A 57,671-nucleotide genomic window follows, 5' to 3' on the forward strand; every position below is an offset into this window, starting at 1 on the left:
TTAGACGGTAACGTAACTACGCTGATTGCTTGTGCTGCTTTGTTCTGGTTGGGCGCTGGTTTAGTCAAAGGGTTTGCTGTAACGCTGGCCTTGGGCGTGGTAGTGAGTATGTTTACTGCTATTACTTGCAGCCGCACTCTAATGTTGGTAGTGTTGGGCTTTCCGGGATTGCGCAAACCCGAGTGGTTTTGTCCCAATTTGCAAAAAGCTGCTAATAGTTAACTGTTAACTGTTGGCAGGAAAGCAGGAAAGCAGTTGACAGGAAAGCAGGAAAGCAGTTGACAGTTGACAGTTGACTTCTTCCTTCTTCCTTCTTCCGACGGACATCGGACTTACATCCGTTACATCCGTTACATCCCGTACATTGCTCGTTGCCGAACTTCTTTCTTCCTTCCTCCTTCTTCCGACGGACATCGGACTTACATCCGTTACATCCGTTACATTGCTCGTTGCCGAACTTCCTTCTTCCCTCTTCCTTCTGACTTCAAATTATGCAATTCAGTGTTATCAAACAGCGATCGCTCTGGTGGAGTATTTCCGCCGCGATCATCCTTGCAGGTATAGTATCGATGGCGATTTCTTGGACTCGTCCCGACATCCGCGCACCCCTGCGCCCCAGTTTGGACTTTATCGGCGGCACTCGCCTGCAATTTGAACTCGACTGCACGAAACCGGAAAATTGTAAACCCATCGATCTCGCTGCTGTCCGCCAAGTCCTCGATACCCAAGGTTTAGCTGGTAGCAGCATTCAAGTTATCGGCAAAGAACAGCGCGGTTTGTCGCTGCGCACGAAAACTTTGAATGTCGAACAGCGGACTAAGTTGCAAGCAGCTTTGAGCGAGAAAATCGGCGCTTTTGCTCCTCAATCTATTCAAATTGATACGGTTGGGCCCACCCTCGGCAAACAGTTGTTTAGTTCTGGTTTGCTGGCTATATTCCTTTCCTTTGCTGGCATTACTGTTTATCTAACGTTCCGATTTCAGTTAGATTATGCCTTTTTTGCTTTCGTTGCTCTCTTTCACGACGTATTTATTACTGTCGGCATTTTCTCAATATTGGGTTTAGTTCTGGGAGTGGAAGTTGACAGTTTATTTGTGGTCGCTGTCTTGACAATTATCGGTTTTTCTGTTAACGATACAGTAGTAATTTACGATCGCGTGCGGGAAGTAATTAAGCTAAATCCCGGACTGTCGATCGATCAAATTGTCGATGATGCGGTCATGCAAACCCTGGGAAGGTCAATCAACACCACCCTGACAACCCTGCTGACATTGTTTTCAATATTTTTGTTTGGGGGCGAAACCCTCAAATACTTTGCTTTAGCTTTGATTGTCGGTTTTATTGCGGGTGCGTATTCGAGTATTTTCATTGCCAGCACGCTGCTAGCTTGGTGGCGCACTCGCACGGGCAACTCCATCCCCCTCCCCGCAGAAGGAATCAACCCATCAGAAGAAGTTTAGTTAACTGTTAACTGTTGACTGTTGACTGTTGACTGTTGACTAATAACTAATAACTAATGACTAATGAAAGCGATACAAATTTTCAAAGAGAAGTCCAAAGGCTTCACAAACTAACAGTTTACGGCCGCTGGTTAACTGTGATATTGCTATGGATTAGCGTCGGTTCTTTCAGCATTTGGAGTTTGCGTCGCGAAATCGGTTTGTGGTTAGAACACTTCACTTGGGCTGCGGTGTACTACGGTTTATACTTTCACCGCTGGCCGACTCTCGGCCTCGGTTTGTGCTTAGGAATGACTTTAGCAGTGATAACTTGGCAAACTCGCAATGCGTTGCGAGGATTGCCCCTGCAGGAAAAACAGGGTTTAGAAAAACAAGTGCGCCGCATCCGCCAACAGGGGCCGAGTCATATTTTGTGGAAGTGGGTTTGCAAAAATTCGCAGTAGGCGGCGGGCTTGATTTTTTAGTCTCAAGCAAGAGAAACGAAAGTTTGACAAGAAGCGGTTTAAACTGCCGAATCCCTAACTTTTATTGCTTCTTCCGACGGACATCGGACTGATGACGTTGGACAGAAAGCTCGGGGGAACAGCACCAATGACTAATAACTAATGACTAACAACTAACAACTAACAATTAACAACTAACAAATGAGGGCGGCCACGCACCATCCACCGCCCCTACCAACTAACAACTAACAAATAACAATTAACAATTAACAACTAAGAGGGCGGGCACCCAACTAACAACTAACAACTAACAACTAACAACTAATGACTAATGACTAATGACTAATGACTAATGACTAACAACTAATGACTAATGACTAATGACTAATGACTTATTATGTATCAAGCAAAGCGAGGCAAAATCTGTGCTGGCGAAGACTGTAGAAGCGGAATCTCGATCGCAAATTCGGTTCCTTTTCCCGGTTCCGAAACGCACTTCAATTCGCCGCCGTGTTGGTTGACAACAACTTCATAGCTAATCGATAGTCCCAAACCAGTTCCTTTACCGACCGGCTTCGTAGTAAAGAAAGGGTCAAACAACCGCTTCCGAACAGCTTCTGTCATTCCCGGGCCGTTGTCAAAAATTCTAATTATTACCTTTTTTTCCTCGGTTAATTCCGTGCATATCCGAATAGTAGGAGTTAGGTAAGTAGAGTTATTAATTGAGGATGTAGTGTTTGTTTTGTAATGACTTGGCTCGCATACTTGCGAAGAGTGATGGCTTTTTTTTTCAAAATTTTCGTGTTTGTTACACTCAACTATAGCGTAAATAGCATTAACTAAAATATTCATAAATACCTGATTTAGCTGTCCGGGATAGCACTGCACCAGCGGCAAATCGCTGTATTCTTTATGAATGGCGATCGCCTCCTGGCCCGGTTTGCCTTTAAGCTGGCTTTGCAAAAGCATAATCGTGTTGTTGATACCGTCGTGAATGTTGACCAGCTTCATTTCGGCCTCGTCTAACCGGCAAAAATTCCGCAGCGACAAAACGATATCGCGCACTCTTTCTGCACCTTGCTGCATGGAATTTAATACTTTCGGCAAATCTTCCAGCAAATAATCGAGTTCGATTTTTGCTGATTCCGCTTCAATGGCTGGGATGGATTCGGAACTGTGCTGCTGGTAGAGATAAAGCATCCGTATTAAACATTCAGTATACTCTTTCGCGTGGTGTACATTGCTGTATATAAAGCCGATCGGATTGTTGATTTCGTGAGCTACTCCTGCTACCAACTGCCCCAAAGAAGACATTTTTTCTGTTTGAATTAGTTGAGTTTGAGTGCGCTGAAGTTCCAGCAGAGCAAGTTCGAGCTGTTGGGCTTGATGCCTTAATTGTGCTTGGGATTCGCGCATCGCTACGGTTGCTAACTCGTGAATTTGCAACTGAGAAAGCAGCAATTCGTGCACGTCTAAAAGTTTGTAATTTTCCGGCTCTACCTGCACTACAATGGGTTCGTGGATTAGTTGTGGCGATCGCTCCAAAGACTGCCGGACTGCCGTCATAATTGAGGTTTCGCGATCGAGAACCAACATATCAGTTTTAGTAAAGCGGTAGAGTATCAACAAAGGCTGTTGAGAAAATAACTCCAAACTGTAGGGGCGGCTCATATGTTCAAAAAAACGCCGGCGCGAAATCATCCCTATAAACTTTCCTTGCTGAGTGATGATAATGCCGGGAAGTAAAGGGTTTGCTTGAAAAATTTGAGAAACTTCGTCACCCACACAGTCAGACTCTAGAAGAAAATCGTACAGAGTTAATTCTTGTAGAGTCGATCGCAAACCAAGCGGCGATTTAAGGGGACTCAACCCGTCAGTTTCATACACTGCTCCCTCCTTTGGTAATTGGCAGTTGTGGTTGGCTGCTGGAGTATTGCGTACTATTTGCACTGCATTTTATACTCTTTTTATAGTTGGGCAATCAACTCTACTCGGCTCGATCGCATATAGTTAATTCAGCAAGATTTTTTTTTTGCTTAAATCGCCCTAATTTCACCCGAAACGATATTGCAGGTTAGATTAATTTAACAGCAGACACCCCTTTGAAACCTGACTGTAGCAATTCTAAATCAATTTAAATAAGTGTTTCCCAGGAAGAGCCAGAGAACTGATGTCACTCGCTGCATTGCCTCGGGACGCAATTGGGTAGGCTTTTCCTCGCTCCAGAAGCGTTACTTTCGCTCGAACTGGTAACGAGTAGTCCTACAAATCCTGCAAGGATTACTATATTTAGTAAATTTCATCTATCCAAGATTCGACTAACCAGAATATAGCAGTTATAACTACCTTTAATTTTTCATATAGTTAAAGGTAGTTCAGATTGATAGACATCCGCGACCCGATCCCGAAAATTGCCTATTACCCCTTACTGAAAATTATATGACAATCAGACAAGAGTAGCGACAAATCGAGAGCCGATCGCCCGCCGTGACAATTCAAGTAAAACCCGTTGCGGAGAATTGCCAAGAAATATCAACAGTCATTTGGTTTCGCACAAATGCCGATCGCTCTCAACACCGGGATTGTATCGCAGGTAGTCTTCCAGCCAGCCACAGCCGACTGCGACCAATTTGTCAAGTTCCACAGATTCTACTTTAGCAGGCTCAAGAGTCCAAAGCTTCACCGACGCACCTTTGCCGGCAGATGCTAAAGTTGTGCGATCGCCACGAAAACTCACACTCCATACATCCGCTCGATTTCCCTGAAAAATCTGCAGCAAAGTACCATCTCGCCGCCAAACTCTCACATTACCGTCCGTGCTGCCCCCTGCGATCGACTTGCTGTCGGCGCTCCAAGCAACAGATCCCAAACCTGCGGTAGAATCGGCTATAGTTTGGAGCAACTTGCCATCGGTGTTCCAGAGTTTCACAGTCCAATCGTGACTCGCCGAAGCAATCATCTCGCCGTCGGGAGAAAAATTGCAGCCCCAAACTTCAACTCCAGGTCCCAAAAGAGTTTTCTTAACTCGAAACTCTGTTTTCCCGCTGCGTTTCCAAAGTTTCACAGTTCGATCCTGACTGGTGGAAACCAAAAGATTGCCGTCGGGACTGAACCTGACTGATGTTACCGGTCTAGTATGTCCTGTTAAAGTCTGCAGCAAAACGCCGCCTGCACTCCAAATCTTAACAGTGCGATCGGAACTTGCACTAGCAATTAGCTGAGAATCAGGACTAAAACTCGCACTCCAAACTAAATCTTCACGTCCTTTCAAAATTTGCTGCAAAGTTCCGTATCTGCGCCAAATTCTGACAGTTTTATCAAAACTTGTAGAAGCAATTAACTGACTGTCTGGACTGAAAACCACCTCAGTAATTGACTTGCTGTGTCCCGGCAAACTCAAAATTAACTTACCGTTCGGCTGAAAAACTTTCACCATAAAATTGTCACTCGCACTCGCAATCAACTTGCCATCCTGGCTGAAATCAACCCTGTGTCCGTTAAAAAAATGATTGCGTTCTCGGACTGCAGTGAACGTTGGGTGCAGTATATTAACCGTATCTGTTTTTAGCGCTGGAGAAACTTCTATTTACGGCAATTTTTTGGCGCTGCTGACGGCTGCGATTAAAGCTCCTAGCTGGAGAAGTTGAGGGAGAAGTTGAGGGAGAGAATGCTGTCAATTTCGTCGATAAAAATGACGCTCGGACGATCGCTCGCAGGAAGCAATACTTGTTCGATAAATTCATTTAATCGGAGGACTGGCGGCAAATGTTCTCGCTCGCGCCACCAATTCCTGACATTCATTTTTATTTTTAAGCTGTGGGCGAGAGTAGCTGTAAAGCCCGCATACCACTGGAGGGGAGTTATTTAGGCGGTGCCAATTCCCGTGATGTCAACAAGTGAGCAGGCGGTATTTTCGGCTTGCAAGCGGCGTGCTGTTTGCACCCGCAAACTCGATTTTCCCATTTGCCGCCCGGTGAGCGCGTAGCAAAATTCGCCTGCTTTTAATGCGTCGTAAAGTTCGCGATCTGCCGCTCTGGTGACGTAGGTAGGAGCATTCGCCGGCCAACTTCCGCCAACTTGATATTCAAATTCTGTAGCTGTCAAATCGGACAAGGCCAATAAAGGGGAAGCAGAAGCAATTAATTGTATTTTACCTAACTTTTCCTCAAGTTCAACTTCTCTTTGAGGAATTTGATTTTGTTGGGATAATCGGGCGGTGATAATTACTTCTTTTTTCCCTTGATTTTAGGCAATTCTCATGAGAAACTCTAAGATATTCATGGGATGAATGTCTGGGGGCTGGGTTTTGTTTGGTATCGCCCGCTTGTTAGAGAGAAAGGACATTTGAGGAAAGTAAGCGAGGGTTTCCATGTGCGGTTTGCCAAACGAGATGTGTTAAGTATATAAACGGTGGGGCGATCGCACTTTCAGTACAATGTCACTATTTCAACCTGTACATCCGCTGACTCTCTAATTCTGAGTGGGTGAATATCTCTACAATCCTTTGGCTGTCTGGGTTAGAAGTGTTTTAATGTAGGGGCGCGCCGGCCGGCAATCTGCAGACAGTTAGCGTATTGGCACAAGCCAAGGGGAACGGAGGAGAGTTTGTTGCTTGTTGCTTTTTCCTCTCGGCAGAATCGAGCCACCGGAAGACGGATTTTGGGCGATCGCCCTCAAAGATGAAGAGAAAAAATAGAGCCAGCCGCAGCAATATCAACCAAAAGAATGATTCACAGACAAAAAGTTGCGTGTTATCTTTACTAGATACTTCATATACAAAAATAATTTTACCTAAAAGGAGAGCAAAAAATGGAAACACCTACAGATCGCATACAAGAACCGGTGGGGACAAGAGAACTCGAATCAACACCTGTCTCTAAAACAGTTTCGGCGCAAAAAGTGGCTGAGGTTAACTTTGAAACGACTCCTTTAGAAACACCTGCTTATGCTCAGCAGAAAGTTACCGTCGAAGAGTTGAAGATTAACGGCAACGATTTGGTTGCTAAGGTTAAAGAACTGATTCACGAAGGCAATATCCGCCGCATCATTATCAAAAATGAAGAAGGACGGATTTTGGTAGAAGTCCCTCTGACGGTGGGAGTAGTCGGCGGAGTTATCGGTGCGGCTTTGTTTCCTGTGATTGCAGCAGTAGGTGCGATCGGTGCATTAGTCGCTCACTTGACTATCATCATTGAAAGAACGGATTAAAAAAAATCAGCGGTGAGAAGACCGGGCGGTTTCAACCGCCGTCTTCCTTTGATAAAATTTGGTTGAGGCCGCCGTCTGATCTATACCCTAAGAAACAGCTTGGTGAGCTAGCTTAACTTTCCCTAAAGCCATCTTCCTGCTGTCAAAGAGTTTCATAACTCCCGAAGAAATGGTGTCGATGACATCAGGAGCGCAGTAAGACAGAAACTCTTCCGACGTAATACGCTCTGCAAAAAAATCTTGAGCTTTCTTCAGGAAGTTTTCAGTTTCAGCAAAGCCGATAGATTTGATAATAAAGGTAGCTACGGGGGAGTTTTTAATATCATAGGGAGATTCTTGATTGCGTCCTATTGCTAACAAATCTAAAACCTCTTTTTCTAACTGACTTTCTAAGGGGTAGGCGATTTGTCGGCTGGGCAAATAATCCTCTAGAACCGATGTTTTAAATCCGGGTGCGCGAAGTTCTCCCATCATGGTTGAAAGGGGAATGTCGCGGCCCAAACGGTAGGAAAGAGCTTCTAAGATGGCGATGGTAATTAGTTTGATTCCGAGATAAAGTTTGGCAGCGGCGATATTTTTTCGTGTTTGGGCGATCGTGTAAGCGTAGGTTTCATCGTCCGGTTCTTGCATAAACTGCTGGAAAACGAGTTCGGGTTTGAGGAAGTTTAAAAATCCTTCCATTTTTTGCAGAGACCTGCGATATCCGGCAACAGTATAGGAATTGACATTGCTCAATTCGTGGTTGGTTTCCGGCATTAAGTTCCAGGTATTGTCTAAGAAGTTAGAGGAATTTGGAGAGGCAAAATTCTCTACATCCCGATTTGCTAACCTCACAGAACGCTTGACAATTTCGACAGTTTCGGCATCAGTCCATCCGAAATCAAAATCGCGATTTACAATTACCAACCGCTGGTGCAAAAGTTCGATCGCGCTGAAACCCAAGGGCGAAACCGGACGAAAAGGAATAGTAGCTTCGATGCAGGCGGAGATTTCGGCGATCGTACTAGCTGGCAAAAAAGGCTCTAAAGATTTGGCAGCAATCACGGCGCTCAAAAATTCGTTTTGGCCGCCAAAGGGCGAGAGAGCCTTACCGGGAAGGAACCCAAAGACACTGGCCACAAGCTGATACATGGTATCGTCGGGCAGTTCGGTTTCATCTTTAATAATTAACTGCGATCGCACTTCTTTGACAAAAGGACAAAGGGCGCTGCTAATATTGAAACTTACGCCCTGATCGACTTGCACGTACACGAGGTCGTGAAATAGCGCAGCCAGCACCTCTACCGGATCGACTGACCCCCCGACCTCAAAAATATGTTCCGACGTGTGAAAGTAGCGCCAAGGCCCTCTCATGGTTTGAATGATTAACTCAGCTATCTGTTCGAGCTTCGGAATGTCTGCTCGACCTCCCAATTGCTCGATCGACGTGACTAAGCAATCCAAACACCGTTTTTGTTCTCCCAAAAGCTCCATTTACGCACCTCCAGTGCATTCCCTGATTGTCTTGGACGCTTATTGCATGGTATCAAAACACGCTGCGATCGTGCCATTGCTTTTGGCTCAAAAATTTCAGCTCGCGGGAGAGAGTCCGAGTCCGAGAGAGTCCGAGGGGGAGAGTCCGAGAGTGCCAGGGGGATAGTCACAGAGGACAGGGGAAAGGGGGAAACAGGCGAATTAAAAAATTAAAGTTTGGCGGCGAATGACCAAGTATGGCGATCGGTATCATGAGTAACAGGAGATTCGATCGGTGAGTTAATAACCGCCAATTGGCGAAATCTCAAAAAAAATCAAATTTCTAATAGCAATTATCAAAACTCGTGCAACAGTATTGGTAGAGTTGGTCGTACAAAGACAGCTTTGCACCTCAGATTATTTCTATTCAATATTGCTACACAACAATTGTCGGATTTGTTTTCACCAGCCCGGAGAGCGCTGGTGCGACTCTGTGAGATTGTCGATGGTGAGGGGAGGGATTGATAGCAAGGGACGCGCCCTGCAGGCTCAAAAAAATCGACTTTCCCTCCAAAAACTCCCCGATCGAGCGGCCGAGCAAAAACCAAGTTTTTAGCTTCCGGGCCCAGCGATCGATTTTCACCTTTTAGAGAGATGCAAAAAGTCGCCCGATCGCTACACTATTAACTAGGAACTCAGCAATTTGGGAGACTAGGCGGCGTGAAATTCGTGTCCGACCCGCGAATAACAGTCAAAATCAGCAAAATGAACGAGCGGGTGCGGTGGCAAGAACAGGCGATAGTCGATCGGGCGATCGACCAAACTCGGATTGTTTTAGAAACTCAAACCAGCGACTCTCCAGAATTTTCATTTTTAGTCGCAGGGGACAGCGGCACGAGCAACCACCGCGGCCACAACCCGCAGCGGCAGATTGCCCAGCAAATGCTCTCGCAGCGGGAAACTTGCCGTTTCCTCCTCCACACGGGGGATGTAGTTTATCTCGTCGGTTCCAGCGAATATTACTTGCAAAACTTTATTCGCCCCTACCGAGAATTTATCGTCGGCGGCGAGCATCCCTCTCGGATTGCTTACGATCGCATGGTGTTTAACTTTCCGTTTTTGCCAGTACCGGGAAACCACGACTATTACGACTTGCCCGTAGTCTACGGCCTGCTGTCGGCAACAGCTTTGCCCCTGCGGAAGCTGTTGGGTAGCAAGTTGGATCTCGATGTCGGCTGGCACGGTTCCGATCGCGGAAATGCCTACGCCAAAGCATTTCTCGACTACCTGAGGGCTCACAAATTGCCGGGAGAACTCGATCGCCACCTAGACACCCACTACACCGCCAGCACCAGCACAGGCCGCTGCATCCGCTACCAACCCGGAGGCTTTACCCGCTTACCCAACCGCTATTACACCTTCCGCAGCGGCGGCATCGACTTCTTCGCCCTCGACTCCAATACATTCAACGAACCCTTGCCGCTGCCGAAAACCAAACAAGGCGACATTCGCCGCCGGAATTTGGAAATCGAGCGCCAGCAGTTGGAACAAGAAAAATTAGCAATGCTGGAAATGTGCGATCGGCTAAACCCCCAAATTCCAGAAGAAGCCGAACAGCTAGACGACTTGAGCGCCAAATTAGCGCAAGTTGACGAAATGCTGATGGATATTGACAAACAACTGTCGCCCGACAAAACAGCCACCGATGTCGAACAGCTCGAATGGCTCGAAAGGCGACTGATTGACTCTTGGCGCGATTCAGACGTGCGGGGGCGGGTAATTTACCTGCACCATCCCCCCTACGTAACCGAGGCGACAAAGTGGAATCAAGCTCAAACTTTGGCCGTGCGGTTGCGGTTGCGCGAGGTACTCGACGGGGTGCGCGATGCAGTTGGAGAAGTGGCGCGGGGTCGTCCGCTAGTAGATTTGGTGCTGACCGGCCACGCCCACTGTCTGGAACACCTGAAGACTGGGGATACCGGACACGGCGACTCTGGGATTAATTGGATTGTTTGCGGGGGAAGCGGTCACAGCCTGCGCCGCCAGCGCCCGGAAGGCCCGGTGTTGGAGGAACCATCGAGTCCTGAAGCTTATCGATTGGGGCGCGAACCGGGTGTCAAAACCGCCGGCCGGCGGGTAGCGGAATCTTTGCTATTTGTCGGCCGCAGCGGTCAAGGTTCCCACAAACGCCGTCCTTATTCGTGTTTGCGGATTGATGTTCTTGACGGGACTCCCCCCAAGTTCCGAGTCACACCTTTGGTTGTGGAACGATTTGAGGGCAAATGGCAGGATATCGCGATCGAACCTTTTGTGATTTAACTTCGTTTCTACGTTTGATCGTTCCGACTTGGGTGCTCAGACTTTTATGAAAAACTGAGTCCGAACGATCGAACTAATTGCATTGTTGGCGATCGGGATCGAGTTTTGCCGAAGCAAAAAACTTAATTCCTAAGTTGGAAACTCGCAAAATTCTGTCTCGCACGGGAAAATTTTTAATCTTTTCACTCAACTTAATTCAGGAGAAAAATTCAATGATTGCCAACTTAACCGCCACCGGTTGGGAAATTATTTATCACCGCGCCCACGCTTTGCTCGCCGCCCAAATTGGCGGACAGTGGAAGCGCTCGAAATCTCCGATTCGCCTCTACGAAACCATAGCCGCGATTTCCCACCACGACGATTTAGAAAAAGAGTGGGAAGAACATATTTTGACTCAAGCCGGCGCGCCCTTTGATTTTACCTTGGACACAGAAACTTCAGTGCCTAAAATGAAAGGATTGACTGAGACTTCTATATATCGGGGGCGGTGGGTAGCAATGTTGACTTCCATGCACATGAGCTATCTGAATGAAGGAAAGCGGGGAGAGTCGAAGGAACTAAACGATTTTTTGGACGAACAACTCGCCAACCAAAAAAAATGGCGCGAGGAGTTGAAGATTTCTAAAGAAGAGGCAGAATCAGCCTATGCTTTTTTCCAGTGGTGCGATCGGCTATCATTAATTCTGTGCAGCCGCGAGTTACCCGCCGGAGAACGAGCTTTAGAAATTAGTGTCGGCCCCGACGGAAAACGCTACGATATTCTACAGCACAGCAACGAACTCGTAACTGTAACTCCTTGGCCTTTTGAAGACGATAAGTTTACGGTAAACGTCGAAGCGTGCCGCTTAGATAAAGTCAAGTTTGACAGCAATGAGGAAATTAAAGAAGCGCTGGCAAAAGCTCCGCGCGAAGTGTTAGAATGGACTTTTGTCAAGTCTTAATCAAACCTTTGAAAAATAGGTGAGGTTTGTTTTCGGAGTTGCTCGTTACCAGGAAGAGCCTGGTAATGCAGATGCTTTGGCTCTGCCTCCTTCGATATGGCAACTTACAGGAGAGAAGACTGTAGAAGTTGTTTGAGTTATTAATTTTTCGATCCTAAGAGCGATTTAGGGGGTCGAAACTTCGATACAAACGGAAAAACGATGATTTCAGTTCAGCCATTACCTATTACCAATTACTGATTATCAACTATGAAACGTTCAGCCTGCCTAATCTTTAATCCCGTCGCCGGCAACAGAGACCCAGACCAAGATTTAGCGATAATTCAGGATATTTTAGAGCCGTTTATTGACTTAGATATTGTGCTGACAACGCCAGAAATAGACGCAGATCGACTCGCCCGCGAAGCAGTTGCTAGGGGAGTTGACGAAATTATTGCTTGCGGGGGCGACGGCACACTATCAGCAGTTGCTGGGGCGATTGTCGGCACAAATATTCCTTTAGGAATTATTTCGCGGGGAACTGCAAATGCTTTTGCTAATGCTTTAGAGCTTCCGAATACAATTGAAGCAGCCTGCGAAACTATTTTGGGTGGGTTGAGGCGGGTGGTGGATGCGGCGACTTGCAACGGTGAAATGCCGATGGTTTTGTTAGCTGGCGTGGGTTTTGAGGCGGAAACTGTGGAATTAGCCGATCGCGATATGAAGAATCGCTGGGGAATGCTGGCTTACATTCTGTCGGGAATTAGACAGTTAAACAATCTAGAAAGATTTGAAGCCCAAATCGAGACAGAAGATAAAATCGTCAGCGTTACTGCTGTAGCCGTCACGGTGGCGAATGCAGCGCCGCCTACTTCGATTTTAGCTCAAGGCCCGGCGGGGATTATTTTTGATGACGGCTTGCTGGATGTGACGCTGGTTGCGCCTGAAAATAAAGCTGGGGCGATCGCAGCTTCTTATCACCTATTGCAAACAGCTTTGACCGGCAATCCGAGCGATCGGGACGACATCGGTTATTTGCGCGCCAAAAAGGTAAAAATTACTACCGATCCGCCTCAGAAAGTAGTTGTAGACGGTGAGATTTTCGGCATGACTCCGATTACTATTGAGTGCGTTCCCGGAGGTTTAACTATTTTTGTACCGCGAGTTGAAGAACAGCAAGCAGTGGAAAAACTCACCGGTTTAGCAGATATCGAAGTTACATTGAAGTAGCTTTTCGACAAATCAATTCCGGCGGTTATAAACCAGGTTTGCATAAATCAATTCCGGCGGTTATAAACCGCGTCTACACAAACAAAGTCCGCCTGCGCGGACTGGGAGCAAGATCGCATGGGCGGTCTTTTGTTTTTAGGCTTCTAAAATTTGGCGAATCCGGCGCTCTAAACGTTCGAGGTCGAGTCCGCCTTCATCGCGGCTGATGCGGCGCACAGTGACGTTAACGTTGCTCAAATCTGCGAGCAAATCTTGCAGGATTTCTTGTTGCTGGCGAGCTTGAGTTATTTCGCGCGGTTCTTGCACCAAATCGCGGACGATCGTATCTTCCGCGCGCGAAGCAACGATCGGGTCAGCTTCGCCGTCTACGTGCACGAAAGTCCGCCGTCCCGGCCCCCGTTCTTCTTCGATTGGTATTACTGCTGTTACGCGATCGGAGCGTACATATTTACCAAATCCCAGGTGGACTAGCACTGATGATTGTATTTTCATAGATAGCAAAATTTATTTGCAAGTTATCTATATTTTAGCTTTTACATTCAGGATATAACAACTAATATGACCGTTAATTTTACCACAAAATATGTCGGCTTTTCCTCTGTTTTATTATTGTCATTTTTAGTAAAATCTGCTAAGCTAATTAACTGAATAGAACCTAGGCACGGGCAGTCACAAACCGGGGTTTTTCCAAAAATATTTCGTTCCAGCCAGCAGAATCTGTAAAAATCCGGTTTCTTTTGCCGGAGTGCGTAACTCCTGTTAACATATAATTACAGCAGTTTGCTGCCGCAACACATTTCAGGGACACAGCCTACCGATTCTAGATTTGAGCATTACTTCCACGGAAAAACAGGAAAGCCTAAATCATGCTAATTAGTCTCGACTTAGTTATCAGCCTCCTGACGGCAATTCCCTTCGGCACCGTCAAAGACAAGCTTCAACGGAACGAAGCTGTCATCAAATTATTAAAAAGATTCAACCTCGATCCCGATGCGCCGCCAGCAGATTTTAGCGGAGTTTATGTTTATACTTTAGTAGAATACGGCGCAGGCAAACCCAAACAAATTTTAGAACTGTTTCGCCAAAAAGAAATTGAATCAGCATTTCGCAAAGCCTTCGAGTCCGATAGCCCAGCCATTTTAATTAAAGCTGGTGAAGATTATCTCAACGAGTCTGCTTTGGGCAAAGAACTTCGAGATTTAGGGATTGACCCCAGACGGGAATTCATGGCTTTTGCGGCCGTGTTTATGGAAGTCGCAAAGCGGACGCGGACGCTGGGTGATGTGATGGTGGGAAATGCGATCGCCTCTTTGCAAAAACGCCTATGTATGGTAATGGATCGCATCGAACGCCTTCCCACGCTGGAAGGAATTCGCACCGAATTTGCGCGACTGGAATCTGAAGATTATCCCGCACTTCCCGCAGCATCAACGAATATTCAAAAGTCTCAAGCTTTTATTTTATCACAACAAGTTCGCGGGTGGTTTGAAACATTAAGTTATAAGTTTGAAACCTATCAAATCTCGGAGGATAACTATTTTGAATGGATTATCAATGTTCCTGTCAGACGCAATCGGTACGATCGCATTTTAGTGCGCGGAATTGCCGGAGAAGCGGGACTCAAGGACATTTCGGCCTTGCGCGAGTCGGTGGAAAAACAGCGCACCGATGAAGGCTGGTTAGTTACCGCCCGCCGCATCAGTCGCGCCGCGCGGGATGAAGTAGAGAAACCAGAAAATCATAATTTAGCTTGCTATACCTTCGATGAATTACTCGACCAAGATGCCGATTTTACCGCTTATCTCGATTGGCTAGAAACAGAAATTACTAGCCGAGAAATTAATACTAAATACGTGCCGCTAGCTTGTACGAAAGAAGAAATTGACCCCGATACTCACCGCAAGATAGGCGTGAGTCATTATGACGGGCGAGATGGCTGGATCGAAGGTTATATTGATTTGTGGTTGAATGACCCAGTAAAAGAACATATTTCAGTTTTAGGAGAATTTGGAACGGGGAAAACTTGGTTTGCGATGCACTATGCTTGGATGGCACTGCAACGCTACCGATATGCTCAAAAGCGCGGCTTGGAACGCCCGCGTTTGCCGTTAGTAATTCCGCTGCGAGATTACGCGAAAGCCGTTAGTGTGGAGTCGCTATTTTCTGAGTTTTTCTTTCGGAAACACGAGATACCTTTGGCGGGTTATTCTGCCTTTGAACAACTGAATCGCATGGGTAAGTTTCTGTTGATTTTCGATGGTTTTGATGAAATGGCCGCTAAGTGCGATCGGCAAGAAACCATCAACAACTTCTGGGAACTAGCAAAAACCGTCGTTCCCGGCGCAAAAGTCATCCTCACTTGCCGTACCGAACACTTTCCTGAAGGCAAGGAAGGACGGGCATTGTTCAATGCAGAACTGCAAGCATCAACAACCATTTTAACAGGCGAAACTCCCCAATTTGAAGTCTTAGAATTAGAGAAATTTAACGACGAACAAATTGGGCAAGCGCTGTCATTTCAAACAGAAGCGGCGACAGTAGAAAAAGTGATGGGAAACCCGCAGTTATTGGATTTAGCGCGTCGCCCGGTGATGACCGAGTTAATTTTGGAAGCATTGCCCGATATTGAAGCTGGAAAACCAGTCGATATGTCGCGGATCTATCTGTATGCGGTGCGGCGGAAGATAGAGAGAGATATCACAGCCGAACGCACTTTTACTTCCCTAGCAGATAAGCTTTACTTTTTGTGCGAACTGTCTTGGGAAATGCTGTCTACCGACCAAATGAGTATCAATTATCGCGGTTTTCCCGATCGCATTCGCAGCCTGTTTGGTTCCGTCGTGCAAGAGGAAAAAGACTTAGACCACTGGCACTACGACATGATGGGTCAAACGATGCTAATCCGCAATGCAGATGGGGATTATACTCCGGCGCACCGTTCGTTATTAGAGTTTTTTGTCGCTTATAAATTTGCGGCGGAATTGGGAGTTTTGGCGGCAGATTTTACCGAATTAGTTGCGCCGGAACAGTCTTGTTTAGATGCTAATGCAGCGCCTCAAAAATATGCTTGGTCTAATTATTGTCGATTGCAATCCCAGAAGAGAAATAAGGGTGAACTTATCGCAGCTTTGCAGGGATTTGTTGCTGAAGATTTAGGGCAACTCCGTCAGAGTTTCGGACACGGGCCGCTGACAAAAGCAGTGATGGATTTGTTGTTACCAATGGTAGGGGCGGTGTCCTCGTGCCGGCCCTGCCTCGATGTAGGGGCAGCTACGGAGAAATTATTGGAAATTGTGGAAGCAACGCGGGGGAAAACTGAAAGTGAGGTAGGTTATGTAGGAGGGAATGCGGCGACGCTGTTGGTGAAAATCGATCGCACTGCGTTAGAAACAAAAGACCTTTCTCATGCCGTTATTTTAGGTGCTGATTTTACAAACGCTAGCTTGCGTAGTGTCAATTTTGGTGAAGCGAATTTGGCTAGTTCTGCTTTTACTAAAATCTTCAGCAGTGTTCGGTCAGTAATATTTAGCCCTGATGGCAAACTGTTAGCTACAGGTGATACTGATGGCATAGTTCGCTTGTGGGAAGCTAGCAGTTGCAGAGAAATATTGACCTGTAAAGGACATACCAACGTGGTGGAGTCAGTCGCCTTCAGTCCTGACGGTAAGATACTTGCTAGCGGGAGTTATGAAAATATAATCAAGTTATGGGATGTCAAGACTGGTGAATGTTTAAAAGTTTTGCAGGGACATACCGGATCGGTAATGTCAGTCACCTTCAATCCTGATGGAAATATACTCGCTAGCGGGAGTTTTGATGGCGCGATCAGGTTATGGGATATTCACACGGGTGAATGCTGTAAAATTTTGCAAGACCATACTAAAGTTGTATTTTCAGTGGCTTTCCATCCTGCTGGTGAGATGTTAGCCAGTGGAAGCGGCGACACAACAGTAAGGCTGTGGAATGTCAGTACTGGTGAATGCCTCAAAATTTTGTACGGTCATACTAAAAACGTGTTTTCAGTAGCTTTCCATCCTGCGGGTGAAATACTTGCTAGTGGCAGCAGCGAAAAAACAGTGAAACTGTGGGATATCAGTAGCGGTGAATGTCTCAAAACTTTGGAGGGACATGGCGATCGAGTACGGTCAATAGCCTTCAGTCCTTCGGGCGAAATACTCGCAAGTGGAAGTCACGATCGAACTGCAAAGCTGTGGGATATCCGCACTGGAAAATGCTTGAATACTTTGCAAGGACATAGCAATCAAGTAGGGTCAGTCGCCTTCAGTCCAAACGGTGAAATACTTGTTAGCGGTAGTTACGATAAAACGCTGAGGCTGTGGGATATCGACAGCGGTGAATGCTTGAATACACTGCAAGGGCATCGCAATCAAGTAATATCGATCGCCTTCAGTCCAAACGGTAAAATACTTGCTAGCGGCGATGACGAACAAACTGTCAAGCTGTGGGATGTCAGCAGTGGTAAGTGCCTCCAAATTTTGCACGGACACCTCGATCGGGTAAACTTAGTTGCCTTCAATCCTTCGGGTCAAATACTTGCCAGCGCTAGTTATGACCAAACACTGAAACTGTGGGATATTCGCAGTGGTGAATGCCTTCATACTTTGCCAGAATTTGGCAATGAAACACGATCGATCGCCTTCAGTCCAAATGGTGAAATACTTGCGAGTGCAGGTTATGACCAAACGGTGAGGCTGTGGGATATCGGTACTGGCGAATGCCTTAAAACGTTGCACGGACATAACAATTATGTATACTCGGCTGCTTTCAGTCCTTTGGGCGAGATATTTGCCAGTGAAGGTTTTGACGGAACGGTGAGGATGTGGGATATCCATACTGGTGAATGCCTCCAAATATTGCAGGGGCATACGGATTGGGTACGCGCGATCGCCTTTAGCCAGAACGGTGAAATACTTGCCACTGGAAGTATCGATCGAACAATTAGACTATGGGATGTTCGCAGTGGTGAATGCCTCCAAATCTTACAGGGGCATACTGATTGGATACGTTCAGTTGCCTTTAGTTCTTCTAGTGAAATAGTTGTTAGTGGAAGTGTCGATGGAACGGTAAGACTATGGGATATCAGTACAGGTGAATGTCTCAAAATTTTGCAAGATCATACCAGTAGAATTAACTCTGTTGCCTTCAGTTCAAATGGAAAAATTATTGCTGCTTGCAGTCGGGATGGCACAATTAGACTTTGGGATATTGAGACTGGTGAGTGCCTCAAAATACTCAAAAGTGACAGACCTTATGAAAACATGAATATCACGGGTGTTACGGGTTTAACGGAAGTTGAAAAAGCCACGCTCAAAGCTTTAGGGGCTGTTGAAAATTAATCATCGCCAAGGAGGAAGTATGCAGTCAGCAATACGGATTACAACATTGATATTACCCATATTTAGGACACGGCAGTGCCGTGTCCCTACAATTAACCGGGCGATGGTTACATCCTAGATAGCGATGGCGGGCGAGCCTTCGCCCGTGCTACGATTATTTTGGGGTAGGGAAACGGCACTGCCGTGTCCTCCGTTACTAAAATATAAATTGAACCACCCGGAGGAAAAACTATGAATACTGCGAGATTATCGATCGCGGATGACTACCAAACAGTCATATTACCCAAAGAATTTCATTTGGCAGGAAATGAAGTGTATGTCAAAAAAATAGGAGATGTTCTTGTCCTAATCTCCAAAGAAAATCCTTGGAAAACTTTTTTTGATAGTTTAAGTATGTTTTCTGACGACTTTATGCTAGTCAGGGATCAGCTTCCTTTGGAGACGAGAGAGGCTTTTGAATGAGATTTTTACTAGATACTAATATCTGCATCTACATCATCAAGCGCAAACCACAAAAAGTATTCGATAAATTCCAAACACTTGAAATTTTTGATATTGGCATTTCATCTGTTACTATTGCCGAACTTGAGTATGGAGTTTACAAAAGTCAGCGTCAAGAACAAAATCGGGCTGCACTCACTCAGTTTTTAATAACTTTACCAATAGTTCCTTTTGATGAAAGAAGCACCCAAACTTATGGACAAATTAGAGCAGGATTAGAACGTCAAGGTATTGTCCTAGGCCCAATGGATTTGCTAATCGCATCCCAAGCAATCAGTTTGGGGCTGACACTCGTGACGAATAATGTTAGAGAATTGTCGCGTATCCCAGGATTAACCTTAGAAAATTGGGTTGATTAGCGATTCTATTTTGCCTTGTGCTGTAAACCATCGTAGGGGTGAAGCATTCGGGCGAAAATCTCATACAAAAAGCCGAGTTCAAATATCGGAATGCTTCGCCCAAAGTCCACAAACAAACCCCATGAAATGTAGCCTACTGACTAAACTGTTGAGCGTAGTAGCCAGCATATCGAGATCCCTTTTCCAGCAATTCCTCGTGGGTGCCCGATTCCACAATTCTGCCTTTTTCTAGAACTAAAATGCGATCGGCTCTGCGGACAGTAGCCAAGCGGTGCGCGATAATAAACACAGTGCGATCGCGCATCAATCTTTCCAGGGCTTCCTGCACTAAACCTTCAGATTCCGAATCCAGCGCCGATGTAGCTTCATCGAGAATCAAAATTCTGGGAGCGAGCAGAACCGCACGGGCGATCGCAATTCTTTGTTTTTGTCCGCCAGACAAATTTACACCCCTTTCTCCAACCCAAGTTTGATAACCGTCGGGAAACTCAGTAATGAATTGATGGGCGTTAGCAATTTGTGCCGCTTTTTCCACATCTTTTAGTTCATAATAAGATTGACCAAAAGCAATATTTTGAGCAATCGTACCCGAAAAAAGAATTGTTTCCTGCGGTACAATTCCGATTTGCCGGCGCAGAGTATTTAAGGTGACATCTTGAATATCAATACCGTCAATTAAAATCTGTCCCGCTTGCGGATCGTAAAATCTCGGTAACAAATTTACTAAGGTAGTTTTCCCGGAACCGGATGCGCCCACAAGGGCGATCATTTCTCCCGGAAGCACCAGCAAACTCATATTTTGCAAAATCGGTGTTTCCGAATTATAGGCAAAATTAATGTTGCGATATTCGACTTTACCTGTAACGCGGGGAAGTTCGATCGCCCCTGGCTTTTCGACGACTGCGGGTTGAATGGCTAAAAGTTCAAAAATGCGATCGCTAGAAGCTTCTCCCTGCTTAAAATCGCCGTAATTTGCAGTTGTAATGGCGATCGGGTCAATTAACAGTGCCACCCCTGCGATATAACTGATAAATTGAGTACCTGTGAGGTTTCCTTGAGCTATTTGCCAACCTCCTAGGAAAAACAGCAAAATCACGCTCATCGCTTCCAGAAAGCCAACTACAACGAACTGAAGCGCTTTTACTCTTTCCGACAAATACTTAGCGCGGCGGTTTTGTTCTGCTTCTTCCCCAAAGCGAGCAATTTCGTAATCTTCAGCCACAAATGCTTTAATTAAACGAATGCCGCTGAATACTTCTGTCAGCAAAGCGGATAAATCAGAAATGCGATTTTGACTTTGCCGCGAGTAACTCAGCAATCTTTCGCCAAACCAGCCAATTAAGATAGCCATCAGCGGTGCGATAATTAATGCTCCTAAAGTTAATTGCCAGTTGAGATAAATCATATATCCCAAAACGGCAATTAGCTGCAAAACACAAGGAATAAACTGATGGAAAAATTTATTTACGACTTCGCCAATGCGGTCAATATCTTCGGTGAGGCGATAGGATAAATCTCCGGTTTTGGCAGTTTCAAAGTAGCCAATATTGAGTTTTTGGAGGTGTGCGTAAACTTTTTTACGGATTTCTAAAGCAATAGTCAAAGCTGCTTTAGCCATCAGCGTATCTTGACCGTACTGGGCCGTACCGCGCATCAGAAATATAACGGCGCTGAGTGCCGCAATTTGACCGAATCCTTGTAAATCTCCTTTTCCTATAAATTTGGCTGTTTCGCCAACCAGCCACGCGATAATTGGCCAAAATATGGTAAATACTACGGTACAAGCTAATGCTTTACCGATAGTTTGTTTTTGGGGACGGAGGTAAGGTAAAATTTGCCAGTATGTCGATCGAGTTTTCAAGATATTTTGCCCTCGCAAATTCTGTTTTTAGAGATATCTGAGCCAGAATATGATATCAGCGATCGGGCAAATCGCCACAATCATTCTAAAGCATCTGCATAAGTCGCCTGCACCTTAGCCCCTGCGACAACTGCACCCCTAAAAGTAGCGGACTCTCCGGGTGCAACAGTAACTGGTAGAGCGTCAATAAATCCGTTATCAATTAAATTACCCGATTCGTCCAAAACTTCATAATTGACTTTCACATTCTTGATTGTTTTGCAGCCTTGATTGACCACTTTACCGCTGAAAAAACTGCCGTCATAATTAACCGCCGCAATTGATAATTTTGCAGCAATATTGGAACCACTAATGCAAGTTTGGGCAGTTTCCGAATTTAGTGATTTTTCGCAGAGTTTGCCCAAATCTACTGTTTTGCCGTCGGGAGTTTTCATGTAGCAAAATGGCTCGTCAATTTGTGAAATTTGAATTTTGGTATTTGTAGAATCTGCCAGCAAAGGGCTAGCTGAGAGTGGCGAGATTAGCAAGGTTGATAAGGCTAGTGTAAAATGTAATATTTTCATATTTTTTCTCATATCCAGACGGCGGTTGAAACCGCACCTACAAAAACAAAGTCTACCTTTGCGAACTGAATAAAATAACGCAAAACATAATTTTAATCGCCCTTCATTCAACCCCCTATATAAGCTGGCTTTGTTTGTAAAAATGCGGTTTCAACTGCCGTCTTATCTTACAGTATGTTATAATAAAATATCAAATTTTAGAAATAAAGTCATGGTCGCGACTCAAGATTACCCAAAACAAAAAACGGTAGCAATGACCGTAACTTGGGAGAAGTTGCCAGACGACTTCCAATTAGAAGAAAAACCCGTGGAGAATACAGGTCAACCGCTAATTGCCGGAGCACTGCGAGAAATCTTAGAACTGAGAGGATTAATCGGCCCGCTAATGCTGATTGCTAGCAAATTTGGCATTTGCGCTACTGTCAACGGCGAGTTAGTTATTAAAGCACCAGATTGGGTTTATGTACCTTCCGTACTCCCGGTAGAATCGAGAAGAGACCGCAAAAGCTACACCCCAAACTTGGAAGGAGAAATCCCAAGCATTGTGATGGAGTTTTTGTCGGAAACAGACGGCGAGGAATATTCTATTAGACGTACTTTTCCTCCCGGAAAGTGGTTTTTTTACGAACAAATTCTGCAAGTGCCAACTTACATCATTTTCGATCCAGAAAGTGGATTGTTGGAGGTCTATCGTTTGCAAAATGGCAATTACAAACTCGAATTTCCTGATGAAGAAGGTCGCCATTGGATAGCAGATTTTGGTTTGTATTTGGGAACTTGGCGGGGGGAAAAAGAACAGCGTACTGGTTATTGGTTGCGCTGGTGGGATGAAGCAGGAAATCTGCTTCTCTGGGGTGTAGAACAGATAGCAGCGGAACGACAACGGGTCGAACTCGAACGCGAACGGGCCGATCGCGAATGCGAACGAGCAGATCGCCTTGCTGAATATTTACGCGCTCAAGGAATTAACCCGGACGAAATTGTTTGATAAATTATCTGTGATATTTGTAGGGTGCGCTGCGGCGCACCTTACGTTATTATCTAATACTCGGATTCCTATTCCTCAGATTCCGGGTTCCGGGAACTTTCCGGCTGGGACGGCGCTGGTTCAAACTGCTCGCACTGCGAGTATTCAAAGCATCAGCAGAACCTGTCAAACCCAAATCTTGTAAAATTTCAAAAGCCGCCCTTTGTCCGGTTTCGCAACCGCCTTCCATATAACCTTGATTTTCCAGCGAAGTGTGTTCTCCGGCAAAATATAAATTGCCAACTCGTTCGCCTTCAACGCCGTACATTTGCGTCCACTGTCCGACTAAATAGCAGGAATAAGAACCTTTAAAAAAGCGTTCTCCTGACCAAAAAGCTCGTACAGCTTTGCCGGTTCGCAAATTACTCACTCCGGGAAAAACTCTTTCAAATTGTCCCAAGAATTGTTTTGCGTGGTCTTCGGGAGTTCCGCTACCGATCGCCAAACCCTGCTTTCCTCCTGTAAAATTAGTAACTAAACCGTTACCAGTAGGAGCAAAAGGCGTAGGTTCCCAGCTATTTTGGAAGCCTAAATCGCTATAAACAGAAGCAGTCGATTGATAGATTTCCCGCCAAATGCGGCTGCGGTAGCCGGTAATTAACTTAGAATTAGTACCGTAACCCAATTGCTCGATCGCCCTGCGCTTTGGTTGCGGCAAAGGTACGTTAATTTTAACGTCTCGCAGAGTGCTAAACGGCAAAGTTAACAAAACTCGCTCGTAAATGCGCTCAAAGGCACTTTGTCCCGATCGCAAATTTACCCGATAGCGGCCGTCCGGTAACAGAGTAATCGCTTCCAAAACCGTGCCCGCCTCGATTGAATCAGACAATTGACCCGCTAAACGGTTGACAATTTGACTGTTACCGCCTTCAATTTGATAGCGCTGGTCGCTGTTGCCGAACAATTCCAAACTGTTAGGTTCAGAACCGATTAAAAACAGCAGGTTTAACGCCGACTGTTCCTCGGCATCTCTGCCGTATTCCGTGATGTAAGCAATGCGGAGCAACTGCCGAACAATCGTGCTAGTATCAGCTCCATCGAGATATTGAGCGATCGAAATATTGTCCAATCTTTCCGCAGCTTCCGTAAAATCTTGATAGCTAAAGTTATCGCCCACCGCCTGCCAATCAGCACTAATTTTAGTGGCTAGCGGCGCAAAATCTGCGATTAATTGTTCTTGAGAAAAGCGTCGCCCATCCAAGAAAAAAGTATCCTTCACCAATCCCCGCTGCACGCCAAGTAAGTCGATCGCCTGCAAACCCAATTCCGTCGCCAGGGAAATCAAAGTAGTGTGGCCAGTGTCAATATATTCTCCCCCCAAATCGGCAGAAATCAGCGTTCCAGCCACCTTGGAAGCCGTGCGAATCCTCCCCCCCACGCGGTTAGTTGCCTCAATGATATCGGCACGCACGCCCGCTTGACGCAAGCGATAGGCCGCCGTCAAACCCGAAATTCCCGCACCCACAACCAAAATGGGCGATCGTCCGCCTTGTTGAGCAAAAGCTCCCTCCCGAGTAAAAGTCGCAGCAGCAGCAGCACTCGCTACCGCCAAACCCCCGTGCAGCAACTGGCGCCGAGATATGGGAAAATTGGAACTGCGCGAAGTCAGCATCCCCAGTAATTCATCAGCCGGAATGCCCGTTTCCCGAGACTTTTGGGCAATACTCGCAGCGCGGCGCAGCATTGCCATCAGTGCAGATTTAGCCATAATTGAGCCACCCTCACAAAACTTCGGTGTAAACTGGATTGTCAATCGAACTTGATTATGCACTTTCCAGACTAAAGTACAAAGAGATTTTTTTTAATAATGCTAACCCTCAGAACACTGTTCGACAGCAAATTTTATCTCGAAAACAACCCAGATGTCGCCGTAGCAGTTGCCAGGGGCACAGTATCGAGCGCCTTCGATCACTACCGAAAAATTGGCAAATTTGAAAATCGCGATCCCAACGCCCTGTTCGATGCCAGCTATTATTTAGACACTAATACAGACGTAGCAGCATCAGCCAAACTCAACGGCTTTTCAGCCGCCGATCACTTTATCAAATTCGGTCAATTTGAACGACGCAACCCCAACCCGTTATTCGATGTTAGTTTCTATCTAGCAAGCAACCCAGACGTTCAGACAGCAGTACAGACAAATCAATTTACCGCCTTTGAACACTACTTTAAAGTCGGTCAACTTGAAAACCGCAAACCGAGCGCTTTCTTCGATCCCAGCTTTTATCTAGAAAAATATCCGCTGATACAAGCAGCAGTCACCAGCGGCGCAGTTAAAAGTGCGATCGACCACTACATTCAATTCGGCCAACCAGAAGGATTGTTGAGTACACTCCCCGATCCCGCCGACAACTTAAACGCAGCACAAAACCTAGGAATTCTTGGAGAAATTCAAACAGCGAGCGATTTTGTCGGCGCTGCCCAACCAACCGACATTTACAGTTTCATCCTGAATACTCCGAGCCTTTTTAGTGCAACAGTTGACGGTTTGAGTGCAGATATTGATGTAGAATTAATTCAGGATCGGGGCGGCAACGGCGCAGTTGGATTAGAGGATCTTATTGCTTCATCTAACAATTTAGGTACAGCTTCAGAAACAATCGTCAGCAATGGAGCTTTGCCTCCGGGGACTTATTTCCTCCGCGTGTCTCAATTTCAAGGCGATACCAATTACAACTTGAGATTGCTATCCGCTCCCTCAGTAATACCTCCCCAAACTTAAAATATAATTAACGTATATAGCAAGCCTAAATCAGTCAAAAAAAAACCACACTTCTCCTCACTTCTCCACTCTTCCTTCGCGCTCTTTGCGCCTTCGCGGTTCGTAAAAAAAATCTGGTTTACAAATGATTTAGACTTGCTATAAAGCTGACAGCAAAAAAAACGATAGACAATTTGCCCAAGTCTTAATTCGTACTTTCCGGCCCGCCCGGAGAAGGCAAAGATTGAGCCGGTGTTTGAGGCCAATTAGAGCGACTTTTGCTGAGAGTGGCCGATACCAAAGCATAGCCCAAAACAGCAGGCAGGACGATCGCGCTCAGCAACACGATCGCCGCAGCCCAAGTCATCGCATTCGACATCGGGCCGTAATGACTGCGGTAAGGGTCAAAACTTGGTAAATTAGGCCTCGGAGCGTCCCGCAGCGCGATCGGGCGTTTGAACCGCACCCGCCTGTCATCGAGCTTTTCGAGCAAAATCCAGCCAACTTCCGCCTCTTCCCGGCACAGCTTGTGAAAAATCGCCGGATTGCGAAACAAATCCCTGCTAGCCCGGACAATCTTGTACTCCCAAACCGCCAAATCATCAGAATTGCGATCGGATTTAGGATTGCCGTTGGAGCGCGCATTTTCAGGCGCATTAAAATTATCTTCTTGAGATTCGTACCGAGTCAAAACTTCCTCCTCTTCGTCGCATTTTTCCCCCGCAACCGATTGCTCGCGGCTCACCAAGACACCCACGATTGCAGCCTCTAAACCGAGACTACCAACCATCAAACTCCAAATCAGAATTTCCACCATAAAAGGAGTTAAAATTTAAAAATTAAAAACTAAAAAAATTCGCTTTTAACTTTCAATCTTTAATTTTCAAATAGCCTTCCACCACACAATCTGCACCCACCGTGCGCCAAGAAACCCGCTCCAAAGTCAAAGCATCAGTCATTGCCGAAAACCCCAAATCTCCCACAGGAGTGGGAGCATCTCGGCCGCCAACAATTTTAGGAGCAATAAAAGCCATAATTTTTTGAACCGCACCTTCAGCAATTGCCTTAGCCGCCAAAGTGCCACCACACTCCCACAGTACAGAAAGAAAAGAGCGATCGTACAAATAAGCCATCACATTAGTCGGTGTCAGCGGCGACAATTCTACAACTTCCACCCCTTTTGCTATCAAAAATTCCTGAAATTCCGGGTTAACCCCAGCTTCAGTCAGCACCAAAGTAGCCGCCGAGGAGGTTTCCCACAACCAAGCCGACTTCGGCAAATCCAGAGTGCGGCTCATCACCACCCGCAGGGGATTATTTCTGTCAGGGTGATGGCTAGTGAGTAGGGGATTGTCCAAACGCACCGTATTGCCGCCAACAATCACCGCATCGCAGCCGACGCGCAGCCGGTGTACCTCGCTCCGAGCCTCCGAACCCGTCACCCAAGCGCTGTGACCGGTATTGGTAGCAATTTTACCGTCCAAAGTCATCGCATATTTCAAAATTCCAAAAGGCCGGCGGTACAAAATCCGGTGCGCGAAAGCTTCGTTGAGTTTCTGACAAGCTTCCCCTTCCACTCCCGCCACCACTTCAATCCCGGCTTCCCGCAACCGGGCGAGTCCAGCGCCGGCTACCAAAGGATTCGGATCGACCATGCCAGCCACTACTTTTGCCACCTGGGCTTTGACTAAAGCTTCGGTACAGGGAGGAGTACGCCCGTGGTGGTTGCATGGTTCCAGGTTCACGTAAACTGTTGCTCCGGCGGCGAGTTCCCCCGCTTCGCGGAGCGCAAATACTTCGGCGTGAGGTTGGCCGGCACCGGGATGAAACCCTTCGCCGACAATCTTGCCGTCTCGGACAATTACAGAACCGACTAGGGGGTTGGGTGCGGTTTTGCCGAGGGCGCGGCGGGCCAATTCTATGCAGCGGCGCATCATGGCTCGATCGAACTCTTGAACTTGGCTGTTGTCCAGTTGTTTGGTAGATTGCTGCTGTCGGTTAGCTGAATTGGCGATCGATTGAGCGTCCGCCCCAAAAGTGTCCATAAGATTTTGCTATGATATCTAACCCTAAGTTTAGTGACTTTGATGCTAATTTTGGGCCGCCAACGATCGATTCCTGCTAGGCGCACTGTACGGTATCGGGAGTCAAGGGCAACAAGCGGGCGATCGGGCAGCTTGTTACCGCAGCAAATAGCTTTAATATTAACTAACAGGCGCTTAAGAAAAAACAATGAGTCAGGACATGAAGCGGGAATTTACCAGCCGCGACGAATTAATAGCCTACGTCAGCCAACAGTTTCCCGAAGCCGCCGCCCAGGATAGCAACATACCCGCAACCCCAGGCGGGCGCAAAGCAGCCGAGACAGCCCTGCAACAAATTGATCCCGGCAAATACGCCTCCACCCGCAATTTCCTCAACGGCGCGGTAACGCGGTTGTCGCCCTATTTGCGCTACGGCGTTTTGAGCCTTGCCGAAGTGCGAGATTTCGTGCTCTCGAAAGTGCAGCATCCAGAAGATGCCGTAAAACTTGTCAACGAATTGGGTTGGCGGGATTATTGGCAGCGACTTTATGCCGAATTGGGCAAGGGGATTTGGCAAGATAGGGAACCCTACAAAACTGGTTACACTGCTAAAGATTACAGCGAAACTCTGCCGCAGGATGTAGTCGAGGGCACGACTGGTAACGTTTGCATCGACAGTTTCAGCCGCGAGTTGCGAGAAACCGGTTATCTGCACAATCACCAGCGGATGTGGATGGCTAGTTATTTGGTACACTGGCGGCGCGTGCGCTGGCAAGCCGGAGCTCGCTGGTTTTTGCAGCACTTGCTAGATGGAGATCCGGCGAGCAACAATCTTTCTTGGCAGTGGGTAGCGAGCACTTTCAGTCACAAACCTTATTTTTTTAATCGGGAAAATTTGGAGCGTTACACTAAGGGAGTTTATTGTGGCGATTGTCCTTTTTACGGGCAGTGCGATTTTGAGGGAACTTATGAATATTTAGAAAGCAAGTTGTTTCCTCATGGCGAAAAGGTCGATCGCACGGGCGGTTCTAGAAGTTGGCAACGCCATAAAAAAGGTAGTCAGTAGTCATTAGTCATTAGTCATTAGTCATTAGTCATTAGTCATTAGTCATTAGTCATTAGTCATTAGTCATTAGTCATTAGTTATTGGTTATTGGTTAGTTGTTAGTGGTTAGTTGTTATTTGTTAGTTGTTATTGGTTAGTTGTTATTTGTTAGTTGTTATTGGTTACTTGTTATTGGTTACTTGCTACGAATTCCCAATCCCTCCGCTTCGCTCTGCCCAATTCTCACTTCCCAATAACAACTAACAAATAAATAAATAACAAATAACAGTTAACAGTCAACAAATAACAAATAACAAATAACAGTTAACAGTCAACAAATAACAAATAACAAATAACAGTTAACAGTCAACAGTCAACAGTTAACAGTCATCAGTCAACAGTCAACAGTCAACAATTTATGAACAATCCGATTATTTGGCTGCACGGCGACTGTTTGAGTCCCCAAGGCCCCGCTTTTCAAGCACACCCAGACGCACCGGCAATTTGGGTTTGGGACGACGCGCTCATCGATGAATGGCAGTTGAGTCTCAAACGAATGGTGTTTATTTACGAATGTTTGCTGGAGTTGCCGGTAGTTATTCGGCGCGGCGATGTGGCTGCGGAAGTTATCGCTTTTGCTCAAGAATCCGGGGCGAATCAAGTAGTCACAACAGAAAGTCCCAGCCCTCGGTTTGAGGATATTTGTCAGGAAATTAGGAGCTCGCTTCCTGTGGAAGTTTTGCCGCCAGAAGCCTTTGTCCGCTACGATGGCTACATTGATTTGAAGCGTTTTTCCCGCTACTGGCGCGTCGCTGAAAAATATGTTTTCTAATCGGTAATGGTGATATCAAATCCTCTCTTTATCGGAATAGTGAATTCACTGTTAACTGTTAACTGTTAACTGTTAACTGTTAACTGTTGACTGTTAACTGTTATTGGTTATTTGTTATTTATTTATTTATTTATTTGTTAGTTGTTATTGGGAAGTGAGAATTGGGCGGAGCGAAGCGGAGGGATTGGGAATTCGTAGCAAGTAACCAATAACAACTAACCAATAACAACTAACCAATAACCAATAACCAATAACAACTAACCAATAACAACTAACCAATAACCAATAACCAATAACAACTAACCAATAACTAATGACTAATGACTACTGACTACTGACTTCTTCTCTCAACTCGCCTTCAAACGCTGCAAGAGCCATTCAAATCTCGATTGAGCCAAATCTAGATTTTCGACGTGGGGGGCGATCGCCCGTTTGCGATCGTCGGGGTCTTCATATGTTAAAGAATCAGTCTCTTCGCCGAAACGTTGGACTGTACCCCGCAGTCTTGACGACAGAAATCTGGTAATCGCCCGATAAAACCTCAGCGCAAACATTACATCTTGTTCCAATTTTTCTGTTAGCAGCCGCCTGGGAATTGACAGGATGAAGCACTCATCAATTGACGTGACGCTAGCAGAAGGAAGCCTCCCGTCTACAAAAGACATTTCGCCCAACACTTCCCCGCAGGTGATTGTTCCAATTTCTTTGCCGCCCAAAGATAATGCAGTAACGCTCAAATTTCCATGCAGAACTATGTACATCGCCTCTAAGGGCTTACCTTCGGTGATGAGGGTGATGCCGCTAGGGATTGTGGTGCGGATACCGTTGGCGATCATCCAATCGATGTCGCGATCGCTCATTTCGCCTAATATGACTAGAACTTTGTTCATAAAGTCAGGTTGAAATCGAATACTTTCTATTTTTTAGTTGTTTAATTGCGTGCTGCTTTTAGATGGTCATACCCTGAGGGAAAGCGAAGGCTAAACTCTACTAATTAAACACTTTATTTTACACGATTATAATATTTAATAATTTTTACACTCTCGATCTACCACTCTTTTTTGGATCAGTGATATCATACATCATTTTTCGGAGACTGTGCAGTCGATCGCCCGCTGCGAAGAGCCCTTGCTGTAGCCCCGCCGGATTCCCAAAACAATTTTGGAAGCGTGCTGTCTCTCGGTTTTGAGTCTGTGCGCCCTAAAAAAACCAATTTTTCGATCGTTGCTGCGAGTCGGTGCGCCCCAAGTACAGAATTGTAGAATACTCCGATCGCGCGATCGACCCATCAATTCAACACAGCGCGGGGGTGAAATCCCCCCTTGGATTGATTTTTATCAGTTCGCTCTCTAAATTAAAAGTAGCATCTCAATCCGCAGTCCGTTCTTGAATCTAATCAGCTAGAGAGTTGACTGTTCAACGGTTGAGTGCCAATCTAGGAACAAGACAAGTGCTATTTGTGTCATTTTTTAGTAAAGCTCTCAACAGGAGCCCTCCAACACTTACACTTTTAATACACCGTTCCTTGAGGAGTGTCTATGAATAGTCTATTTTCCAAGTCTACTTTTGCGCTAATAAATCTTGCAGTTTTAGCAGTTTGTTGCGGTATCATGCCAGCAAAAGCTGAAACTGGAAACTTGCCCGATGTCGGTACAGCGACAAAGGCGACGGCTCAAAATATTGACCAAATTTCTGAGCCTGTGGCAACTTCAGCGGTTAAACCCGATGCAGAAACCATCGCTACTAATACAAAAATTGATTCTATCAGTTGGAGCGAACTAACAACACCGGCAGAGACAGCAGCCTCCGCACCAGCCGCCAACTTGCCAGCATCTGTGGCTGCACAGTCGGAATCTGTAGCAACAACATCAGAAATTGCTGGGACAGAAACAGCAAAAATGGAGTATGCGCCCATTGCTGCCGAGAAACAAAACTCGGAAGAAACACCTAAAATTGCGGATAATAGCGTCAAAGTGCAGCCCAAGGTGGAGATGGGCGAAAAGCTCGATCGCCCCAACTTGGAACTGACAGCAGCAAAGGAAGAAAAAGAAGTCAAAACAGCGCGAGAAGTGTTAAGCAATCCTGTCAGCACTTCCGCCAAAACCCTGACAAACCAACCGAAACTTGCCGAAAAACCCGCAGCAGTCTCCGAACCAACTGAAAAAGTAGCTCAAGTCCCCACCATTAGACCGGGCAGAGCTACCCGTTCTGGGCCGAGCTACATAGGCATTGGCGGTAATATAGGTTTTGGCGGAGATTCAGCCCTAGGCGACACTTCATTTGCGATTATTAGCAAAATTGGTTTGACTAACAATTTCTCGGTGAGACCGAGTGTTTTGTTCCGCGATAACTTAACTGTTCTCGTCCCCGTTACCTACGATTTTGTATCGAAAGAAGCTGTCGAAGTCAGCGATGATTTTGTGATTACTGCTGCTCCTTATGCAGGTGCTGGCGTAGCCGTTTCTACGGGCGATAACGGTAATTTTGGCTTCCTGCTTACTGGGGGTGTAGATGTACCGCTGTCGAGGAATTTTACAGCCACAGCGGCACTGAATGTGGGTTTTCTCGACGGAACTGATGTGGGATTGTTAGTCGGTGTCGGCTATACCTTCCCGAATATTGCTAGATAGTTTTGCTATTTGAGCAAACGCACGATCAGTAAATAAGCGCGGGGTTGACTGTAGGAATACAGTCAGCCCTTTTTTGATGGTGGAAAATCAACAGCAATCGAGAACACGGCTATTCGGATAACATGGCAATTTGGAGAACACTTAGTTGTATAATAGATAAACTAGCCTTACTAAAAAGTAGAATCCTATGTCGCAGGGAATCTTCAACAAAATCCTCAATCAGCTTGACACCCTGGAAGTGCTAGAACTGCAGCAACTAGAGCGCGCTATTGGGAACTCTCTGGCTCAGAAATAACAAGCTGCTCAACGCACAAGATTTCACCAAGCGCTGTTAACTTCTGGTTTAGTCAAAAAAATCAAGCATTCTTCTTGGACTCAGCAAACACAAAGGCGACTAATTCCGGTACAGGGGCAGCCTGTTTCTGAGACAATTATTGAGGAACGCCGCTAGATGACAATTTATTTTGTAGATAGCAGCGCGCTGGTCAAACGCTACATTAGTGAAATAGGTTCGGGATGGGTTTTGAATTTGTTCGATCCTGCACTGAACAACGATATCTTGATTGCTGGTATTACCAGTGTGGAAATTGTTGCTGCAATTACCAGAAGGTCGCGCGGCCGAAGTATCAATGCGACAGATGCTACAGCAGCGTGCAATCAGTTCAGGAGTGACCTGCAATCTGAGTATCAAGTTGTATAATTCACCGAAAGTATTATTAACTCTGCAATGGCATTAGCTGAAACCTACGGATTGCGAGGCTATGATGCTGTGCAGCTAGCAACAAGCTGTAGCATAAATAACCTCTGCACAGCTAACAATTTGCCTGCGATGACTTTTGTATCTGCTGATGGGGAGTTAAATGCAGCAGCAACAAGTGAGGGTTTGATAGTTGAAAATCCTAACAACTATCCGTAAGGTCGATCGCCCGTACAAGAAAAAGCAATTCGCCAAACGCGGAAATTCGGAGAATGAGGTGCCAAATTAACTGCGATCGCCCAGAGGGATTTTTGTGAAAGATATAATGATGGTTGTATCGATCGCGCTTTTTCACCAATCACCCCAAAAAAACCGTGACCAAAACAGAAATCTTAGCCGCACTCAAAAATCTGACAGCAGAAGAACGCCTAGAAATCATCGAAACAGCCTCGCGGATGATGCGCGACGACATAGAACAAAAAGCCCAGCGCAAAGCCGAGAGAAAGCTGAAACTCAGAGCCGCCGCAGAAGCAGCGGTTCCTTTGTATGAACCAGGAGGGCCGCTGCACGATTTGTGGTCGCCCGACAGCGAACCGTATTTCGATTCAGATGAAGAATACCTGAGCGCAGGGGTAAAAACCAATGCGTAAGGGCGAAATTTGGCTCGTTAGACTCGATCCAACTGTGGGAGATGAAATCGGCAAAACTAGACCTGTTGTGGTTGTCAGCGATGATGAAGTGGGAAAGTTGCGGCTCAAAGTAATTGTTCCAATTACAGGATGGAACGATCTTTTTTCCCCGCTTGATTGGATGGTTCCACTAGAACCAAGTAGCGAAAATGGCTTGGCGAAACTCTCAGCGGCCGACTGTTTTCAAGTTCGTTCCGTCTCGCAACAAAGATTTGTCCGATCGCTCGGAACCCTGTCCGATACAATTATGGAAGACATTTCCGAAGCACTGACAATTGTTTTGGATCTGGATTGAATAACTAGCCAACAGCACACAAATAGTGTTATTTATAGATAGATTGTATGGCGCGATGGCCTAAATGATTCCTATACAACTTACACTCAAAAATTTTCTCAGCTATCGCGAAGCTGCTTTAGACTTTCGCGGCCTGCACACCGCTTGCATTTGCGGGCCTAACGGTGCTGGCAAATCCTCTCTGCTAGAGGCGATCGCCTGGTCGCTTTGGGGCTGTTGTCGCAGCGATACAGAAGACGATATCATTCATATCGGCGAAACTGACGTGCGCGTTGATTTCACTTTTTCCACCGGCGGCCAAATCTACCGGGTGATTCGCAACCGCAGGCGCGGACAATCGGGAAGTTTAGAATTTCAAGTTAGTTTGAATGCTGCGCCGACTCAGGAGGAACTCTGTTTTCGCACCCTCACCGACAAGGGGCTGAGAAATACTCAGCAGAAAATCCTCGAACATATCAAATTAGATTACGATACTTTTATTAACTCGGCGTATTTGCGGCAGGGGCGTGCTGATGAGTTTATGCTCAAAAAGCCGATCGACCGCAAGCAAGTTTTAGCCAACCTCCTCAAACTCGATCGATACGACACTTTAGCCGAACAAGCCAAGGAAAAAGCCAGAGAATTTAAAGCCAAAGTCGAAGTCCTCAAACACAGTTTGCAAACCGTACAAGAGCAACTGCAACAAAAAGAGGCAATCTGCGACGAACAAATTCAATTGCAGCAAGCAACCGATTTGCTTCAGCAGCAGCAGCAAGCCGACACTGCAGAATTGCAGCAACTGCAACTCCAGCACCACAACCGCCAAACTTGGCAAAAACTCCTCGCCGGCCACCAGCAACAGCACTACAATATTTCTCAAGAATGCCGCCGCCTGCAGCAAGAACTCGCTGCGGCAAAACAGCAGGGAAATGAGCTGCAAGCCCTACTCGAACAGGAAAATGAAATAACAGCGGGGATTGCGTATTTCCATGATTTACAAGCCACAGAAGAAGCTCAAGCTGGAAAATTTAAGGTTAACCAACAAGCCCAAAATCAGCGCCAGCAATTACAAGAACAGCAGCGCGACGAACTGAGCTTTTTGCAAAACAAAATTCAGCAGTTACAAGCTCAATTAGATGTTTTAGAACAGGATGAAAAAGAGGTTCTAGGTGTTCTCAAACAGCAGCCGGAGGTTGACAAAGGACTCGCACAGTTGCAAGCAGTTCGATCGCGCCTCAGCGAACTCGACCAACTGCAATTGCAAGTTTCGCCGCTGCTACAACAGCAGCAGCAAAAGCAACAAAAGCTCGATCGCGCCCGCGCCGGTTTAACAGCCCGCTTAGAGGAAATCAACCGACAGGTGCAAGTTCAGCAGCAGCAGCGACAGCCGCAATTGCAGCAGGAAATCTCCGCCATCGCCAATCAAATTTTGCAGTTGGAAAACAAGCGAGTTTATCAAGAACGAGTCCGCGAAAAAGGCCAAGAAAGGCACAGCTTTCTGGAAAACCTGCAAGCCAAAAGCCGCGACTATCAAACCAGACTCGCCGAAATCGACCAAAAACTGCAACTGCTGCGAAAAAATGAAGGAGAAACCAGCGCAGGCGAAGCTACAGTCTCGAATTTTGAGGAAAACGAGCAATCGAATTCGCGTTTGATGGTGCGGGATGCAAATTTTGGCAATTGTCCTTTGTGCGATCGACCTTTAGACGAACACTACTGGAATTTGGTAGTCGCAAAACACCACTCCCAACAGCAAGAAATTTGGAACCAACTGTGGGTTGTGCGCGAACAGTTGGCCGTTTCCGATCGCGAAATTCAAGTCCTCAGACATGAATACCGCGAACTAGAACAGGAATTAGCGCCCTATCAAGAATTGCGGGAACGCCGCAGCCATTTGCAAGCACAATTAGACGGCCTGGATCAAGACGAAAACAGGCTGCAAAGTATGCGTCAAGATGCGGAGGAAATAGAGCGGTTGCTGAGTACCGGCGAGTATGCAGTCGATGATTTGGGCGAACTACAGCAAGTGGAACAGCAACTGCAACAGCTCAATTATAGCGATCGCAGTCACTCCCTCGCCCGCAGCGATGAAAAGCGCTTGCGGTGGGCGGAAATTAAGCAAGCTCAAATCAAAGATGCTCAGCAAAAACTGGATAAAATTAATACCCGCCGCCCGGATTTGCAAACTCAATTAGCCGCCGTACAACAACAGTTAGAACAGCAAAAAAATAGCTCGGAAATTCAGCAGCAAATTCTGTCTTTAGATAGATACATTGCGGAAGTTGGCTATAATTTGGAACAGCACGAACACGTCCGCAGCGAAATGCGCCGGACGCAATTTTGGATCGCTAGGGCCGAAAAATTGCGATCGGCAACTGTGCAGTACCCGCAAGTGCAGCAGCGGATTAATGAAATTGCTAATTCCATCGCCGTGCGCGATCGAGATTTGCAAGCTGTCAGCGCTCAAACTTCCGCGATGAACCAGCAGTTACAAGAACATCCCGATCCAACTGTTCGCATCAGCGCTGTAGAACAGCAAATAAGCCGCCGCCGCCAGCAGTTAGACCAACATTTGGGAAGTCTCGGAAGACTCCAGCAGCAACAGCAAAATTTGGAATCTCTGCAAGTTCAGCTAGTAGCTCAAAAAGAGCAAATACAAGTTACAAAGCGCCAATATCGAGTTTATCAAGAGTTGGGTCAAGCTTTTGGCAAAAACGGCATTCAAGCTTTAATGATTGAAAATGTTTTACCTCAACTAGAAGCGGAAACTAATCATATTTTGTCGAGATTGAGCGCGAATCAGTTGCACGTTCAATTTATTACTCAGCGGGCGGCTGCTTCTAAAAAAGCAACTAAGTTGATTGATACTTTAGACATTTTAATTGCTGATGCTCGCGGTACTCGCCCCTATGAAACTTACTCTGGCGGTGAAGCTTTTCGGATTAATTTTGCGATTCGGCTGGCGCTGGCGAGATTGTTGTCTCAGCGGGCGGGTACGGCTTTGCAAATGTTGATTATTGATGAGGGATTTGGGACTCAAGATGCGGAAGGGTGCGATCGGCTGATTGCTGCAATTAATGCGATCGCTCCTGATTTCGCCTGTATCCTCACCGTCACCCACATGGCGCAGCTTAAAGAAGTTTTTCAAGCCAGGATTGAAGTAAGCAAAACTGCTCAGGGTTCTTGCATTAACTTGTCGGTTTAGAATGGTTATATCATTTTCGAGTTTTGATTTTCGATTCAAGAAGACCGGGCAGTATCCTGGTTTTGTTTGTATAGGCAAATACGCTTGGGTTCGCGCTATTTATTCCCCGGAGATTCCCCTAAATCCCCCGGATAGTCGGGGGACTTTGACAGCATTCTTGTCCCACCCCCTACTCCCCTTCTTAAGGGGGGCTAGGGGGGATCTCCGGGCTTAACTGAACCGTATTGTTGTGCGCACGCTCTTCCATTCGCCCGCGCTTCATTCCTCCGTCGGCTTTTAGGGGCTGCTGAGTTTGTTAGGTTAAACTAAAAATAAGACTATAAAATAAGAATACTTCAATCTCTTTAAACTTTTTTATAGTTCTGTCCACTCCTTCGGAGTTTGGGTATTACCACTCATGATAACAGACTCTTTCCACCTGTCTCTCCTAGAACGGGCGATCGCCGCGTCGAGCAACAGCATCCTGATTGCAGATGCTAACAGCCCTGATACACCTATTATTTACTGCAATCCGGCTTTTGAGAAATTGACGGGTTACAGTACCGAAGAAGTTATGGGACGCAACTGCAGATTTTTGCAGGGTGCCGATACCGATCGCGCCGAATTAGACAAACTCCGCAGCAGTGTGCGATCGGGAACAGAAATTAAGGTTGTTCTCAAAAATTACCGCAAAGACAAAACTCCTTTTTGGAACGAATTAACCGTTTCCCCCGTTCTAGATGGCGAGGGAAAATTAACTCATTTTATCGGAGTTCAAAATGATATTACCAAAAGAATCATAGCCGAAACAGCCCTGCAAGAAAGCGAGGAAAGATTGCGGGCCATCGCCACTACAACTCCCGTTCCTATCCTAATAACCTGCCAGTCAGACAGCACAATATTGTACGCAAATCCCGCCCTAGGCGAAACTTTTGGTTTGAACTCCGAAAAGTTTATCGGCAGCAAAAAGAGCGATTTTTATGCCGACGCGAGCGAGCGCCATAAATTGCTAGAATTAGTCAAAGAAAAGGGGTTTAGCGACGGTCAACAAATCTGCCTCAAAAAAGCAAACGGCAGTTTGTTTTGGGTAAAAATGTCGATGCGATCGATTAATTTTAACGGTGAAGCGGCAATTTTATCGGCATTTTACGATATTACCGATCGCGTAGAAGCAGAAACAGCACTCAGAGTCAGCGAAGCGAGATTTCAAAAATTAGCCGCCAACGTTCCCGGCATGATTTATCAATTTAAGCTAGCAGCAGACGGAACTTTGTCATTTCCCTACGTGAGTTCCGGCTGCCGCGAACTCTACGAATTAGAACCAGAGGTGCTCCAAAATTCTGCTATTGGCGCGATCGAAATGCTTCATCCAGACGACGCGCCAAGCTTCCACGAATCTCTGGCTGTGTCAGCTAAAACATTAGAACCTTGGCGCTGGGAAGGCAGATTAGTTTTTCCGGGCGATCGCATCAAGTGGATTAGCGGGGCTTCCCGACCAGAAATTGGCAAAAAAGGTGATATTATTTGGGACGGCTTGTTGATCGACATTAGCGATCGCAAACAAACAGAATCAGCACTGTGGCACAGCGAAGCCAGATTTCAAAAAATGGCCGCCAACCTGCCCGGAATGATTTATCAATACTTGTTGCGTACCGACGGTTCCAATCAATTCACTTATGTCAGTTCCGGCTGTTGGGAACTCTACGAATTAGAACCGGAAAAACTGAAAAAAAACTCAACTTTTATGTGGTCGTTGGTGCATCCAGACGACATAAAACCTTTATTAGAATCCCTAGCTATTTCCGGGGAAAATTTACAACCTTGGACCTATGAAGGGCGGATCGTCACCAAGTCAGGAAAATTAAAATGGATTCGCGCCATTGCCCGCCCCGAACTGCAACCGGGCGGCGATCTGCTTTGGGAGGGAGTAACCATCGATATTAGCGATCGCAAGCTAGCAGAAATCGCCCTAGGCGAGTCAAAAATCGCCCTACAACAAGCCAATCAAGAACTAGAAAAGCGCGTCCTGCAGCGCACAGAAGCCTTGTACGCCTCGCAAAAAATGCTGTGGTTGGTGATAGACAACATCCCTCAGTTAATCACCTGGAAAAATCGAGATTCAGTTTACTTGGGAGGTAACAAAAACTTTGCCAAAATCGCAGGTTTCAATCATCCCAGTGAAATCGTCGGTCTCACCGACTACGATATGCCTTGGAAGCCAGAAGAAACAGAATTTGTTCGAGCCTGCGACCACCGCATCATGGCAACCAACACCCCAGAATATCACATTATCCAGCCGCAACTGCAAGCCGACGGCACCCAAGGCTGGGTGGATACAAATAAAATACCTTTACACGACAATTACGACAATGTAGTCGGGATTTTGTCTACCTTTGAAGACATCACCGACAGGCTTTCCCTGCAAGCTCAAGTCCGGGGTAGCGAGGAACTATTTCGCAAAATTTTTGAAGATGCACCCATAGGGATATACTTAGCCAATTTAGAGGATAACCAGTTAGTGCGAGTTAATAAAAATTTCTGCCAAATGCTGGGTTCTTCCGCTGCCGAATTGTTAGGTAAAACATTTATAGAAATTGGACATCCCGAAGATCGAGCCCAAGAACTCCAAGTGGCTGCTGCTCTTTATCGGGGAGAAATTGCCAGCTATCAAATCGAAATCCGCCAGATGGCGGCGACAGGTAAAATTGTTTGGGTAAACGTGACATCTACTCTGATTCGAGATGGCGAAGGAAAACCTCTTTACAAACTAGGGATGATTGAAAATATTACCAACCGCAAAATTTCCGCAGCAGCACTCCAAGCTTCCGAATCTCAATTGAGAAAACAAGCGACTCAATTGCAAGAAGCCTACGAACAACTCCAATACGCTCAAATCCAATTAGTTCAATCCGAAAAAATGTCGAGCCTCGGTCAAATGATGGCCGGGATTGCCCACGAAATCAACAATCCTGCAACTTTTATTCACGGCAATATTTCTCACACCCAGAACTATTTTAACGATTTAATAGAAATCTTGAATCTCTACCAGGAATCCTACCCGTCCCCAGCTCCTCAAATTGTTGAAAAGGTTAAGGAGTTAGAGTTAAATTTTCTCAAGGAAGATTTGCCAAAAATGTTACATTCCATGAGAGTAGGGATAGAAAGAATTAGTAAAATTGTGTTGTCGCTCAGGAATTTTTCGCGACTGGATGAATCAGAAATGAAGTTGGTAGACATTCATGAAGGAATTGACAGCACACTATTAATCTTGCAGCATAAATTGCATCAAGAAAATCCCAAAAGCCGGATTGAAATTATTAAAGATTACGGAAAAATATCAAAAATTGACTGTTGTGCGGTGCAGTTAAACCAGGTATTTCTAAATATTATCGGCAATGCGATCGAGGCTCTAGAAAACCAACCGCAACCCCGGACGATCGTGATTCGCACAGAAATGAAAAAAGCCGGGTTGACAAGCCACAATCAAAGCAAGCTGAGTGAGTGCGATCGCCTTGTCATTTGCATCGCCGACAGCGGCCCGGGAATGACCGAAGAGGTTCGCAAGCGGCTGTTTGACCCGTTTTTTACGACCAAAGCGGTCGGGTCTGGCACAGGCTTGGGGTTGTCCATCAGCCATCAGATTGTGGTAGAAAAACATAGGGGAAGTTTGCAGTGTATCTCTCGACCCGGACAGGGAGCGGAATTTTGGATTGAAATTCCGGTGTAAAGGATGGAAATTTAGCTAAAAGTTTAAATATCTAACTTTTAATGCCCAATTGCCATCGGTGCTTGAGTTATCGGGGTTTTGAATTAACAACACTCAGAGGCCAAAATTAATCGCATTCAGCGGTGCGCCCATCTGCTGCCCTTATAAGAAATAAGCTGAAAACCCTGTGACTTCAGTCCGGGGATGAAAGGTCGCGGGAGGCTTTAGCCTCAAGCGTAAGCTTCCTGTTTCATCATTGTAAACTTTTTTGACTTATCGAACAATCTTATGTCAAACTTATGTCAAACGATATAATATAAAAACGTGAGGTAAAGCCATGTTAGTTTTTGAGTTTAAATCTTACGGCAAGCAGAATCAGTACAACGCAGTAGATGAAGCAATTCGTACCGCTCAATTCATCCGCAATAGCTGTTTGCGATATTGGATGGATCACAAAAAAGTGGGTCGGTACGACTTGAATAAATACTGCGCTGTACTTGCGGCTACGTTTCCTTTTGCCTCGGAACTAAACTCAATGGCTCGACAATCGAGCGCAGAGCGAGCATGGTCTGCTATCTCCCGGTTTTACGACAACTGCAAGAAGAATGTTCCAGGTAAAAAAGGGTATCCACAATTCCAGAAAGACTGTCGTTCGGTAGAGTACAAAACGTCTGGATGGAAACTAGCTGAAGATCGGAAATCGATAAATTTTACCGACAAAAAAGGGATTGGGCGATTAAAGCTCAAAGGTACACGCGACTTGCACTTCTACCAAATCAATCAAATAAAAAGGGTGAGATTGGTTAAACGAGCAGATGGTGTGTACGTCCAATTCTGTGTGGATGTTAACAGAAGGGAAAATACAGAACCGAATGGTACTACAATCGGATTAGACGTGGGATTAAAAGAATATTACACCGACTCGAACGGAACTACGGTAAAAAATCCGAGGTTTCTGAGAAAAGGTGATCAAGTTCTTAAACGCGCTCAACGCCGCGTATCCAGAAAGGTTAAAGGTTCAAATAACAGGGGCAAAGCTAGGCAGATTCTAGGCAAACGCCACCTCAAAATAAGTAGACAGCGCTCATACCATGCAATAAAACTTGCAAGGTGCGTAATCTCATCAAACGATGTAGTCGTCTACGAAGATTTGAGAATCAAAAACATGGTGAAGAATCATTGCTTAGCTAAGTCTATTAACGATGCTTCTTGGTATCAATTTCGTGTTTGGCTTGAATACTTCGGAAAAGTATTTGAGAAAATCACGGTGGCGGTAAATCCGCAATATACCAGCCAAGAATGCTCGCGTCTGCGGTGCAATCGTAAAGAAAACGCTATCTACAAGAACGCACGTTTGTAAGTGCGGTTGTGTTTTAGATCGTGACGAAAATGCAGCTAGAAACATCCTAAGTCGGGGATTGGGTACGATAGGGCATATCGGAACCTTTGGTCTTGAGCCAAGTAACGCTTTAGGAGAGTTAACCTCTACTGTCGTTGGAGAAATCCTGCCTCAGCAAGTCGGCTCGTAAATTAAAGAATCTCCGCGCGTTCACGCCGGAGAGTGTCAATCACTAGGCAATTATGCTGAAAAAACTACCTTTCTCCTGGTCTCGCTACATTCCAGCCGGGTTGACGCTCGTTTTGGGTGTGGGAATGTCTGCCCTAGCGTTTGCCTTGGTTTGGGACTGGGAAGACAAGCGCCGCGACTACGAAATGAACCGCCGCATAGACGATATTTCGATCGGCATCGAACGCCAGCTAAACTCCGACTTAGACACAGTGCTCGCCCTCAGCGACTACATGAAAGCCTTCAGCGCCGTCGAGCGCTCATCTTTTGCCAGCTTTGTCGGCCGTCCCCTATCCGTCCACCCCAGCCTGCAACTGTTGGCTTGGGTGCCCCGCGTCCCCAATTCCGAGCGGCAAAACTACGAAGCCAAAGCCAGAACGGAAACCGACTCCAGCTTCGAGATTACAGAGCGCAGCCCCCGAGGAGAACTGCGTAAGGCCAGCCAGCGTTCCGAATACTTCCCGGCTTTATACGTCGAACCAACAGCCGGAAACGAGACAACATTGGGCTTTGACCTAGCCTCTGCCCCAAAAATCAGCGCGGTTCTCGATCGCTCGCGCGATACCGGAGAAATGACTGTCACCAGCTACATCGGCCTAACTGAGGAAAATTTCCCGGAACCCGGTCTTTTGGTAATGGTTCCGATTTACCAAAACAGCGCTAAACCGACTACCCTCGAATCCCGCCGCCAACTGCTGCAAGGATTTGTTCTGGGCATATTTCGAGGCAAAGATATTTTTCAAGCTTCTTTAAAAGGACGCAATACCGAATACCTCACTATTTATCTCGGCAACGAGGCTTCAGACAAGCAAGAAGCACGGTCGCTGTTACCGCTAAGGGGGAACCGAGTTGTCAAAAATCAGGCGGCTAGGAGCCAAATTCAGCATTTTGGGTTGATTTTCCAGCCAGATCTCCAACAAGTGCTGACCGCATCGGCCGCAGCAGAACGCGCTCTCCGGTCAAACTGCCCGATTCAAGACGATCGAGACCTCGATCGCAAAGCCTGCCAAAGGCTGGTAAAAATTAGCGGCCGCCAGTGGTCAGTGTACGTGTCAGCAACGCCGGAAATTCGCAAGATTCGCAAGCACTGGCGCTCTTGGGGAACTCTGACGATGGGGATGCTGTGGACTCTGATTCCGGTGACATATATGCTGACAGCTTTGAGCCGCACCGCCCAAATCGAAAAGCTAGCCCGAGAAAGAATTAGCCAAGCCGAAAAGTTGCAGACTGCTTACCAACAGTTGGAACTCGAACAAGGTAAATCCGAGGAATTGCTGTTGAACATTTTGCCGGCAGCCATCGCCCTGCGTTTGAAGGACAACGAACACAATATCGCCGAAAGTTTTGCGGAAGTAACTGTGATGTTTGCTGACATTGTGGGGTTTACAGAGCTTTCGTCGAGAATTTCGGCTACTGCGGTGGTGGAAGTTCTCAACGATATTTTTTCGGCTTTTGACCATTTGGCCGATCGCCACGGTTTAGAGAAAATTAAGACTATTGGTGATGCTTACATGGTTGTCGGCGGTTTACCTACGCCGCGAGAAGATCATGCCGAGGCGATCGCCAATATGGCGATCGATATGCTGCACGAAATTCGGCTGCTGAGTTTAGAGCATTCGGAACCTTTCAGCATTCGGATCGGCATTAGCAGCGGCCCTGTAGTTGCCGGCGTCATCGGCCTAAAAAAGTTTATTTACGACCTTTGGGGCGACACAGTAAATATTGCTTCGCGCATGGAATCCCACGGGATTACCGGCTGCATTCAAGTCACCGCCGAAACCTACGAAATATTAAAAGATAAATATACATTTCAGAAGCGCGGCGCAATTCAAATCAAGGGAAAGGGATATATGGTTACTTATTTGCTGACTGGAAGAAAATAATTTATGGACGCAAGGGCAGTCAGAAACCGTTTTTTTTTTAACAAAAAACGAGTTTCTGAGCGCAGCCTCGGTAAAACCCGGTTTCTTAGCTTTGATTCGTAAGTCATAGATTGGATCGGGGATGCGGACTAAAGTTCTCACTAGGAACCAAGGGAGTTTAAGTCATAATCGCCGACATCAATTCATCGGTCATTTCAAAATTAGCCGTCACGCTTTGCACGTCGTCCAAATCTTCCAGCGCGTCCATTAACTTCAGGAGCGATTTGGCTTTTTCAGGAGTTTCTATTTCCACTGTATTGCTCGGAATCCAGCGATTTTCTGACTGCAAAACTGTAAAACTTTGTTGTTTCAAAACATCAGCAAGCTTTTCCAAATTAACCACATTTGTAAAAACCTCTGCACCTTCAGTATCCTCATCAATTGATATCAAATCATAGGATTCGGCTTCGGCTTCTAGGGAAGCTTCAAACAATTGTTCCTCATCAATGGGGCCGCCGATCGTACAAACTCCTTTGTGGTCAAACATCCAGCCCACACAACCAGTTTCGCCCAAATTGCCACCATTTTTACTAAAAGCTTCTCGCAAGTCAGCCGCGGTGCGGTTGCGGTTGTCTGTCAGCGCTTCAATCAGTATCGCAACACCTCCCACGCCGTAACCTTCGTAGCGAATAGCTTCTAATTCCGAACTCCCCCCGGCTAAACCGGCACCTTTGGCGATCGCCCTTTCGATGTTTTCACTAGGAATACTCGCCGCCTTGGCTTTTTCAATAGCTGTCCGCAGTTGAAAATTGCCGGCGGGATCGGGCACTCCGCTACGGGCGGCGACAATAATTTCGCGAGATATTCTAGCAAAAATCTTGCCTTTAACAGCGTCAACTCTAGCTTTTTGGCGTTTAATATTCGCCCATTTACTGTGTCCAGCCATACCGATTTAAGATTTTCGATTTATAATGTGCGATCGACATTCAATAAACGTAGGGTGTGCAGTGTGCACCTTACACAGATAGCATAAAATGCGATTTTTTGCACGAATCTCATCTTTAATTAAAGCGGATTGCGGTTTCAGAGTCGGTGAGGTGAGAAGTATCGCCATTAAGTGCGATCGACCATTCGCCCTCACCGCGCACCACTTTCACCAAACAGCACAGAGAAGCGTTAATTTCCGTTTCAACACCGCCCGCCAGCCCGATCGCACTTCCCAAAACCGAAGCACCGTGACCTACTAATAACATATCTTCGGGAAACTCAGCAGCGAGGCGTTTAGCAGTTTCCCCAGCCCTTTTGAGACAAGCTTCTCCGGTTTCGGGATAACTAGCAATACCGCCTTTGTAAGCAGCATCAATCCTCGGAAAACGCCTGCACAAATCTGCGACAGACTCAGTTTCCGGCATTTCCGTCATCCATTCAGGATTCAGCCATTCGCAAAGTCCCCACTCTAATTTTATCGACAAATCAAGAGCTTCTGCCGCGTGATTGGCAGTTTGGACAGTTCGCAGAAAAGGGGAAGCGAAAATGTGAGAAATTCCTTCACCTTTGAGGCGATTGGCGAGTTGTTTGGCTTGAACGTGACCGTCTTCGGAAAGGTGCGGATCGTAGCGGTGTTCTGCGGTGAGAAACCAGTCGGGGTTTACGAAGTCGATGCGGTTTCCGTGTCGTGCGATCCAGACTGTTTGCGGCATGAGTTGGTTTTAGTTTGGCTTCTTGATGTAATATTATATCAAAGATGCTGATTTAGGATCTTTATAAAATTCGAGTGGGATGAAAACAAGGCTGCGGTAAATTTGTCCAAGCATGGGATCTCATTTGAGGAAGCCAGAACGGTTTTTGACGATCGCCTCTACGTCGATTTTTACGATCCGGATCGCTCTGATGAAGAAGATCGCTATATTATTGTTAGAGAGTCCCAGCAAGGTAATTTATTGATAGTGTCGTATACAAAAAGAGCTGATTTTCTTCATTTGATTAGCGCTAGAAAAGTAATACGAGTGGAGCGAGAAATTTATGAATAAGGATGAAACAGCGATGGACGATGAGCTTCGGTCGGAATATGATTTGAGGAAGTTGCGTGTAAGAAGGGTAGGATCTGGACGAAAGACATTTGGTGGTGTAAATATTCATTGATCACCGAATGTTGCAGAGATGTTTCCCGATTCTGAAGCAGTGAATGAAGCTCTGCGGTTTTTGATTAGAATTAGTGGAGAAATTGACACAGCAAACGAGTTTCAACCCCTGGGCGAAGAACAAACGATCGCGCGCGAGTCTCGCAGCCTTGCAAGATTATCAGACAAGACAGGCCGAAGGATCGCCTCAATGGGCAGATAGTTTAGGAAGCGATCGTTTTGGCTACCTATGCCAAAATAGAGTTACAAAATAAAGTTAACCATTCATCATAACTTTTATGACCCTTACACTCACCTTACCCCCCAAACTCGAAGCACTGCTCCGCCAACGGGCTGAAAGTACAGGACAAGATATAACAAGTATTGCCTTAGCTGTTCTCGCATTCGGACTTAGCTTTGATGAAAGCGATTTCTTCGAGGCATTGGAAGGGATTCAACACGGACTTGATGAGTTCGATCGGGGCCAATTTTCTAGTCTGGAAGAATTTATAGATCGACAAAACCAGAAATACGGACTTTCTTTGGAAGCATAATCTATCGCATTGACTTTTCCAGTACAGCTCAATCTGAAGCTGATGCAGCGTTTCTGAACTTTTCTCAATTCACGACTCCCGATCGCGCTCAAGCATGGTATCAGGGTCTGATTAAATTAATACCATGCGTGACAAATTGTTGCTACCATTATTAAGCATATATAAATTATCTGTCACAATCATAAATTGCCGGATACGGCAGTGCCGTGTCCCTACAGGTAAAAACCTCTAATTTCTTTTTTGTAGGAAAGTTTTTTCACCCCCGGTAACTTCTTCCAGTCCGCAGAGGCGGACATCGTTTATATAGCCGCGAATTCCCTTCGCCCGGCCACTTACATTCGGCCGGTAACTTACATTTACCCCCTAACTCTCATCATCTTATTTCCACCTTTTTGAAACTCATAGGGAGCCTCTTGAATTTCTACACGAAAACTTCTCTTTTTTAATTCAGCAATAATCTGGTTTAAATGCTCAGATTCCTCCCCGCTAAAACTTTGCAACAGCGGAAAAACCCGAACTTCCTTCGCAACCCGACACATTTCAGTAATTGCTTGCAAATGAAATTCTTCCGAAAGCAAATGAGAATAAGCAAATAAGAAATGGCTGCACAAAGCTAAATCAAACTGACCGTCATTGAAAGGCAAAATCGGCAATTCAGCATTCATGTAGCGGCCTTGCTCCAAACCAGAGGGAAAATCTGCTAAAAATTCCTGCATCGCCTTCATCCGCACTTCACCTAGCTGGTACGGCGATTCAAAACTGTTCCACAAATAGCCGTCTACATTGGCCTTAACACCGTCTATCACAGTTTGATATGTTTCTTGGATGCGATCGCCAATTTCCACCGCCGTAAACTGATACACTGGATCGCAAGAAATTACCTTTTTACCTTGGCGAGTCATTTCGGCATTAAAACTCGCCGGGCCGCCCGCACAATCAAGAATTGCTAGCTTGAGATCGGTTGATATCAGGCTAAACATTCCTATGTATTCATCCAAGCAGCGTCCCCAAGGAATTACTTTATCCAATTTTAGTGACACTTGTTCTTTGTCCCGCAGAGAGAATTATTTAATATTTTACATCAACAGGACTTGCGCGGATCAGTTCAAAAACCCAGTTTCTTCATCAATGTATCGAGAAAGCAGCCACTATTTTCAAAGAAACCGGGTTTTGTAGAGGTAGTGCCCCGGTGCTTACCCCCTCCACGGACGATCGAATCAAGGCGATTTGTTTCTCTCCCTTTTCTGTAGCAGGTTGATTTGTATCCTGAGTTGTGTATAAATAATTTTGGTCAAACAAGCTCCTAATTCTAACAACAGCTTGCTGGCTTTACACTTTCTTTACAAAAAACGATCTCGATTGCCTCACAATTTTATGATTCCACCTGTGGATTTTGTAACCAAGCGAGGCTACACTAGACAACAGGGAAAATAACCTAAAATCAACGGGCTAACTTGCTCTCATTCATTGGCAGGCTGCAACCAGGAAACAAAGATGAAACATACCGTTAAAACCGCTACAAATCTGAGTTTGTCAGCCCTCCTGGTGCTGAACAGTTCGCTGCCCGGTATAGCTCAGTTGCCTGCAGTCAGAAATCCTGCACCCAGCGGCAACCCAAACCAGCGGAGAGTACCACCACCTCCTCCTCCGGGTTCGAGTTTGCCTCTAGGAAATTCGGGTGCGCTGACACAAGAAGCAGCTTATACTTTAGGCTCGGGCGATCGCATTGCTTTAGATATCTTCGGCGTTCCAGAATTCAGCAAAGAATATCAAGTGTTAGTTGACGGGACGCTCAATTTGCCAATCATTGGCAGCGTCTCAATTCAAGGATTGACGCTGCAACAAGCCGCTAACGTCATTACCAAGCGCTACGAACCCTTCATTAATGTTCCCGTTGTCACCGTGACTCTGATGCTCGCTCGCCCCCTAAATATAGGTATTGCAGGTGAAGTTACTCGCCCCGGTTCCTACAAAATTAATCCCGCCAGAGAAGGAAGCGGAGGAGGAGTAAAATTTCCGACTTTGATGGAAATGCTGCAACTTGCAAAAGGGGTGACATCAGCAGGAGATATGCGAAACGTCCAAATTCGCCGTTCCCGCAGAGGAGGTGCTGAGCAAGTTACTACTGTTAATTTGCAGGATTTTTTAGACACGGGAAATTTGAGCCAAGATGTCACTATCCGAGATGGCGATACAATTTTTGTACCGACAGCAAGTGCCCTGAATACTCAAGAAGTCCGTCAAAGAGCCAGTGCTAATTTTTCCGCTGATATTACTAAACCAATTGGTGTGGTAATTGTTGGAGAAGTGAACCGGCCAGGGCCTTATACTGTATTTGCTTCGGATGTGCGATCGACCAACCAACAAACAGAGTTGAGTTTTGTATCTATCGACCAGCAGCAAGGGGCGGTTGTGGGCTTGCCAACAATAACTAGAGCCCTCAAAATTGCCGGCGGTATCACTACAGAAGCCGATATCCGCCGCGTGCAAATCCGCCGCCAAGTCAAAGGCGGCAACGAACAAACCATCATGGTAAATCTGTGGGATTTGCTGCAAAAAGGCGACTCAACTCAAGATATTTTGCTGCAAGAAGGAGATAGCGTAATCATCCCGACAGCATCTACTGTAGACTTGACTGAAGTTTCCCAAATCGGAAGTACGAGTTTCTCTCCAAACGCGATTAGCATCAATGTTGTGGGGGAAGTAATCAGGCCTGGAGCTTTACTGGTTAAACCCAGTACATCCCTGCACCAAGCTTTGCTCACTGCAGGCAGTTTCAATCAATTGCGGGCGAAAAAAGACAAGGTGGAACTGTTGCGTTTGAACCCCAACGGTACTGTTACTCGCCGCACTATCGATGTGGATTTTGCTCAAGGGTTGAATCCTGACAATAACCCAGTTCTCCGCAACAATGATGTGATTCTCGTAGCGCGATCGGGCTATACCAGGGTAGGAGACAATATCAACAGTTTCTTGCAGCCAGTGATAGGAGTTGCCACAGGGATCAACGCTGTTAGCGGAGTTTTTACTGGGTTTCAAGCAACCATCAACGCTTTTCAAAACTTATTTTTGGGAGGAGATTTCGAGCGGAAAAATCAACTCAGACAGCTTCGCGAACAACGTCAAGACAGACAAGAGCAACGTGAAGACAGACAGCTAGAGAGACAAAGACAAGCTGAAGATAGACAGCAGCAAGCTGAAGACAGACAGCAGCAAGCTGAAGACAGACGCTTGCAACTTGAAGACAGACAGCGACAAATAAATGTTGAAAATCAGCAACTTCAACTTCAGCAGCAACAACTTCAGCTACAGCAAATGCAGCCACAAACTACGACAACTACTCCTTGATATCATCTTCGGTAAAATGACCTAATTTTGTCAACTTTTGAGGACTGAAGTCTTCGCTAAAAACGAATTTGATTGCGGTTTTTAATTGCGAGTACGCGAATAATAAAGTCCGCGCCTGCGGACTTTAAAAGTAATAACTTAAACAGATTTTCTATCAAAAAATTTGCGGGTTGTTAAGGGAGGAGTTAAAATATCTAACAAAACTTTTCTATATATATCTAAACCTTTGGCATTGAGGTGAACGCCATCAATTGTTAAATCTGTATTTAGAGCTTTGTCCTTAAATAAGGCTTGTATGCCGCTAGATTCCACGGTTATATTTTCTTCGGCTGCTACTTTATTGATGAGAACATTGATTTCGTCAACTCTAGCAATTGTTCCTGCAAATTTAGGATTGTGGCTGGCGGCAAGAGTTGAATAAAAAGCAGGAATTAGAATAATCTGTTTGCTGCCGATCGATCGCATAATTGCGATCGCCTCTTTCAAATTGCTGACAAACTGCTCGTCGCCAATGCCATACATAGCATCATTTGTGCCGATCGCCAAAATCGATTTTTTGCAGGTAAAGCCCTGCGGCACTACCAATTTTAGCTGTTCTAGCAGCGAAACAGAGCTCATTCCGCCGATCGCAAAATTAAAGTTTTTTTCTCCCAAAGAATCGCCCAAAGCCGAAGAAATAGAATCGCCCCACACGCAACCTTCATATTGCTGCTCTTTAATTTGTTGTACCTGATTGTAAACCGAAGCTTGCCACCAGAGTGCAGAACTAACAGTGTCCCCCGAAGGTTGCGGGTTAGCCAACCCCCGAAACGGGATGTACGCCGACAACAACAAAGCCAAGACGGCCGAGATTAATTTAAATTTAACTTTCATAAAACTTGCTGCTACTCTTGCTGTTACTCTTGCTGCTACTTTAGTTTATGCTATTGCTTTAATTCAGGGGCGATGTCACGAATATTGTTGCCCAGATTATTCACCCATACATATATCAAACTGAGGTCGCAAAGTAATTTAGGACTTATATATGTCTAAACCAGTGGACTGGACAGTTGGCATCCCCGCTAGCACCCTTATAGCCGTCGGAACCCAGGTAAGTGGCAGATTTCCTCTAGATGGAGTAAGTGCCCAAAACTTACTCTACCGCATGGATGGCAAGAACATTACCAGCTATATCGTATACGATGACAGTGGACGGGCAATTAAGCGAGTAGACTTGACAGGAAGGGCTCATGCAAATGTGCCGACACCTCACGCCGTTGAATACAAACACAACCAAAACTCAGCAGGAGACATTTACGTGCAAGCTGAGAAAACAGTTAGGCCAGCTAGATTGGATGAAATACCCTAGAAATTATGTTCATCGAACAAATATCCTTGAATGCAGATAAACTCAGCGATTTCCAGCAGTGGAAAAAAGCCAACGGCGATGATTTTTCACTCTGGGATTATCTTTTTGGATCTGCTAATATTGAAATTGCCATAGCTTTCACAAAACTATTCTGGCCAGATTTTGTCGAACATGAAGGCGGCATCTTTTTGTCCGAAGCCTTTAACAGTCAAATCTACGAACAGTGGAAAATCGAACTGGGGAATGATGTCGCTGCAATTGAGCAGGTGATGAACCACCAGCACGTTGATGACATTCTCCCCGGTGCCCAAAACGCTAGCAGTGAAAATTTATTGTATTTAGGACAAGCATTAGCTCAGATGTGGGAAAGTCGCCTAAAATCGCTTTATCCTCAGCGCCGTTTTCAAGTTAAATGCGATCGCGACGAAGACACGGTTGTAGTGACATTTTTTCAGGATAATTAATTAACCTTTCGCCGCCAACAATTCAGGTTGCAAAACCTGATTTAATTTGCCGCTGCGAAACCCCTCCAAATCCAAAGTCGCGTACACAAAACCAAACTCCTGAAACACCGCCACCAATCCAGGCAAATCCGTATTTATCACAAACTCCTGAATCTGCTCCGGCGGCAGTTCAATTCGTGCCGTATCTCCATCCGATCGCACTCGCAAATTCTTCAGCCCCAACTGCCGCAAATACCGTTCGGCGCGCCCCACTCTTTGCAACTTGGCAACAGTAATTTCTTCGCCGTAAGGAAAGCGCGAACTCAAACAAGGTTGAGCCGGTTTGTCCCACCAAGGCAAACCCAATTCTTTTGCTAACTGCCGCACTTCAAATTTAGTCATGCCGACTTCTGCTAAAGGCGATCGCGCGCCGCGTTCCTTCGCAGCCTGAATTCCCGGACGGTAATCCTTTAAATCGTCTGCATTTACCCCATCCACCACATAAGGATAACCCTTTGCTCGTGCTAGCGGTTTCAAAGTATCGTGCAGTTCGCTTTTGCAGAAATAGCAGCGATTAACCGGATTAGAAGTGTAATTGGGATTTGCCATTTCCTGAGTTTCGACTTCCTCGTGGGCGATGCCAATTTCTGCTGCTTGAATGCGCGCATCTTCTAAATCTTCTAGCAGTAGAGACGGAGAAACTGCGGTAACTGCCAAAGCGCGATCGCCCAAAACGTCCCAAGCAATTTTTGCCACCAAAGTGCTGTCAATGCCGCCAGAGTAGGCAATCAGCGCCCGTTCCATCTGCGCGAAAATATCTTTTAATTGTTCTAATTTTTGAGCTAACATAATTTCAACTTTTTGTTACATTATAAACACAGGAGCAAAAAACCAGACTAAACAAAAAGATATCAACAAAGCCGATCGCGATCTGTTGCCTTCTTCCCGCTTCTTGACATCCGTTACATCTACTGCCGAACTTCCTTCTCGTGCTATTCTGGATCGATACCGAGGGCTGCCAATCTCGCCAAAAGTTCTTGATTTCGCCGTCTTTCTTGTTCCAGCAGCGTCTCGGCTAACTCTTTGTCTTGCTGTTGGCGATCGGCCCGCTGACTTTCGTTTTCCGCCCGCTGGCGTTCGTTTTCCGCCCGCTGGCGTTCGTTTTCCGCCCGTTCTTCCGGCCACAAAAGTAACTCTCCTTCCGCATTCCACCAGCGCAGCCAAGAGCCCGTTCTACCTTCGCGAGATCCTCCCAAACTCCCAAAAATAGATCTAATCCAGGTATCAAATAACGCCCGTTTTCATCTGGATTTTGATTGTCGTAACGCTCGGATTCGAGCGCATAAACTTCTATTCTGCCCGTATGGGGTCGAAAAATCACATAGCGAGGAACTTTGATTACTTGTTCGTAAAAAAACCATTTGCCGATTTCTTCCGTGTGTTCGACAGAATATTCATCGCCGTAAGTAGCTGACAAAAATTCCATCACTACAAAGGGAACTGTTCCTTCGGTATGAGGCGTGTAACTGCGGCGCGGATAGCTGTGGGGCCAAGGTTGCACTGGCCGCACGTACATCCAGTCTGGGGCTTTGCAAATAGTGCGATCGTCCACAGCCGCGCACAAAGCAAAATTAGCAACTATTAGTGCGTCTTGGATTAGTTCCGGGGAATCCACTACAGACTGGCGCAAACCGTGAGCTAGCAAGGGATGGTCTGTATCGTCTACAGGGTCATCTGGTAGGATAAAATCATCGGCCAGCAGGGGCCAAGTAATCTTTAGCTGCGATATCGGTTTTTGAATTACAGCAGTCATAAGTCACCTCATTTTACCCATAAAAATTTGAGTTTTAGTCGAGATGGGCGATCGACAACCTTCTCTATATCTTAGCGCGCTAATTCGAGCGTAAAATAGGTTTGTAGTCAGGACTTTAGTCCTCAGTACAAACTATTGCCTCGGCGGTGCCCAATGCGCGTTTTAAAATTCTCGGCGGGAAAATATGGCGATCGCAACTGACAGCAGCACCACCACATACAGCAAACCGTAGCCAGCATCTGTAATCAAACCCGCCAAGTAAGGAACTTGTCCGTAAACAGCATCATTTTTTAAATTGAATCTGGCTAAATCCGGCAAAACCAGATAAAGTCCCATCATCAATTGTTCAATGCCAGGATTTTTAGTTAACTTACCCACAGCCACCAAATCCCGCGTCGAATGTCCCATCAAATAAACGCCAAATGTCAGTAAAGCTGCCAGCAGCGAACTGCTAAACACCCCAAATAAAATCCCGACACCAGCCATGAGACACAGCTCAAACCAAATAAACAGCGAAGCAATTAAAATGCTTTCCAAAGGGTAAGGAATCCGGCTAAAACTCAAAATAACCAGATAGACAACAGTCATGGCCGCTACAAGCACAAATAGCACCGCCGACAGCCCTAAGTGCTTGCCTACAATTAACTCAGCCCGACTTATCGGTTTAGCAACTAACAGGTAAACAGTCCGCTTTTCAATTTCTTTGTTGACCAGTTCGGTAGCCACAAACACTGTGGCAATTAGACCGAGAATGCTCATACCAGCCAAACCAATATCTAAGATAATTTTCTTCTCGGTTGTCGCGGCCAATTCGGGTATCAAGCGTACCGCTGCTCCCATCAACAGAGCAAAAATAATAATTATGTAAAGGATGCGATCGCGAATTACTTCCCAAAATACATTAATTGCGACTGTCAATATTCTTCTCAAATTCATCTAGTTATAAACCCGCTGGAAACTTTCGTCATATTTTAGTTTAAGGAAGAAGTCATTAGTCATTAGTCATTAGTCATTAGTCATTAGTCATTAGTCATTAGTCATTAGTTATTAGTCATTAGTTATTAGTTATTAGTCATTAGTCATTAGTCATTAGTCATTAGTCATTAGTTATTAGTCATTAGTTATTAGTTATTAGTCATTAGTTATTAGTTATTAGTTATTTGTTATTGGTAACAACTGACAACTGGCAACTGACAACTGGCAACTGACAACTGACAACTGACAACTGACAACTGCTTTCCGTCCAACGTCATCAGGAAGAAGGAAGAAGGCTTGGGAGCATCTCATTTTTGTAAAAAGCATCTTTTTTATTATAGTGCGAGTTCTTAAGCTCGCACTATAATTAAACGCAAAACACCAGATGCTCCCGAAGCTTCGCTTCGGCTGGCGGGCCAATCTCCCCATCTCCCAACCGCCAGAGACCGGCTCAAACCTGACTGTCTACCGCAGTTCCATCTTTTTTGAGTCCGGGTTTTGAGCGTTTGATAGCGTCGCAGGTTACAGTCGCCCGATTGGCTGTATCGAACACCTCGCAAGACTTGGTAAACGAATATATTTCCGGTCGAAAAACCAGCCCCATCCAGGTTGCTTGCATCTCTAACTGATAGCGCGACTGTCCTTGAACGATCGAAGTTTTGACATCCCAGCTACCATCTTCTGGGACTTTCCCAATTGTTCCTAATGCTTTATTTTTGAGAAAAAATCGCTCATTGTCAATATCTATTAACATTTGTTCAACCTGCGGCCACGGTTTGGTGCGGGCTTCATTTTTTACGTATCGCTCCATTGCATTGAGGATGACAACTCCTCGGGAACGATTAATAGTTGGCTGTTGAAATGTCACCACATAATCGCTTTTTCTCAAATCCTGCGATAAAATGCTCGGATACTGTTGTATCCAACTTTGAACTAAAAAATGAAATGTAAACCAACAGGAAAATGTCACATGAATTAGAGTAATCATCAAAAACTGAGGGCGCATCAACTCTCTGATACTTTCCCGTTTTGAATCGCTCTTCCAAACCCTGATTATTGCAAGAACTACTACTGCTATAATCGGCCCGGATATCCAGGCTATTTCCTTCTTGTCCGACGGCAATCTGATCAGCAACCACAATCCAATTAAGATGCTTGTCACCCACGGACTCAGGCTTACTCCTTTAATCACAAAAGGTGCTTGGCTGGTCAGCAAACCCATTGACAGTATAAAAAATAACCAGCTCATATCAAACATCAGAATTCTTGTCTGCCAGTCAGTGACTGCCGCCACTGCCAGCAAACCTAAAAAGATGCTGAGCAGTAAAGGAGTCTTCCAGTGGACAACTCTAGGCGGAATCATCGCCTTTTGAACTTTTTTATTGGCTTCCCACAGGTTGTTCGTCACCTTAGTGAGTTGCTGAGTGACATCCAAAAATTGCTTCATCATATATTTCAATTATTGACGCTTTCCACAAACAACACTGTTAAAATAACGATATTGCTAACAGTATGGGCGATTAAAACTGCTCCAAACTGGGTAGTTACTTGAAAAGTTTTTTTGAGAGGACGGCGGGTGAGAGTCGGCGGCCCTAAAAACTGAGGTTTGGAAGCTTTTTTGTTACCTAAAACCCAGTTTTCTATAATTTGTAAACTCTGCCATTTTGCTAAAAAAGTGATCGCCAATAATAAGACGGCAATCATAGTTAGGGTAGGGTAAAGACTCGGATTTCCGCCTAATAACATATAACCGATTAGCTCTTCCCGCAAATCTTTGGGAAGAATGCTTTCTATGCCGAAGAAAACTAACCAACCTACGCAAGTGCAAGCGAGATTGAGGATGGCTGTATATTCAACGCTGGTTTTGGGGCCGAGTTTCAGTAGTTTTTGCAGAAACCACGATTCGATCGCGATCGCCAAAAATATAATTAAAACTTGCACCAAAACAATCCGAAATGGGAAAACATTTGCAATCATAAGCTTTCAGGTATATCATCCCGGGTGAGATTTTAATTGTACAGCACCAGCGGAATCATCAAGAGCTGCTGGTCTTAGGCCTCAAGCTCCTTCGATCGATCGCCCTTGTGAAAATCAGGTGGTTTAGCACTTATCCTTTGACACTCCCTGGCGTGAACGCACAGGGATTCTTAATTCAGCGACTGACCTTTAAGCACCGCATCTCTTTCGAGCAATCCTCAAACCTTTCAACCGTGAAAAGACACCAATTGACGAGCCTGATTTACAGCAACCCCAGAGAGTCTATCTCCAAAAGCGTACTAGGGTACTGCACTTCGACTAAGCTCAGTGACCACCTAGAGTTTGGGCGTGCCCCGCCCTACTTTAATTGATGGAACCAAATTATCTATTTTCTGGTAATGAGAATGCGGTGATTCTCTAGCTCTGTTTGACAAGGTTTTCGCTACCCTTCTTGGTACTCTCTAGGAGTTTTTAGGTTCGAGGGTGCCGACTCAAAGCCGCTTCACAACCGCCCACCTTGGGGATTCCAACCATCTTAATTTTAACTCAAAGCCGTGCTAGAAGCACAGGGTTTTAGACCCAATTTTTTGATAATCTTTTGAGATCCGCCTGCACAATGGCAACATTCAACATTCAAGGCGCGCGATCGAAGTACCCACCCCAGTACCCACCCCGAACAAGACTCAAATAACAGAAGAGGCGGCGATCGCCAGCGGTACGGCCAAGTTAGCCGCCGTTAGTAGATCGCCAGCGGTGCGGCGCAGATGCTATAGTTTGGCGGAACAGCAAGAGCTAGATTGCATAGAAGCAGAACGCGGCTGGGAAATTGCTACAATGGCGATCGCCAGCGGCTAGTATAAAACTATCGTTCTCGACGAACTCAATCCCACAGTAGACTTAGAACTGCTGCCGGTAGAGCCGATCGTCCAAGCCCTGCTGCAGAAGCCCCGCGATACTGAAATCATTATCACCGGGCGCTGTCACAAACCCCACGCTGACCATGACTTGGCAAGCGTACACTCCGAGGTATACTGTCACAAACACTACGGCGATCGGGGCGTAGAATTCAAACGGGGTGTAGACTTTTAAACCCCAAAGTGGCGCGGAGTTCAATCCGAGCCAGTTATTTAAAAGCCAATACGCTTGAGTTAACAGGGTTTGTTTCCAAAGAACTCCCTACTC

Annotated in this window: 54 protein-coding genes and 1 pseudogene (1 of these 55 cut by a window edge); 30 read left to right on the top strand and 25 right to left on the bottom strand. The window is 45.9% G+C overall.

Annotation, left to right across the window (positions count from 1 at the left end; all coding sequences use genetic code 11):
- Positions 1–222, top strand: the final stretch of a protein-coding gene (secD, locus tag QUA97_RS08380; RefSeq protein WP_194067053.1) for a protein translocase subunit SecD. It extends 1,170 nt beyond the left edge of the window; the window shows 222 of its 1,392 coding nt (coding positions 1,171–1,392); the start codon falls outside the window, past its left edge; it ends in the stop codon at positions 220–222.
- A gap of 3 nt (positions 223–225) precedes the next feature.
- Here the strand turns inward: secD and QUA97_RS08385 are convergent, their stop codons facing one another.
- Positions 226–414, bottom strand: a complete 189-nt coding sequence (locus QUA97_RS08385; RefSeq protein ID WP_194067054.1) for a hypothetical protein — start codon at positions 412–414, stop codon at positions 226–228.
- Between the two features lie 77 nt (positions 415–491).
- On the opposite strand from QUA97_RS08385, the gene secF reads away from it, so the two are divergent.
- Both secF and QUA97_RS08395 read left to right on the top strand, forming a co-directional pair.
- A complete protein-coding gene (gene secF / locus QUA97_RS08390) occupies positions 492–1,460 on the top strand; it encodes a protein translocase subunit SecF (protein WP_194067055.1) in 969 nt (322 codons plus the stop codon).
- A gap of 56 nt (positions 1,461–1,516) precedes the next feature.
- Positions 1,517–1,903: a hypothetical protein gene (locus QUA97_RS08395; protein WP_194067056.1), complete on the top strand. Its 387-nt coding sequence runs from the start codon at positions 1,517–1,519 to the stop codon at positions 1,901–1,903.
- A gap of 402 nt (positions 1,904–2,305) precedes the next feature.
- Here the strand turns inward: QUA97_RS08395 and QUA97_RS08400 are convergent, their stop codons facing one another.
- The 4 genes from QUA97_RS08400 to QUA97_RS08415 form a co-directional block, all read right to left on the bottom strand.
- Complete coding sequence (locus QUA97_RS08400; RefSeq protein ID WP_333194360.1) at positions 2,306–3,853, bottom strand: sensor histidine kinase; 1,548 nt, start codon at positions 3,851–3,853, stop codon at positions 2,306–2,308.
- Positions 3,854–4,442: 589 nt separating this feature from the next.
- A complete protein-coding gene (locus QUA97_RS08405) occupies positions 4,443–5,489 on the bottom strand; it encodes a WD40 repeat domain-containing protein (protein ID WP_333194379.1) in 1,047 nt (348 codons plus the stop codon).
- A 44-nt stretch (positions 5,490–5,533) separates the two neighbouring features.
- Positions 5,534–5,704 (bottom strand): hypothetical protein, encoded by a 171-nt coding sequence (locus QUA97_RS08410; RefSeq protein WP_194067058.1) that lies wholly within the window; start codon positions 5,702–5,704, stop codon positions 5,534–5,536.
- Positions 5,705–5,767: 63 nt separating this feature from the next.
- The gene (locus tag QUA97_RS08415) at positions 5,768–6,016 is read right to left on the bottom strand and encodes a hypothetical protein (RefSeq protein ID WP_194067059.1); all 249 of its coding nucleotides are present in this window, start codon (positions 6,014–6,016) and stop codon (positions 5,768–5,770) included.
- 696 nt (positions 6,017–6,712) lie between these two features.
- On the opposite strand from QUA97_RS08415, the gene QUA97_RS08420 reads away from it, so the two are divergent.
- Positions 6,713–7,111, top strand: a complete 399-nt coding sequence (locus QUA97_RS08420) for a DUF4342 domain-containing protein (RefSeq protein WP_194067060.1) — start codon at positions 6,713–6,715, stop codon at positions 7,109–7,111.
- 87 nt (positions 7,112–7,198) lie between these two features.
- Here QUA97_RS08420 and QUA97_RS08425 read toward each other — a convergent pair whose 3' ends face one another.
- Positions 7,199–8,584, bottom strand: coding sequence for a hypothetical protein (locus tag QUA97_RS08425; RefSeq protein WP_194067061.1), 1,386 nt, complete (start codon positions 8,582–8,584; stop codon positions 7,199–7,201).
- A gap of 415 nt (positions 8,585–8,999) precedes the next feature.
- The gene (locus QUA97_RS08430; RefSeq protein WP_333194362.1) at positions 9,000–9,206 is read right to left on the bottom strand and encodes a hypothetical protein; all 207 of its coding nucleotides are present in this window, start codon (positions 9,204–9,206) and stop codon (positions 9,000–9,002) included.
- 122 nt (positions 9,207–9,328) lie between these two features.
- On the opposite strand from QUA97_RS08430, the gene QUA97_RS08435 reads away from it, so the two are divergent.
- The 3 genes from QUA97_RS08435 (at position 9,329) to QUA97_RS08445 (ending at position 13,032) form a co-directional block, all read left to right on the top strand.
- Entirely contained in the window at positions 9,329–10,882 is a 1,554-nt protein-coding gene (locus QUA97_RS08435) for a metallophosphoesterase family protein (RefSeq protein ID WP_333194363.1), read from the top strand.
- A gap of 212 nt (positions 10,883–11,094) precedes the next feature.
- The gene (locus QUA97_RS08440; RefSeq protein ID WP_194067064.1) at positions 11,095–11,823 is read left to right on the top strand and encodes a DUF3891 family protein; all 729 of its coding nucleotides are present in this window, start codon (positions 11,095–11,097) and stop codon (positions 11,821–11,823) included.
- 249 nt (positions 11,824–12,072) lie between these two features.
- Positions 12,073–13,032, top strand: a complete 960-nt coding sequence (locus QUA97_RS08445; RefSeq protein ID WP_194067065.1) for a YegS/Rv2252/BmrU family lipid kinase — start codon at positions 12,073–12,075, stop codon at positions 13,030–13,032.
- 135 nt (positions 13,033–13,167) lie between these two features.
- On the opposite strand, the gene QUA97_RS08450 is transcribed toward QUA97_RS08445, so the two are convergent.
- On the bottom strand, positions 13,168–13,524 hold the full coding sequence (locus QUA97_RS08450; protein WP_190740317.1) for a hypothetical protein: 357 nt from the start codon (positions 13,522–13,524) through the stop codon (positions 13,168–13,170).
- A gap of 374 nt (positions 13,525–13,898) precedes the next feature.
- On the opposite strand from QUA97_RS08450, the gene QUA97_RS08455 reads away from it, so the two are divergent.
- The 3 genes from QUA97_RS08455 (at position 13,899) to vapC (ending at position 19,249) form a co-directional block, all read left to right on the top strand.
- Positions 13,899–18,389, top strand: a complete 4,491-nt coding sequence (locus QUA97_RS08455) for an NACHT domain-containing protein (protein WP_333194364.1) — start codon at positions 13,899–13,901, stop codon at positions 18,387–18,389.
- A gap of 231 nt (positions 18,390–18,620) precedes the next feature.
- A complete protein-coding gene (locus QUA97_RS08460; RefSeq protein ID WP_333194365.1) occupies positions 18,621–18,851 on the top strand; it encodes an antitoxin in 231 nt (76 codons plus the stop codon).
- Positions 18,848–19,249, top strand: coding sequence for a type II toxin-antitoxin system tRNA(fMet)-specific endonuclease VapC (vapC, locus tag QUA97_RS08465; RefSeq protein WP_333194366.1), 402 nt, complete (start codon positions 18,848–18,850; stop codon positions 19,247–19,249). The genes QUA97_RS08460 and vapC overlap by 4 nt, the downstream gene beginning before the upstream one ends.
- Before the next feature lie 133 nt (positions 19,250–19,382).
- On the opposite strand, the gene QUA97_RS08470 is transcribed toward vapC, so the two are convergent.
- Positions 19,383–21,110: an ABC transporter ATP-binding protein gene (locus QUA97_RS08470; RefSeq protein WP_333194367.1), complete on the bottom strand. Its 1,728-nt coding sequence runs from the start codon at positions 21,108–21,110 to the stop codon at positions 19,383–19,385.
- A gap of 80 nt (positions 21,111–21,190) precedes the next feature.
- The gene (locus tag QUA97_RS08475) at positions 21,191–21,673 is read right to left on the bottom strand and encodes an FxLYD domain-containing protein (protein WP_333194368.1); all 483 of its coding nucleotides are present in this window, start codon (positions 21,671–21,673) and stop codon (positions 21,191–21,193) included.
- Between the two features lie 211 nt (positions 21,674–21,884).
- Here QUA97_RS08475 and QUA97_RS08480 point away from each other — a divergent pair, with 211 nt between their 5' ends.
- A complete protein-coding gene (locus QUA97_RS08480) occupies positions 21,885–22,661 on the top strand; it encodes a Uma2 family endonuclease (protein ID WP_333194369.1) in 777 nt (258 codons plus the stop codon).
- 49 nt (positions 22,662–22,710) lie between these two features.
- Here the strand turns inward: QUA97_RS08480 and QUA97_RS08485 are convergent, their stop codons facing one another.
- Positions 22,711–24,408 carry a flavin monoamine oxidase family protein gene (locus QUA97_RS08485; protein ID WP_333194370.1) on the bottom strand — a complete coding sequence of 566 codons (1,698 nt, stop codon included), beginning with the start codon at positions 24,406–24,408 and terminating at the stop codon, positions 22,711–22,713.
- A gap of 99 nt (positions 24,409–24,507) precedes the next feature.
- On the opposite strand from QUA97_RS08485, the gene QUA97_RS08490 reads away from it, so the two are divergent.
- Positions 24,508–25,422: a PPC domain-containing protein gene (locus tag QUA97_RS08490; protein WP_194067071.1), complete on the top strand. Its 915-nt coding sequence runs from the start codon at positions 24,508–24,510 to the stop codon at positions 25,420–25,422.
- A gap of 184 nt (positions 25,423–25,606) precedes the next feature.
- On the opposite strand, the gene QUA97_RS08495 is transcribed toward QUA97_RS08490, so the two are convergent.
- Complete coding sequence (locus QUA97_RS08495) at positions 25,607–26,218, bottom strand: hypothetical protein (RefSeq protein ID WP_333194371.1); 612 nt, start codon at positions 26,216–26,218, stop codon at positions 25,607–25,609.
- Between the two features lie 52 nt (positions 26,219–26,270).
- Complete coding sequence (ribD, locus tag QUA97_RS08500; protein WP_194067073.1) at positions 26,271–27,446, bottom strand: bifunctional diaminohydroxyphosphoribosylaminopyrimidine deaminase/5-amino-6-(5-phosphoribosylamino)uracil reductase RibD; 1,176 nt, start codon at positions 27,444–27,446, stop codon at positions 26,271–26,273.
- A gap of 187 nt (positions 27,447–27,633) precedes the next feature.
- Between ribD and QUA97_RS08505 the strand changes: the two genes are divergently transcribed.
- Both QUA97_RS08505 and QUA97_RS08510 read left to right on the top strand, forming a co-directional pair.
- Positions 27,634–28,491: an FAD-binding domain-containing protein gene (locus QUA97_RS08505; protein ID WP_333194372.1), complete on the top strand. Its 858-nt coding sequence runs from the start codon at positions 27,634–27,636 to the stop codon at positions 28,489–28,491.
- Positions 28,492–28,888: 397 nt separating this feature from the next.
- Entirely contained in the window at positions 28,889–29,302 is a 414-nt protein-coding gene (locus QUA97_RS08510; RefSeq protein ID WP_194067075.1) for a hypothetical protein, read from the top strand.
- A 347-nt stretch (positions 29,303–29,649) separates the two neighbouring features.
- Here the strand turns inward: QUA97_RS08510 and QUA97_RS08515 are convergent, their stop codons facing one another.
- Positions 29,650–30,192: a cyclic nucleotide-binding domain-containing protein gene (locus tag QUA97_RS08515; RefSeq protein ID WP_194067076.1), complete on the bottom strand. Its 543-nt coding sequence runs from the start codon at positions 30,190–30,192 to the stop codon at positions 29,650–29,652.
- Positions 30,193–30,384: 192 nt separating this feature from the next.
- Positions 30,385–30,591: a hypothetical protein gene (locus QUA97_RS08520; protein WP_194067077.1), complete on the bottom strand. Its 207-nt coding sequence runs from the start codon at positions 30,589–30,591 to the stop codon at positions 30,385–30,387.
- Between the two features lie 321 nt (positions 30,592–30,912).
- Between QUA97_RS08520 and QUA97_RS08525 the strand changes: the two genes are divergently transcribed.
- The 3 genes from QUA97_RS08525 (at position 30,913) to QUA97_RS08535 (ending at position 32,848) form a co-directional block, all read left to right on the top strand.
- Positions 30,913–31,932 carry an outer membrane protein gene (locus tag QUA97_RS08525; protein ID WP_228049899.1) on the top strand — a complete coding sequence of 340 codons (1,020 nt, stop codon included), beginning with the start codon at positions 30,913–30,915 and terminating at the stop codon, positions 31,930–31,932.
- 451 nt (positions 31,933–32,383) lie between these two features.
- Positions 32,384–32,632, top strand: coding sequence for a type II toxin-antitoxin system VapC family toxin (locus QUA97_RS08530; RefSeq protein WP_228049900.1), 249 nt, complete (start codon positions 32,384–32,386; stop codon positions 32,630–32,632).
- A 27-nt stretch (positions 32,633–32,659) separates the two neighbouring features.
- On the top strand, positions 32,660–32,848 hold the full coding sequence (locus QUA97_RS08535; protein ID WP_228049901.1) for a type II toxin-antitoxin system VapC family toxin: 189 nt from the start codon (positions 32,660–32,662) through the stop codon (positions 32,846–32,848).
- On the opposite strand, the gene QUA97_RS08540 is transcribed toward QUA97_RS08535, so the two are convergent.
- Entirely contained in the window at positions 32,839–32,991 is a 153-nt protein-coding gene (locus QUA97_RS08540) for a hypothetical protein (RefSeq protein ID WP_228049902.1), read from the bottom strand. The two genes, QUA97_RS08535 and QUA97_RS08540, sit on opposite strands and share 10 nt — an antisense overlap.
- 12 nt (positions 32,992–33,003) lie before the next feature.
- On the opposite strand from QUA97_RS08540, the gene QUA97_RS08545 reads away from it, so the two are divergent.
- From QUA97_RS08545 to QUA97_RS08570, 6 genes and pseudogenes are all read left to right on the top strand, one after another.
- Positions 33,004–33,279 carry a hypothetical protein gene (locus QUA97_RS08545; protein WP_333194373.1) on the top strand — a complete coding sequence of 92 codons (276 nt, stop codon included), beginning with the start codon at positions 33,004–33,006 and terminating at the stop codon, positions 33,277–33,279.
- Complete coding sequence (locus QUA97_RS08550; protein WP_333194374.1) at positions 33,272–33,613, top strand: type II toxin-antitoxin system PemK/MazF family toxin; 342 nt, start codon at positions 33,272–33,274, stop codon at positions 33,611–33,613. Before QUA97_RS08545 ends, QUA97_RS08550 begins: the two co-directional genes overlap by 8 nt.
- Positions 33,614–33,677: 64 nt before the next feature.
- Positions 33,678–36,797, top strand: a complete 3,120-nt coding sequence (locus tag QUA97_RS08555) for an AAA family ATPase (protein WP_194067080.1) — start codon at positions 33,678–33,680, stop codon at positions 36,795–36,797.
- Positions 36,798–37,194: 397 nt separating this feature from the next.
- Positions 37,195–40,503: a PAS domain-containing sensor histidine kinase gene (locus QUA97_RS08560; protein ID WP_333194375.1), complete on the top strand. Its 3,309-nt coding sequence runs from the start codon at positions 37,195–37,197 to the stop codon at positions 40,501–40,503.
- A 316-nt stretch (positions 40,504–40,819) separates the two neighbouring features.
- Positions 40,820–42,011, top strand: a pseudogene (locus QUA97_RS08565) (RNA-guided endonuclease InsQ/TnpB family protein).
- A gap of 52 nt (positions 42,012–42,063) precedes the next feature.
- The gene (locus QUA97_RS08570) at positions 42,064–43,932 is read left to right on the top strand and encodes an adenylate/guanylate cyclase domain-containing protein (RefSeq protein WP_194067082.1); all 1,869 of its coding nucleotides are present in this window, start codon (positions 42,064–42,066) and stop codon (positions 43,930–43,932) included.
- Positions 43,933–44,089: 157 nt separating this feature from the next.
- Here QUA97_RS08570 and QUA97_RS08575 read toward each other — a convergent pair whose 3' ends face one another.
- Both QUA97_RS08575 and QUA97_RS08580 read right to left on the bottom strand, forming a co-directional pair.
- Positions 44,090–44,857: a YebC/PmpR family DNA-binding transcriptional regulator gene (locus tag QUA97_RS08575; RefSeq protein WP_194067083.1), complete on the bottom strand. Its 768-nt coding sequence runs from the start codon at positions 44,855–44,857 to the stop codon at positions 44,090–44,092.
- A gap of 115 nt (positions 44,858–44,972) precedes the next feature.
- Positions 44,973–45,611 (bottom strand): histidine phosphatase family protein, encoded by a 639-nt coding sequence (locus QUA97_RS08580; RefSeq protein ID WP_194067084.1) that lies wholly within the window; start codon positions 45,609–45,611, stop codon positions 44,973–44,975.
- A gap of 63 nt (positions 45,612–45,674) precedes the next feature.
- Here QUA97_RS08580 and QUA97_RS08585 point away from each other — a divergent pair, with 63 nt between their 5' ends.
- The 3 genes from QUA97_RS08585 (at position 45,675) to QUA97_RS08595 (ending at position 46,585) form a co-directional block, all read left to right on the top strand.
- Entirely contained in the window at positions 45,675–45,941 is a 267-nt protein-coding gene (locus tag QUA97_RS08585) for a BrnT family toxin (RefSeq protein WP_333194380.1), read from the top strand.
- Between the two features lie 130 nt (positions 45,942–46,071).
- Entirely contained in the window at positions 46,072–46,254 is a 183-nt protein-coding gene (locus QUA97_RS08590) for a hypothetical protein (RefSeq protein ID WP_333194376.1), read from the top strand.
- Between the two features lie 76 nt (positions 46,255–46,330).
- Positions 46,331–46,585 carry a hypothetical protein gene (locus QUA97_RS08595; protein WP_194067085.1) on the top strand — a complete coding sequence of 85 codons (255 nt, stop codon included), beginning with the start codon at positions 46,331–46,333 and terminating at the stop codon, positions 46,583–46,585.
- Between the two features lie 356 nt (positions 46,586–46,941).
- Here QUA97_RS08595 and QUA97_RS08600 read toward each other — a convergent pair whose 3' ends face one another.
- Complete coding sequence (locus tag QUA97_RS08600) at positions 46,942–47,625, bottom strand: class I SAM-dependent methyltransferase (RefSeq protein WP_194067086.1); 684 nt, start codon at positions 47,623–47,625, stop codon at positions 46,942–46,944.
- A 454-nt stretch (positions 47,626–48,079) separates the two neighbouring features.
- Here QUA97_RS08600 and QUA97_RS08605 point away from each other — a divergent pair, with 454 nt between their 5' ends.
- Positions 48,080–49,933 carry a polysaccharide biosynthesis/export family protein gene (locus QUA97_RS08605; RefSeq protein ID WP_194067087.1) on the top strand — a complete coding sequence of 618 codons (1,854 nt, stop codon included), beginning with the start codon at positions 48,080–48,082 and terminating at the stop codon, positions 49,931–49,933.
- A gap of 138 nt (positions 49,934–50,071) precedes the next feature.
- Here QUA97_RS08605 and QUA97_RS08610 read toward each other — a convergent pair whose 3' ends face one another.
- On the bottom strand, positions 50,072–50,806 hold the full coding sequence (locus QUA97_RS08610) for an SGNH/GDSL hydrolase family protein (protein ID WP_194067088.1): 735 nt from the start codon (positions 50,804–50,806) through the stop codon (positions 50,072–50,074).
- A 151-nt stretch (positions 50,807–50,957) separates the two neighbouring features.
- On the opposite strand from QUA97_RS08610, the gene QUA97_RS08615 reads away from it, so the two are divergent.
- Complete coding sequence (locus QUA97_RS08615) at positions 50,958–51,281, top strand: polymorphic toxin type 24 domain-containing protein (protein WP_194008007.1); 324 nt, start codon at positions 50,958–50,960, stop codon at positions 51,279–51,281.
- 5 nt (positions 51,282–51,286) lie between these two features.
- Complete coding sequence (locus tag QUA97_RS08620; protein ID WP_194008008.1) at positions 51,287–51,745, top strand: hypothetical protein; 459 nt, start codon at positions 51,287–51,289, stop codon at positions 51,743–51,745.
- On the opposite strand, the gene larE is transcribed toward QUA97_RS08620, so the two are convergent.
- The 5 genes from larE to fraC all read right to left on the bottom strand — a co-directional run bounded on the left by larE (position 51,746) and on the right by fraC (position 56,489).
- On the bottom strand, positions 51,746–52,573 hold the full coding sequence (larE, locus tag QUA97_RS08625) for an ATP-dependent sacrificial sulfur transferase LarE (RefSeq protein WP_194067089.1): 828 nt from the start codon (positions 52,571–52,573) through the stop codon (positions 51,746–51,748).
- 226 nt (positions 52,574–52,799) lie between these two features.
- Positions 52,800–53,537: a Uma2 family endonuclease gene (locus QUA97_RS08630; protein ID WP_333091863.1), complete on the bottom strand. Its 738-nt coding sequence runs from the start codon at positions 53,535–53,537 to the stop codon at positions 52,800–52,802.
- 162 nt (positions 53,538–53,699) lie between these two features.
- Positions 53,700–54,473: an ABC transporter permease gene (locus tag QUA97_RS08635; protein WP_194008011.1), complete on the bottom strand. Its 774-nt coding sequence runs from the start codon at positions 54,471–54,473 to the stop codon at positions 53,700–53,702.
- Positions 54,474–54,963: 490 nt separating this feature from the next.
- A complete protein-coding gene (locus QUA97_RS08640) occupies positions 54,964–55,962 on the bottom strand; it encodes a DUF5357 family protein (RefSeq protein WP_194067090.1) in 999 nt (332 codons plus the stop codon).
- A gap of 5 nt (positions 55,963–55,967) precedes the next feature.
- Positions 55,968–56,489: a filament integrity protein FraC gene (gene fraC, locus QUA97_RS08645; RefSeq protein ID WP_194067091.1), complete on the bottom strand. Its 522-nt coding sequence runs from the start codon at positions 56,487–56,489 to the stop codon at positions 55,968–55,970.
- Between the two features lie 906 nt (positions 56,490–57,395).
- Between fraC and QUA97_RS08650 the strand changes: the two genes are divergently transcribed.
- Complete coding sequence (locus QUA97_RS08650) at positions 57,396–57,578, top strand: cob(I)yrinic acid a,c-diamide adenosyltransferase (RefSeq protein WP_333194381.1); 183 nt, start codon at positions 57,396–57,398, stop codon at positions 57,576–57,578.
- Positions 57,579–57,671 lie beyond the last annotated feature (93 nt).

Source organism: Microcoleus sp. CZ3-B2 (assembly GCF_036705055.1).
Classification (GTDB): Bacteria; Cyanobacteriota; Cyanobacteriia; order Cyanobacteriales; family Microcoleaceae; genus Microcoleus.

Bases quoted from the DNA above. Each gene is read 5' to 3' on its own strand.
- QUA97_RS08385 (WP_194067054.1), bottom strand. From the start codon at position 414: ATGTCCGTCGGAAGAAGGAGGAAGGAAGAAAGAAGTTCGGCAACGAGC.
- secF (WP_194067055.1), top strand. From the start codon at position 492: ATGCAATTCAGTGTTATCAAACAGCGATCGCTCTGGTGGAGTATTTCC.
- QUA97_RS08395 (WP_194067056.1), top strand. From the start codon at position 1,517: ATGACTAATGAAAGCGATACAAATTTTCAAAGAGAAGTCCAAAGGCTT.
- QUA97_RS08410 (WP_194067058.1), bottom strand. From the start codon at position 5,704: ATGAATGTCAGGAATTGGTGGCGCGAGCGAGAACATTTGCCGCCAGTC.
- QUA97_RS08420 (WP_194067060.1), top strand. From the start codon at position 6,713: ATGGAAACACCTACAGATCGCATACAAGAACCGGTGGGGACAAGAGAA.
- QUA97_RS08425 (WP_194067061.1), bottom strand. From the start codon at position 8,584: ATGGAGCTTTTGGGAGAACAAAAACGGTGTTTGGATTGCTTAGTCACG.
- QUA97_RS08435 (WP_333194363.1), top strand. From the start codon at position 9,329: ATGAACGAGCGGGTGCGGTGGCAAGAACAGGCGATAGTCGATCGGGCG.
- QUA97_RS08440 (WP_194067064.1), top strand. From the start codon at position 11,095: ATGATTGCCAACTTAACCGCCACCGGTTGGGAAATTATTTATCACCGC.
- QUA97_RS08445 (WP_194067065.1), top strand. From the start codon at position 12,073: ATGAAACGTTCAGCCTGCCTAATCTTTAATCCCGTCGCCGGCAACAGA.
- QUA97_RS08450 (WP_190740317.1), bottom strand. From the start codon at position 13,524: ATGAAAATACAATCATCAGTGCTAGTCCACCTGGGATTTGGTAAATAT.
- QUA97_RS08455 (WP_333194364.1), top strand. From the start codon at position 13,899: ATGCTAATTAGTCTCGACTTAGTTATCAGCCTCCTGACGGCAATTCCC.
- QUA97_RS08460 (WP_333194365.1), top strand. From the start codon at position 18,621: ATGAATACTGCGAGATTATCGATCGCGGATGACTACCAAACAGTCATA.
- vapC (WP_333194366.1), top strand. From the start codon at position 18,848: ATGAGATTTTTACTAGATACTAATATCTGCATCTACATCATCAAGCGC.
- QUA97_RS08475 (WP_333194368.1), bottom strand. From the start codon at position 21,673: ATGAAAATATTACATTTTACACTAGCCTTATCAACCTTGCTAATCTCG.
- QUA97_RS08480 (WP_333194369.1), top strand. From the start codon at position 21,885: ATGGTCGCGACTCAAGATTACCCAAAACAAAAAACGGTAGCAATGACC.
- QUA97_RS08485 (WP_333194370.1), bottom strand. From the start codon at position 24,408: ATGGCTAAATCTGCACTGATGGCAATGCTGCGCCGCGCTGCGAGTATT.
- QUA97_RS08490 (WP_194067071.1), top strand. From the start codon at position 24,508: ATGCTAACCCTCAGAACACTGTTCGACAGCAAATTTTATCTCGAAAAC.
- QUA97_RS08495 (WP_333194371.1), bottom strand. From the start codon at position 26,218: ATGGTGGAAATTCTGATTTGGAGTTTGATGGTTGGTAGTCTCGGTTTA.
- ribD (WP_194067073.1), bottom strand. From the start codon at position 27,446: ATGGACACTTTTGGGGCGGACGCTCAATCGATCGCCAATTCAGCTAAC.
- QUA97_RS08505 (WP_333194372.1), top strand. From the start codon at position 27,634: ATGAGTCAGGACATGAAGCGGGAATTTACCAGCCGCGACGAATTAATA.
- QUA97_RS08510 (WP_194067075.1), top strand. From the start codon at position 28,889: ATGAACAATCCGATTATTTGGCTGCACGGCGACTGTTTGAGTCCCCAA.
- QUA97_RS08515 (WP_194067076.1), bottom strand. From the start codon at position 30,192: ATGAACAAAGTTCTAGTCATATTAGGCGAAATGAGCGATCGCGACATC.
- QUA97_RS08520 (WP_194067077.1), bottom strand. From the start codon at position 30,591: ATGGGTCGATCGCGCGATCGGAGTATTCTACAATTCTGTACTTGGGGC.
- QUA97_RS08525 (WP_228049899.1), top strand. From the start codon at position 30,913: ATGCCAGCAAAAGCTGAAACTGGAAACTTGCCCGATGTCGGTACAGCG.
- QUA97_RS08530 (WP_228049900.1), top strand. From the start codon at position 32,384: ATGACAATTTATTTTGTAGATAGCAGCGCGCTGGTCAAACGCTACATT.
- QUA97_RS08535 (WP_228049901.1), top strand. From the start codon at position 32,660: ATGGCATTAGCTGAAACCTACGGATTGCGAGGCTATGATGCTGTGCAG.
- QUA97_RS08550 (WP_333194374.1), top strand. From the start codon at position 33,272: ATGCGTAAGGGCGAAATTTGGCTCGTTAGACTCGATCCAACTGTGGGA.
- QUA97_RS08555 (WP_194067080.1), top strand. From the start codon at position 33,678: ATGATTCCTATACAACTTACACTCAAAAATTTTCTCAGCTATCGCGAA.
- QUA97_RS08560 (WP_333194375.1), top strand. From the start codon at position 37,195: ATGATAACAGACTCTTTCCACCTGTCTCTCCTAGAACGGGCGATCGCC.
- QUA97_RS08570 (WP_194067082.1), top strand. From the start codon at position 42,064: ATGCTGAAAAAACTACCTTTCTCCTGGTCTCGCTACATTCCAGCCGGG.
- QUA97_RS08575 (WP_194067083.1), bottom strand. From the start codon at position 44,857: ATGGCTGGACACAGTAAATGGGCGAATATTAAACGCCAAAAAGCTAGA.
- QUA97_RS08580 (WP_194067084.1), bottom strand. From the start codon at position 45,611: ATGCCGCAAACAGTCTGGATCGCACGACACGGAAACCGCATCGACTTC.
- QUA97_RS08590 (WP_333194376.1), top strand. From the start codon at position 46,072: ATGTTTCCCGATTCTGAAGCAGTGAATGAAGCTCTGCGGTTTTTGATT.
- QUA97_RS08595 (WP_194067085.1), top strand. From the start codon at position 46,331: ATGACCCTTACACTCACCTTACCCCCCAAACTCGAAGCACTGCTCCGC.
- QUA97_RS08605 (WP_194067087.1), top strand. From the start codon at position 48,080: ATGAAACATACCGTTAAAACCGCTACAAATCTGAGTTTGTCAGCCCTC.
- QUA97_RS08610 (WP_194067088.1), bottom strand. From the start codon at position 50,806: ATGAAAGTTAAATTTAAATTAATCTCGGCCGTCTTGGCTTTGTTGTTG.
- QUA97_RS08615 (WP_194008007.1), top strand. From the start codon at position 50,958: ATGTCTAAACCAGTGGACTGGACAGTTGGCATCCCCGCTAGCACCCTT.
- QUA97_RS08620 (WP_194008008.1), top strand. From the start codon at position 51,287: ATGTTCATCGAACAAATATCCTTGAATGCAGATAAACTCAGCGATTTC.
- larE (WP_194067089.1), bottom strand. From the start codon at position 52,573: ATGTTAGCTCAAAAATTAGAACAATTAAAAGATATTTTCGCGCAGATG.
- QUA97_RS08630 (WP_333091863.1), bottom strand. From the start codon at position 53,537: ATGACTGCTGTAATTCAAAAACCGATATCGCAGCTAAAGATTACTTGG.
- QUA97_RS08635 (WP_194008011.1), bottom strand. From the start codon at position 54,473: ATGAATTTGAGAAGAATATTGACAGTCGCAATTAATGTATTTTGGGAA.
- QUA97_RS08640 (WP_194067090.1), bottom strand. From the start codon at position 55,962: ATGATGAAGCAATTTTTGGATGTCACTCAGCAACTCACTAAGGTGACG.
- fraC (WP_194067091.1), bottom strand. From the start codon at position 56,489: ATGATTGCAAATGTTTTCCCATTTCGGATTGTTTTGGTGCAAGTTTTA.